At 47.1% G+C, this 57671-nt stretch carries 45 protein-coding genes, 3 rRNA genes, 7 pseudogenes and 2 other annotated features; of the genes and pseudogenes, 38 read left to right on the forward strand and 17 right to left on the reverse strand.

The genetic code is table 11. The features are described from left to right. The 12 genes from dnaA (at position 1) to M5E81_RS00060 (ending at position 12975) form a co-directional block, all read left to right on the forward strand. A complete protein-coding gene (gene dnaA, locus M5E81_RS00005; protein WP_009145465.1) occupies positions 1-1380 on the forward strand; it encodes a chromosomal replication initiator protein DnaA in 1380 nt (459 codons plus the stop codon). Between the two features lie 261 nt (positions 1381-1641). Further along, the gene (gene dnaN, locus M5E81_RS00010) at positions 1642-2751 is read left to right on the forward strand and encodes a DNA polymerase III subunit beta (RefSeq protein ID WP_249747549.1); all 1110 of its coding nucleotides are present in this window, start codon (positions 1642-1644) and stop codon (positions 2749-2751) included. A gap of 11 nt (positions 2752-2762) precedes the next feature. Continuing rightward, positions 2763-2987, forward strand: a complete 225-nt coding sequence (locus M5E81_RS00015) for an RNA-binding S4 domain-containing protein (RefSeq protein WP_009145463.1) — start codon at positions 2763-2765, stop codon at positions 2985-2987. Beyond that, complete coding sequence (gene recF / locus M5E81_RS00020) at positions 2987-4114, forward strand: DNA replication/repair protein RecF (protein ID WP_249747550.1); 1128 nt, start codon at positions 2987-2989, stop codon at positions 4112-4114. Before M5E81_RS00015 ends, recF begins: the two co-directional genes overlap by 1 nt. Before the next feature lie 2 nt (positions 4115-4116). Next, the gene (locus tag M5E81_RS00025) at positions 4117-4896 is read left to right on the forward strand and encodes a DciA family protein (protein WP_009145461.1); all 780 of its coding nucleotides are present in this window, start codon (positions 4117-4119) and stop codon (positions 4894-4896) included. Beyond that, positions 4880-5140 (forward strand): extracellular matrix regulator RemB, encoded by a 261-nt coding sequence (gene remB, locus M5E81_RS00030; protein WP_009145460.1) that lies wholly within the window; start codon positions 4880-4882, stop codon positions 5138-5140. Before M5E81_RS00025 ends, remB begins: the two co-directional genes overlap by 17 nt. A 2-nt stretch (positions 5141-5142) precedes the next feature. Continuing rightward, the gene (gene gyrB / locus M5E81_RS00035) at positions 5143-7083 is read left to right on the forward strand and encodes a DNA topoisomerase (ATP-hydrolyzing) subunit B (RefSeq protein ID WP_249747551.1); all 1941 of its coding nucleotides are present in this window, start codon (positions 5143-5145) and stop codon (positions 7081-7083) included. A gap of 32 nt (positions 7084-7115) precedes the next feature. Further along, entirely contained in the window at positions 7116-7415 is a 300-nt protein-coding gene (locus M5E81_RS00040) for a hypothetical protein (RefSeq protein ID WP_009145458.1), read from the forward strand. Continuing rightward, positions 7415-8152 (forward strand): thiamine diphosphokinase, encoded by a 738-nt coding sequence (locus M5E81_RS00045; RefSeq protein ID WP_249747552.1) that lies wholly within the window; start codon positions 7415-7417, stop codon positions 8150-8152. Before M5E81_RS00040 ends, M5E81_RS00045 begins: the two co-directional genes overlap by 1 nt. Before the next feature lie 165 nt (positions 8153-8317). After that, the gene (locus tag M5E81_RS00050; RefSeq protein WP_009145456.1) at positions 8318-9082 is read left to right on the forward strand and encodes a sulfite exporter TauE/SafE family protein; all 765 of its coding nucleotides are present in this window, start codon (positions 8318-8320) and stop codon (positions 9080-9082) included. A gap of 69 nt (positions 9083-9151) precedes the next feature. Next, a complete protein-coding gene (gene gyrA / locus M5E81_RS00055) occupies positions 9152-11602 on the forward strand; it encodes a DNA gyrase subunit A (RefSeq protein ID WP_272881132.1) in 2451 nt (816 codons plus the stop codon). Between the two features lie 38 nt (positions 11603-11640). Next, positions 11641-12975 carry an MATE family efflux transporter gene (locus M5E81_RS00060; protein ID WP_272881133.1) on the forward strand — a complete coding sequence of 445 codons (1335 nt, stop codon included), beginning with the start codon at positions 11641-11643 and terminating at the stop codon, positions 12973-12975. Positions 12976-13079: 104 nt separating this feature from the next. Here the strand turns inward: M5E81_RS00060 and M5E81_RS00065 are convergent, their stop codons facing one another. From M5E81_RS00065 to M5E81_RS00080, 3 genes and pseudogenes are all read right to left on the reverse strand, one after another. Beyond that, complete coding sequence (locus M5E81_RS00065) at positions 13080-14321, reverse strand: hydantoinase/carbamoylase family amidase (protein WP_249747554.1); 1242 nt, start codon at positions 14319-14321, stop codon at positions 13080-13082. Positions 14322-14643: 322 nt separating this feature from the next. Then, positions 14644-15824 (reverse strand): annotated as a pseudogene (locus M5E81_RS00070) (MalY/PatB family protein). A 29-nt stretch (positions 15825-15853) separates the two neighbouring features. Next, positions 15854-16285 (reverse strand): annotated as a pseudogene (locus M5E81_RS00080) (PLP-dependent transferase); the annotation flags it as partial. A 651-nt stretch (positions 16286-16936) separates the two neighbouring features. Between M5E81_RS00080 and M5E81_RS00085 the strand changes: the two are divergent. Beyond that, a pseudogene (locus tag M5E81_RS00085) lies at positions 16937-18400 on the forward strand (GTP-binding protein); the annotation flags it as partial. 258 nt (positions 18401-18658) lie between these two features. Then, a pseudogene (locus tag M5E81_RS00090) lies at positions 18659-19069 on the forward strand (cysteine-rich VLP domain-containing protein); the annotation flags it as partial. Positions 19070-19142: 73 nt separating this feature from the next. On the opposite strand, the pseudogene M5E81_RS00095 reads toward M5E81_RS00090, so the two are convergent. The 9 genes and pseudogenes from M5E81_RS00095 to M5E81_RS00145 form a co-directional block, all read right to left on the reverse strand. Continuing rightward, positions 19143-19438: pseudogene (locus M5E81_RS00095) on the reverse strand (DUF3847 domain-containing protein). A gap of 131 nt (positions 19439-19569) precedes the next feature. Beyond that, positions 19570-20403 (reverse strand): methyltransferase domain-containing protein, encoded by an 834-nt coding sequence (locus tag M5E81_RS00100; protein ID WP_002584969.1) that lies wholly within the window; start codon positions 20401-20403, stop codon positions 19570-19572. Between the two features lie 185 nt (positions 20404-20588). Beyond that, entirely contained in the window at positions 20589-20885 is a 297-nt protein-coding gene (locus M5E81_RS00105; RefSeq protein ID WP_070087571.1) for a P-loop NTPase family protein, read from the reverse strand. A gap of 133 nt (positions 20886-21018) precedes the next feature. Continuing rightward, on the reverse strand, positions 21019-21213 hold the full coding sequence (locus tag M5E81_RS00110; protein ID WP_249747557.1) for a transposon-encoded TnpW family protein: 195 nt from the start codon (positions 21211-21213) through the stop codon (positions 21019-21021). Between the two features lie 78 nt (positions 21214-21291). After that, the gene (locus tag M5E81_RS00115; protein ID WP_249747558.1) at positions 21292-22581 is read right to left on the reverse strand and encodes a DUF4368 domain-containing protein; all 1290 of its coding nucleotides are present in this window, start codon (positions 22579-22581) and stop codon (positions 21292-21294) included. 116 nt (positions 22582-22697) lie between these two features. After that, positions 22698-23496: pseudogene (locus M5E81_RS11360) on the reverse strand (recombinase family protein); the annotation flags it as partial. Then, entirely contained in the window at positions 23493-23966 is a 474-nt protein-coding gene (locus M5E81_RS00135) for a PcfB family protein (RefSeq protein WP_006775667.1), read from the reverse strand. The gene M5E81_RS00135 and the pseudogene M5E81_RS11360, both read right to left, overlap by 4 nt. A gap of 36 nt (positions 23967-24002) precedes the next feature. After that, on the reverse strand, positions 24003-24947 hold the full coding sequence (locus tag M5E81_RS00140) for a DUF6017 domain-containing protein (protein WP_021748558.1): 945 nt from the start codon (positions 24945-24947) through the stop codon (positions 24003-24005). A gap of 128 nt (positions 24948-25075) precedes the next feature. Continuing rightward, on the reverse strand, positions 25076-25294 hold the full coding sequence (locus tag M5E81_RS00145) for a hypothetical protein (RefSeq protein ID WP_002604486.1): 219 nt from the start codon (positions 25292-25294) through the stop codon (positions 25076-25078). A 164-nt stretch (positions 25295-25458) separates the two neighbouring features. On the opposite strand from M5E81_RS00145, the pseudogene M5E81_RS00150 reads away from it, so the two are divergent. Continuing rightward, positions 25459-26907: pseudogene (locus M5E81_RS00150) on the forward strand (recombinase family protein); the annotation flags it as partial. A gap of 619 nt (positions 26908-27526) precedes the next feature. Continuing rightward, positions 27527-27778: a binding site (T-box leader), on the forward strand. Positions 27779-27852: 74 nt separating this feature from the next. Continuing rightward, positions 27853-28656: a MetQ/NlpA family ABC transporter substrate-binding protein gene (locus M5E81_RS00155; RefSeq protein ID WP_249747561.1), complete on the forward strand. Its 804-nt coding sequence runs from the start codon at positions 27853-27855 to the stop codon at positions 28654-28656. 107 nt (positions 28657-28763) lie between these two features. Here the strand turns inward: M5E81_RS00155 and M5E81_RS00160 are convergent, their stop codons facing one another. Next, positions 28764-29321 (reverse strand): hypothetical protein, encoded by a 558-nt coding sequence (locus M5E81_RS00160; RefSeq protein ID WP_009145289.1) that lies wholly within the window; start codon positions 29319-29321, stop codon positions 28764-28766. Positions 29322-29471: 150 nt separating this feature from the next. On the opposite strand from M5E81_RS00160, the gene M5E81_RS00165 reads away from it, so the two are divergent. The 4 genes from M5E81_RS00165 (at position 29472) to M5E81_RS00180 (ending at position 33526) form a co-directional block, all read left to right on the forward strand. Beyond that, positions 29472-30209 (forward strand): phosphatase PAP2 family protein, encoded by a 738-nt coding sequence (locus M5E81_RS00165; RefSeq protein ID WP_249747562.1) that lies wholly within the window; start codon positions 29472-29474, stop codon positions 30207-30209. 207 nt (positions 30210-30416) lie between these two features. Continuing rightward, positions 30417-31880 carry an NAD(P)/FAD-dependent oxidoreductase gene (locus M5E81_RS00170; protein WP_040565033.1) on the forward strand — a complete coding sequence of 488 codons (1464 nt, stop codon included), beginning with the start codon at positions 30417-30419 and terminating at the stop codon, positions 31878-31880. Between the two features lie 2 nt (positions 31881-31882). After that, complete coding sequence (locus M5E81_RS00175; protein WP_009145285.1) at positions 31883-33151, forward strand: NAD(P)/FAD-dependent oxidoreductase; 1269 nt, start codon at positions 31883-31885, stop codon at positions 33149-33151. 12 nt (positions 33152-33163) lie between these two features. Beyond that, the gene (locus M5E81_RS00180; protein ID WP_009145284.1) at positions 33164-33526 is read left to right on the forward strand and encodes a DUF1667 domain-containing protein; all 363 of its coding nucleotides are present in this window, start codon (positions 33164-33166) and stop codon (positions 33524-33526) included. A 130-nt stretch (positions 33527-33656) separates the two neighbouring features. Here the strand turns inward: M5E81_RS00180 and M5E81_RS00185 are convergent, their stop codons facing one another. After that, positions 33657-33965: a hypothetical protein gene (locus M5E81_RS00185; RefSeq protein WP_249747563.1), complete on the reverse strand. Its 309-nt coding sequence runs from the start codon at positions 33963-33965 to the stop codon at positions 33657-33659. Positions 33966-34227: 262 nt separating this feature from the next. On the opposite strand from M5E81_RS00185, the gene M5E81_RS00190 reads away from it, so the two are divergent. The 16 genes from M5E81_RS00190 (at position 34228) to ilvC (ending at position 53915) form a co-directional block, all read left to right on the forward strand. Beyond that, positions 34228-35112, forward strand: a complete 885-nt coding sequence (locus M5E81_RS00190) for a YitT family protein (RefSeq protein WP_249747564.1) — start codon at positions 34228-34230, stop codon at positions 35110-35112. A 392-nt stretch (positions 35113-35504) separates the two neighbouring features. Beyond that, positions 35505-37162: ribosomal RNA gene (locus M5E81_RS00195) — 16S ribosomal RNA — on the forward strand. Positions 37163-37394: 232 nt separating this feature from the next. Beyond that, positions 37395-40300, forward strand: a 23S ribosomal RNA gene (locus tag M5E81_RS00200). A gap of 189 nt (positions 40301-40489) precedes the next feature. Then, positions 40490-40606, forward strand: a 5S ribosomal RNA gene (gene rrf / locus M5E81_RS00205). The 16S, 23S and 5S rRNA genes sit together here, the layout of an rRNA operon. A gap of 217 nt (positions 40607-40823) precedes the next feature. Beyond that, positions 40824-42179 carry an ADP-ribosylglycohydrolase family protein gene (locus M5E81_RS00210; RefSeq protein ID WP_249747565.1) on the forward strand — a complete coding sequence of 452 codons (1356 nt, stop codon included), beginning with the start codon at positions 40824-40826 and terminating at the stop codon, positions 42177-42179. A 71-nt stretch (positions 42180-42250) separates the two neighbouring features. Continuing rightward, entirely contained in the window at positions 42251-43222 is a 972-nt protein-coding gene (locus M5E81_RS00215; protein WP_249747566.1) for a hypothetical protein, read from the forward strand. Beyond that, positions 43219-43806 carry a pyroglutamyl-peptidase I gene (locus tag M5E81_RS00220; RefSeq protein WP_249747567.1) on the forward strand — a complete coding sequence of 196 codons (588 nt, stop codon included), beginning with the start codon at positions 43219-43221 and terminating at the stop codon, positions 43804-43806. The genes M5E81_RS00215 and M5E81_RS00220 overlap by 4 nt, the downstream gene beginning before the upstream one ends. A 137-nt stretch (positions 43807-43943) precedes the next feature. Continuing rightward, entirely contained in the window at positions 43944-44585 is a 642-nt protein-coding gene (locus M5E81_RS00225) for a DNA-3-methyladenine glycosylase family protein (protein ID WP_249747568.1), read from the forward strand. A 55-nt stretch (positions 44586-44640) separates the two neighbouring features. Next, positions 44641-45174, forward strand: a complete 534-nt coding sequence (locus tag M5E81_RS00230) for a methylated-DNA--[protein]-cysteine S-methyltransferase (protein WP_040565060.1) — start codon at positions 44641-44643, stop codon at positions 45172-45174. A gap of 12 nt (positions 45175-45186) precedes the next feature. Further along, complete coding sequence (locus tag M5E81_RS00235) at positions 45187-46365, forward strand: MFS transporter (protein WP_249747569.1); 1179 nt, start codon at positions 45187-45189, stop codon at positions 46363-46365. An 88-nt stretch (positions 46366-46453) separates the two neighbouring features. After that, a complete protein-coding gene (gene rarD / locus M5E81_RS00240; protein WP_009145377.1) occupies positions 46454-47332 on the forward strand; it encodes an EamA family transporter RarD in 879 nt (292 codons plus the stop codon). Positions 47333-47456: 124 nt separating this feature from the next. Then, a complete protein-coding gene (locus M5E81_RS00245; RefSeq protein WP_249747570.1) occupies positions 47457-48485 on the forward strand; it encodes a YeiH family protein in 1029 nt (342 codons plus the stop codon). 493 nt (positions 48486-48978) lie between these two features. Further along, the gene (locus tag M5E81_RS00250) at positions 48979-50337 is read left to right on the forward strand and encodes a tagaturonate epimerase family protein (RefSeq protein WP_249747571.1); all 1359 of its coding nucleotides are present in this window, start codon (positions 48979-48981) and stop codon (positions 50335-50337) included. Between the two features lie 283 nt (positions 50338-50620). Beyond that, positions 50621-50842 (forward strand) — a binding site (T-box leader). Positions 50843-50941: 99 nt separating this feature from the next. Next, positions 50942-51163 (forward strand): hypothetical protein, encoded by a 222-nt coding sequence (locus tag M5E81_RS00255; RefSeq protein ID WP_021719399.1) that lies wholly within the window; start codon positions 50942-50944, stop codon positions 51161-51163. Between the two features lie 13 nt (positions 51164-51176). Next, on the forward strand, positions 51177-52847 hold the full coding sequence (gene ilvB / locus M5E81_RS00260; RefSeq protein WP_249747572.1) for a biosynthetic-type acetolactate synthase large subunit: 1671 nt from the start codon (positions 51177-51179) through the stop codon (positions 52845-52847). 45 nt (positions 52848-52892) lie between these two features. Beyond that, positions 52893-53915, forward strand: a complete 1023-nt coding sequence (gene ilvC / locus M5E81_RS00265) for a ketol-acid reductoisomerase (protein ID WP_272881140.1) — start codon at positions 52893-52895, stop codon at positions 53913-53915. Positions 53916-54312: 397 nt separating this feature from the next. On the opposite strand, the gene M5E81_RS00270 is transcribed toward ilvC, so the two are convergent. Genes M5E81_RS00270 through M5E81_RS00280 form a run of 3 tightly spaced genes read right to left on the reverse strand, consistent with a single transcriptional unit; the run spans position 54313 to position 55549 of the window. Next, positions 54313-54861 carry an MFS transporter gene (locus M5E81_RS00270; protein WP_272881141.1) on the reverse strand — a complete coding sequence of 183 codons (549 nt, stop codon included), beginning with the start codon at positions 54859-54861 and terminating at the stop codon, positions 54313-54315. Positions 54862-54873: 12 nt separating this feature from the next. Next, the gene (locus M5E81_RS00275; protein WP_249747573.1) at positions 54874-55107 is read right to left on the reverse strand and encodes a hypothetical protein; all 234 of its coding nucleotides are present in this window, start codon (positions 55105-55107) and stop codon (positions 54874-54876) included. A gap of 16 nt (positions 55108-55123) precedes the next feature. Next, complete coding sequence (locus M5E81_RS00280) at positions 55124-55549, reverse strand: MarR family winged helix-turn-helix transcriptional regulator (RefSeq protein WP_249747574.1); 426 nt, start codon at positions 55547-55549, stop codon at positions 55124-55126. 686 nt (positions 55550-56235) lie between these two features. On the opposite strand from M5E81_RS00280, the gene M5E81_RS00285 reads away from it, so the two are divergent. Then, complete coding sequence (locus tag M5E81_RS00285) at positions 56236-56649, forward strand: HTH domain-containing protein (RefSeq protein WP_009144403.1); 414 nt, start codon at positions 56236-56238, stop codon at positions 56647-56649. Continuing rightward, on the forward strand, positions 56625-57593 hold the full coding sequence (locus tag M5E81_RS00290; protein WP_050787068.1) for an IS3 family transposase: 969 nt from the start codon (positions 56625-56627) through the stop codon (positions 57591-57593). The genes M5E81_RS00285 and M5E81_RS00290 overlap by 25 nt, the downstream gene beginning before the upstream one ends. The last annotated feature ends 78 nt before the right edge of the window (positions 57594-57671 follow it).

Genomic DNA, 57671 nt, shown 5'->3' on the forward strand with positions numbered 1-57671 from the left:
ATGAATTCCTATGATTTAGCGGAAATCTGGGTCAGATGTAAGGACAAATTAAAGGAATCCTTTAATGAAAAAGTCTTTAATGTCTGGATTAAGCCGATTATGCCGTTAGAGGTGACAGATACCTACTATAAAGTAGCTGTCAAAAACGACTTCTTTAAAACAATGCTGGAGGAAAACTACGCTCAGGTTATCGAGGGTGTCCTGGCCGGCATTATGAGCAAAAATATCAAGCTCATCATCGAAACCATGGACAACGGCAGCAGCGGATCGGAAGCAGCTGAAGAAATGCCGGCTGTACCTGCCAAGCGCGAACAGCAGCAGCTGTTTAATGAAAATACCTCTGTGCAGCAGCCCGATGAAAGCAACCTGAACCCCAAATACGTTTTTGAAACCTTCGTTATCGGCAACTCCAACCGCTTCGCCCATGCGGCAGCGCAGGCAGTAGCCAATGACCCGGCACACGCCTACAACCCGCTTTTCCTGTACGGCGGCGTTGGTCTGGGCAAAACACACTTAATGCACGCTATCGGCAACCGCATTAAGCAGAACAACCCCAGCATGAAGGTACTCTACACCTCCAGTGAAAAATTCACCAACGAAATCATCAATTCCATCCAGAACAAAACAACTGAGGCCTTCCGCCAGAAATACCGCAATATTGACTGCCTGATTATCGACGATATCCAGTTTCTGAAGGGCAAGGAGCAGACGCAGGTAGAATTCTTCCATACATTTAATGCACTGAAGGATGCCGATAAACAGATCATCATCTCCAGTGACCGTCCTCCGCGCGAAATCGAAACCTTAGAGGACCGCCTGCGTTCCCGTTTTGATCAGGGCCTCACAGCAGATATCCAGACTCCGGATTTGGAAACACGTATGGCTATCCTGCGTACCAAGGCCGCATCGGACAATATCGTCCTGCCGACTGAGGTCATCACCCTGCTGGCCACCAACATCGCCACCAACATCCGTGAAATCGAGGGTGCCTACAATAAAATAGTAGCATACACCTCCCTCATGCACATGCCCATCACTGTAGAAACCGCGCAAAAGGTTCTTTCCGACATGGGCAACGATATCAAAACCAGAACCATCACCTATGAAGGCATCATCAAGGTTGTTGCCGACCACTACAATGTTAAGCAGGACGAGCTGTTCAACAAAAAGCGTACGCAAAACATTGCCTTCCCGCGCCAGGTTGCTATGTATCTTTGCCGTGAGCTGGCTGATTTATCCTATCCGCGTATCGGTGAGCTCTTCGGCGGACGCGACCATACCACCGTTATCCATGCTTACGAAAAAATAAGCAACTTCAAAAACAGTAACCTCGCCTTCCAAAACGAGCTGCAGGAAATCATCGAAATCCTGCGGCAATAACAGTAAAAAAATTATCCACAAAAACTGTTGATAACTCCCCTTTAAACTGTGTATAACTTTTGAGCATAAGTTGATAAAATTTTAGCCTGTAGATTATGTGTATATTATTTCCCGGTTATCAACAGCCTTATATACATGGGAAATAATGCATAACAGCTACGCTCAAAGCACTTTTCCCCACAACTAACAGACCCTACTACTACGTCGACTACTTTTTATATATTATAACAGTATTAAAAAAACAAGGAGGACTGTGAACAAATGATAATTTCCTGTAATACCAACAGCTTAAATAAAGCAATCCAGACAGTTCAAAGAGCAATTATTTCCAAACCAAGCACACCTATATTTTCCGGTATCCATGTTATCGCAGCAGATAACAAGCTGGAAATACAGACTATGGATTTAAATATGGCTATTTCCTGCACCATTGATGCGGAAATCAGCGAATCGGGGGAAATAGTTGTTTCTGCCAAGCACTTTGCCGACCTTATCCGTAAATTGCCTGCTGAAAGCCTGACTATCAGCAAAAATGAAGAAAAGCACTCTATTAAAGTAAGCTCCGGAAAATCCGAATATCAGCTCTTCTTAATGAATGAAGATGATTATCCTAAATTTCCCACCTTTGATGCAGACAGAACCATTGCCCTTGATGACGGCATGATTAAAGAACTGATTAAAAAGACTATCTTCTCCTGCTCTACCGATGAAGCAAGACCTCTGTTTACCGGTATTCTGGTAGAAGCTAAAGACGGCAAAATTACCTTCGTCGGCACCAATACCCATCGTCTGGCTATCAAATCTCTGCCCTATGAGGGAAATGAAGAGCTCAGCATGATTATTCCGTCCAAGGTTTTGGGCGAAATTTCCCGTAACCTGACAGGTGAGGTACCGCAGCAGGTACTTATTTCCCTGCTCAATAACCAGATTATGGTTGTTATCGATAATATAGTTATTGTTTCCCGTCTGATTGAAGGTCAGTTCCCTGATTATCGCCGTGTTATTCCGCCGAAATTCGCTCTGACCAGTAAGGTAAACATCAAAGAGCTTGCCGGCGCTGTCGAGCGTGTTGCTCTTTTCTCTACCGACGGTGATTACAGCATCATCAAAATGAGCGTAGCTGCCGACGAAATTACTATTACCAGCAGCAGCCCGGATGTAGGTACCGGCCTGGAGGTTGTTTCCTGCCAGACTATCGGTGATCCGCTAAATGTTGCCTTTAATGCCAAATATATTCTGGATATCCTGAAGAACCTGGAAGCAGAGGAAGCTGTTTTATCCATGAATACCTCTCTCAGCCCGGTATGTGTTACCTGTGCCGATGAACCGGATTATACCTACATCGTAACACCGGTACGTGTTGTTTTCTAAGGAGCGGAATTATGCAAAAAGAAACTGTAGAAATCACAACAGAATTTATTACTATGGATAAGCTGCTGAAGTTTTCCGGTGTTGCTGATACCGGAGGCCAGGCATTTCTGATGGTTGAAGATGGCGTTGTCCGCCTGAACGGCCAGCTGGTAACGGAAAAACGTAAAAAGGTACATCCCGGCGATGTAGTAAATATTGATGACCAGATAGAGCTGACCGTTGCCAAAGAAGCTTAATGAAAATCAACAGTCTTTATGCGGTTAATTTCCGCAACTATGAAAGCTGCAGCCTGCAGCTTTCATCTATGATTAATGTTTTTTACGGGCAGAACGCCCAAGGAAAAACTAATCTGCTGGAGGCTATTTTTTACAGTGCCTTCGGTATGTCGCACCGTACCTCCGCCGAAGAGGAAATGCTGAAAATGGGTGCCGACGCTATGGCCGTAGGCGTGGAATATGCCAGCTTCAGCGGCAGCCATGAGGTAAAAATAAAAAAATACCGTCAGCATGAACGCTGGCAGAAGGAAATACTGCTCGACGGTGCGCGCGTGCGTCCCAAGGAGCATTACGGTGCCCTGAATACGGTGATGTTTTCGCCGGAGGACCTGCAGCTGGTCAAGGGTGAGCCTGCATTGCGACGCCGCTTCTTTGATATGCAGATTGCCCAGACAGATCCTGTCTACTACGATTTGCTGCTGAAGTATAACCGTGTTCTGCAGCAGCGCAACCGTCTTTTGAAGGAGCTGCGCGATAACGGCGGCACTCCTGATATACTGCAGCCCTGGAACGAGGAGTTCATCCGTCTGGCGGCAGCTATTGTCCGCAGACGTTTGGCGGCTTTGGGCAAGCTGCAGGCTATTGCCGGAGAGATTTATTCATCCATTACCAAGGGCAGCGAAATGCTGCAGGTGCGCTATGAGCAGAAGGCTAACAACAGCACTCTGCTCTATCCGCAGTCTGCCGAGGAGGCAGCAGAGGATTTTTACCGTGAACAGCTGTCGGAGCGTCAGCGCCTTGATATTCTGCGCGGTAATACGGGCATCGGTCCCCACCGCGACGATTTGCAGCTTCTGCTCAACGGTCTTTCATTGCGGGCCTTCGGCTCACAGGGGCAGCAGCGCAGCGGTGCTCTGGCACTGAAGCTGTCGCAGCTGCAGTATGTCAAAAACGAGCTGGGCGAATTCCCTGTTCTGCTCTTGGATGACGTAATGAGCGAGCTTGATAACAGCCGCCGCGCTCAGCTGCTGCTGTTTATTGACGGCAGAGTGCAGACCTTTATTACAGTAAATGACCGCGAGCTGATACCGGAGCTCGCCGGTAATGCTTACTTTAAAATTTCCGGTGGCAGTATAAGCGAGGCCTGATTATGTATGCTGAGAATTTAGAGGCTGCGGAGGAGGTTATCCGCCGTCTGTTTGATCCGCGCCGTACCTATAAAAAGGCTTATATATCGCCGGAAATCAAGCTGGCCTATCTGCAGCATTATCTGGAAAGCAGATGGACGGAGATTGTGGGCGAAAATCTGGCGCGCAGCTGTGCTATCGAAAAAATCAGCGGCAGCGAGCTTTATGTGCGCACGGCCAACAGTATGCTGGCCAACGAGCTTTATATGATGCAGCAGCTGTTTCTGCAAAAAATCAACTCCTTTTTGCTGGGACGCGTGCTGATTAAAAAGGTTTATTTTCATACCGGCAGCTTTTTCAGAAAGCAGCAGCAAAAGGAAAAGCAGGCCGAGCCGCCTGAACCGCCTGCGGAATATACCAAATGCCCAATATGCGGTGCCCAAATGCGCAAGGGACTGGATATGTGCAGCATCTGCGAGCGCGAGCAGCGCGAGGAGCTGCGCAGCAAGCTGGCGGAGCTGCTGCGGATTCAGCCCTGGCTGAAGTATGAAGATTGTCTGGCCTACTATAAATGTGATAAAATATTATTTACGGCTGTAAAGGAAAACTTACAAAGCTACTATTTTGAACGGGTGCGCTGCGGCTTTGCCGATAAGAAGGAAAGCCTGTTGGCGGTAATGTTTCTGCTGGAAAAGCAGCCTGAGGACATTACCCTTGCACTGTATGAAAATGCTTTGACTTATTTAAGGAGGGATCAGGGTGTATCTGCATTTGGGAGTAGATTACATGGTAAAAAACAGTGAAATAATCGCTATTTTTAATTTGAATCACCCTCAGTCAGTGGTTTATGACGATTTCGTCAAGAAGTACGGCTCCCGCTATAAGGTAGTCGATGCTTCCGGCGGCGAAGGCTATTACAGCTGCGTTCTGACCGATGATACAATGTATTTGTCCTCGATTTCTTCGGTGACTTTGAAAAAACGCGCTGAATCAGGTTTTCTGGACGGCGCTGTCTATACTAATTTAGAAATTTTAAAACGGAGGTAAATATGACCCAGGATATTGATATTGAAGAAGCTACAGCGGTCAAGGGTAACTATAACGCGGAACAGATTCACGTTTTAGAGGGCCTGGAGGCTGTACGCAAAAGACCTGCTATGTATATCGGCAGTACGTCCTCCCGCGGTCTGCACCATCTGGTGTATGAGGTTGTGGACAACAGTATTGACGAGGCTTTGGCCGGCTACTGCAGTGATATCAAGGTAATTATCCATAAGGATAACAGCATTACGGTTATCGATAACGGCCGTGGCATTCCCGTGGATATGATGAAAAAGGAACAGAAGCCTGCTGTTGAGGTTATCATGACAGTACTGCATGCAGGCGGTAAGTTCGGTGACGGCGGCTATAAGGTTTCCGGCGGTCTGCATGGTGTCGGTGTTACCTGCGTTAACGCTTTGAGTGAGCACATGGAGGTTGAGGTGCGCCGCGGCGGCAAATGCTACGGCATTGAGTTTGCTAAGGGTAAAACCTCGAAAAAGCTTTACGAAAAGGGCGATTGCGAAACTACCGGTACCACAGTACATTTCAAACCTGACGCTACCATTTTTACGGAAACGGAATACAGCTATGATACTCTGCGTCTGCGTATTCGCGAGTTGGCCTTTTTGAATAAGGGCATTACTATTTCCCTGACCGATGAACGTGCCGAGGATAAGAGTGAAACCTTCCATTTTGCCGGCGGTATTATCGAATACGTTGAATTTATGGATAAGGATAAGGATAAAATAAATCCGAAGCCGATTTATCTGGAGGGTGAAAAGAATGCTGTTATCGTTGAGGTTGCAATGCAATATTGTGATACCTACAGCGAGAATATTTTCACCTATGTCAACAACATCAACACCGAAGAAGGCGGTACTCATCTCAGCGGCTTCCGTAAGGCGCTGACACGCACAATTAACGCTTATGCGCGTAAAACCAATATGCTCAAGGAAAATGAGGATGCGCTGAGCGGTGATGATGTGCGTGAGGGCTTAACCGCAGTTCTGAGCCTGAAGGTGCAGAACCCGCAGTTCGAAAGCCAGACTAAAATTAAGCTGGGCAACAGCGAGGTTATGCCTATCGTTGATAATCTGGTCGGCGATACTCTGGCCGAGTTTATGGAGGAAAATCCGCAGGTTGCCAAAAAGCTGGTGGAAAAGGCTATTGTTGCTGCACGCGCCCGTTTGGCAGCACGCAAGGCGCGCGAGCTTACACGCCGTAAGAACGCTATGGATTTGGGCGGACTTCCCGGCAAGCTGGCTGACTGCAAGAGCCGTAACGTTGAGGATACCGAGATTTATCTGGTCGAAGGTGACTCTGCAGGCGGCAGTGCCAAGCAGGGACGTAACAGTGATTTCCAGGCTATTTTGCCGCTGCGCGGTAAAATCCTTAATGTAGAAAAGGCACGTCTTGATAAGGTGCTGAGCAGTGAAGAAATCCGTAATATGATTACCGCCTTCGGCTGTGGTATCGGCGATGACTTTAATCTGGAGAAGGCACGTTATGGCAAGATTATTATTATGACAGATGCCGACGTCGACGGTGCGCATATCCGTACGCTGCTGTTGACCTTCTTCTACCGTTATATGCAGCCCCTGATTAAGGAAGGCCATGTGTTTATTGCACAGCCGCCGCTGTATTTAATCCGTAAAAACCAGAAGCAGCATTACTACGCTTATAGCGATGAAGAATTGCAGGAAATCCTCGACGAGGTTGGCCGCGATACTAACCCGTATGTACAGCGTTACAAAGGCTTAGGCGAGATGAACCCCGGCCAGCTGTGGGAAACAACTATGGATCCTGCTGCACGTACTATTCTGCAGGTTCATCTGGAAGACGCTGCGGAAGCAGATCGCATTTTCTCCATTCTGATGGGCGATAAGGTTGAGCCGCGCCGTCAGTTTATCGAGGACAATGCTAAGAAGGTTCGTAACCTGGACCTGTAAGCAGGCTTGTAGCATAAAAAGAGGTGCTTTAAATGGTTAAAATTAAAAAAGGACTTTCCGATGCAGATATGCTGAAGGGCTTCAGCGAAGAGCTGACCTTTGAAAATGGTATGTATGCGGATGAAAAGGATAAGCAAAGCAAATTAAAGGGTGCTAAGGCACCTGCTAAAAAAGAGCTGCTGCTGCCGGAGGATGCGCAGGAGCGTCTGAACCGTTTTCTTCTGGAAATCAGCATGGAATGGCTGAAGAACAAGAATGGTGACTGCACCTGGAAGGTTCTTAAGGAAAACGGCCAAATTGTGATTAAGCCTGTCGCTGTAGCGAAAAAATAATGGCTGCTAAGCTTTTTGTATTGCCTGAGCTGGAGCTGCGCGTAATGTTTCACGTGAAACATCACGCTGCTGCACTTTCCCCTGCTGACACTTTGCTGGTGGTTGCAGGCGGACGCGGACCGAAAACTGAGTGGCTGCACAGCGTCAGCAGCGATAAGAAAATTTACTGCGCCGACCGCGGCGCCGAGTATTGCTTTGCAGCCGGCTGTGTGCCGGCGGAGCTGTTCGGTGACTGCGACAGCTCATCGCAGGCTGTTTACAGGCAGGCGCGTGCTGCAGGCACAGAGGTGCACAGCTTTAATCCTGCTAAGGATGATACCGACCTGCAGCTGCTGCTGCATAATCTTCCTGAGGGAGACATTCTTGCCAGCGGTATTTGGGGCGGACGCTTCGACCATTTATACAGCAACGTTTATACTCTTCTGGGAGTAAAAAAGCAGCGTGGCTGCAGTGTTATACTGGCGGATGACAAGGAATTTATGCTGCTGCTGACAGAGGGCGAAAGCGTAGAGCTGAAGCTGCAGGCTGCGGAGGAAGCTGTTTCACTGCTGCCCTTAAGCGAAAGCACGGTAGTAGATTTTACCGGCGTGCGCTGGCCCTTGCAGCAGGCAACACTGCGCCAGCTCTACCCTTACGCTATCAGCAATGAGGTTCTGGAAGGTACCGAAAAAATCCGCTGCACCTGTCACAGCGGTGCTTTAGGAATCTATATCCGTTGGGCGGAAGGAAGTAAATAGTTAAAAGTTAATAGTGTATAGTGTACAGTGAAAAGTAAGCAGTGATTAGTAAATAGTGTGCAGTGAAGCCGTGCAGCCTGATATTTGGCATAATGAGTTCCGCTTGCTAACTACTAACAACTAATTACTAGCCACTGAAATGAGGGGAATTTTTTGGAAACTTTTGTGGCGAATTTAGATACTACGACAGTTATTTTCCTGATTGTATCAGGCTTTATAGCTTCGTTTATTGATTCTACTGTCGGCGGCGGCGGTTTAATTTCCACCCCTGCCCTGTTGAGCCTAGGCTTGCCTGTTCCATATGCTTTGGGAACAAACAAGCTGGCAGCCTCTATCGGCTGCTTTACCAGCGTGCTCTCCTTTTGGCGCGCCGGTAAAATAAAAAAGGCAGCCTTTACGCTGATGCCGCTTTCCTTTATCGGTTCAGCCTTAGGTGCCTACGTAGTTTATCTGCTGCCGGAGCAGCTGATGAAAAATATTATCGTCGTGCTTTTGGTTGCTGTTGCTGTTTATACCTATCGCCGTAAGGATTGGGGCGATGCCGGTACGGTAGAAAAGCTTGGTATGCAGGCTTTAATCGGTGCCATCGTTATGGCGTTTGCCATGGGCTTTTATGATGGCTTCTTCGGTCCCGGTACAGGCTCCTTCCTAATTTTTGGCTTTTTATATTTGGGATATGATTTTGTAACGGCTGCCGGTAATGCCAAGGCGTTGAATTTTGCCAGCGGCGTGGGAGCGTTGGTATCCTTCGCTGTCAGCGGCACGATTATCTGGAGCTACGGCCTAATTATGGCTGCGGCAATGATTGCCGGTGCTGTTGTCGGTACCCGACTGGCAATTAAAAAGGGTGCTTCCTATGTGCGTCCCTTGTATTTATTGGTTACCACCCTGCTGATTGGCAAGCAGGTTTATGAGATATTATTAAAATAACCTGAGGTGAGGCCTTTTGCCTCAGTTATCTGGTTGTAATATTGTTTTTTGTAAAGGAAAGGTGATAAAGTGGATTTAGAAAATACCACTGGTAAAGTTCTTCCCGTATATATCGAAGAGGAAATGCAAAAATCCTATATCGATTATGCGATGAGCGTTATCATCCAACGTGCTTTACCTGATGTCCGCGATGGCTTGAAGCCTGTACATCGCCGTATTTTATACGCAATGCAGGAAGCAGGCATGACTCCGACGAAGCCCTATAAAAAATCCGCTCGTATCGTCGGTGACGTTTTAGGTAAATATCACCCGCATGGTGATAGTTCCGTATATGATGCAATCGTGCGCCTGGCGCAGGATTTCTCTACCCGCTATCTGATGGTAGACGGCCATGGTAACTTCGGCAGTATTGACGGCGACAGTCCGGCAGCAATGCGTTATACCGAGGTACGTATGGCTAAAATTGCTGAGGCAATGCTGGAGGATATCGAAAAGGATACAGTTGATTTTGTACCTAACTATGATGAATCCTTAAAAGAGCCTAGCGTACTTCCTTCAAAGGTCCCTGCTCTGCTGATTAACGGCAGTGCCGGTATTGCGGTAGGTATGGCTACCAATATTCCTCCGCACAATCTGTGCGAGGTTGTTAACGGCCTTGTTATGCTGATTGATAACCCGGATGTGGAAATTCCGCAGCTGATGACGGCTATCAAAGGTCCTGACTTCCCGACAGGTGCCTGCATTTTGGGTAAAGAAGGTATTACCAGCGCTTATAACACCGGCCGTGGCGTAGTAAAAATCCGCGCTAAGGCTGAAATCGTGCCTGCCAACAAGGGTAAGCACCATATCGTTATTACCGAAATCCCCTATCAGGTTAATAAAGCTAACCTGATTAAGGATATTGCTAACCTGGCTAAGGACGGCGTAATCGAAGGCATTACCAAGGTTGATGACTTCTCCAGCCTTAAAGACGGCATGAAGATTGTTGTTGAGCTGAAGAGTGATGCTGTTCCTGACGTTGTTCTGAACCGTTTGTACAAGCATACCGCCCTGCAAAGCTCTTTTGGCATCATCATGCTGGCGCTGGTTAACGGCCAGCCGCGTGTCCTGAACCTTAAGCAGGTGCTGGAATACTATCTGGAGCACCAGAAGGACGTTATTACCAGACGTACCCGCTACGAGCTGGGCAAGGCCAAGGACAGAGCTCACATCTTAGAGGGCTTAAAGATTGCCCTGGATAATATTGATGCTGTAATCAGCACCATCCGCGGTAGCGCGACAGCAGAAATTGCCCGCACCGCTTTGATGGAAAACTTTAAGCTGAGCCAGCGTCAGGCACAGGCTATTTTGGATATGCGTCTGCAGCGCCTGACCGGCCTGGAGCGCAAGAAGATTGACGAAGAATATGCCGACCTGCTGGAAACCATTGATTGGCTGGAAAGCGTATTGGCAGATGAGCACAAGGTTATGAACATTATTAAGGAAGACCTTCAGGAAATGAAGAAGCGCTTTGGTGACGAGCGTCGTACCGAAATTTCCATCGACAGCTCCGAAATGGATATTGAGGATCTGATTGCCGAAGAGGATATCGTTGTAACCATCAGCCATCAGGGCTATATCAAACGCCAGACTCTGGACAACTTCCGCAGCCAAAAACGCGGCGGCGTAGGCAAAACCGGCGGCAGCGGCAAGAAGATTGATGATTCCGCAGAGCATCTCTTCCTCTCCACTACTCACCATAACATTCTCTTCTTCACCAACCGTGGCCGTGTATATCGCCAGAAGGGCTATGAAATCCCCGAAGCAAGCCGCACTGCCAAGGGCACAGCTATTATCAATCTGCTGGCATTGATGCCCGGTGAAAAGATTACAGCTGTTATTCCGGTGAAGGAATTCAGAGAAGAGCAGTACATGTTTATGGCTACCAATAAGGGTACCGTCAAGAAAATCAACCTTAAGGATCTGGAAAGCGTTCGCAAAAACGGCATGATTGCTATTAATCTGGACGATGATGAGGACCTGATCGGTGTAGAGCTTACTGACGGCAACAGCGAAATCATTTTGGCAACCCGTAACGGTATTGCCATCCGCTTTGATGAGCAGGATGTACGCACTATGGGACGCACCGCACATGGCGTAAAGGGTATTTCCCTCAACTACGGCGATGAGGTTGTAGCTATGGACAGCGTTTCCGATGAGGATTCCGAGGTGCTGACGGCAACTGAATTCGGCATGGGCAAGCGTACCGAGGTTAAGGAATACCGTAAGCAGACTCGTGGCGGCAAGGGTATAATCAACATGAAGATTACCGAAAAAACCGGTCTGGTAATCGGCATGAAGGTTATTAATCCGGATCAGGAAATCATGATGATTACTGCAGCCGGTCTGATTATCCGTACCGATGTGGACCAGATTTCCCAATATGGCCGTAATACCCAGGGCGTAAAGCTGATGACCTTGAACGATGATGACAAGGTTGTTTCTTTGGCAGCAATTCATCATGAAGAGGATGCTGAATAAATTTGTTTATTTGTTTTAACGTATGTGTTTTCTAGAAAATGAAGAGCTTTAATGATTCATTAACAGGTAAATATTTGCGTATTGCCCTCCCCGCTGCGTTGGAGGGCATTTTTATGACCTTTCTGGCTGCGGCTGATTTAATTATGGTAGGCGTATTGGGTGCTAAGGCCATAGCAGCGGTAAGTATTTTTCTGCCACTGCGCCTGGTACTGCTGACAGTATCGCGCTCACTGGCATCAGCAGTTACGATTCTGACAGCGAATAAATTCGGTTCCGGACAATATTCCACTATTAAGGTTTTGCTGCGCCAAAGCTTTACTGTCAGCAGTATCCTGCTTGTAGTGCTGCATCTGCTATTTTACGGCTTTTTTGAGAAGCTGGTGGTGCTGATGGGCGCGCAGAGGGATTATCTGGAGCTGGCGCTGGCTTACGGCAATATTGCCGTAGCTGCAGTACTGCTAAACTCACTGTCACTCTTGTTACAGGGAACCTTGTTAGGTGTAGGCCGGACAAGCGCTATTATGAAAAGCAATATTGTCGGCAATGTAGTGAATATCGTCTGCAATTATTTTCTCATTACCGGCTTCGGCAGTTTTGCCGGCTGGGGTGTGCGTGGCGCGGCAATCAGCACGATTATCGGCTCTCTGTGTACTCTTGGTATAACCGTCTGTATTATTAAGCAAGAGGGCTTTTTCAGTGACGGTCTGCTGCAGCTGCCGGATAAAATCTTCTGGCGGGAATTTATGCCGGTATTCGGCGGTGTTTTCAGTGAGCTGGGAGCGGAACGCATCGGTATGCTGGCCTATGGCTGGATGACTGCGCGTCTTGGTACTCTGCCCTATGCAGTACACAGCATTTGCTATAATATCTGCGATTTTTCTTATGATTTTATCTTCGGCTTCGGTAAGGCTAATATGGTGCTTGCCGGGCAGATGCGCGGTGCCGCTGATTATGCAACCTGGAAGCGCTGCCGCAGTATAGGCTTTAAATGGGGCCTGGGACTTTCCGTTGCCTCTTTTATTATCCTGTATGCCGCACGCGTGCCGATTTTCAGCGTTTATTCGCAGGATGCGCAGGCACTTGCTCTCAGTGAGACGTTAATGTTCTGGGTGGCAGCAGTTTGCATACCGCAGGGGCATACGATTATTACTGCAGGTATATTGCGTGGCAGCGGTCAGACTACTGCCGTTGCCGTCTATTCCTTTGTGCTGATTACCGTTTTGCGTCCTCTGATGACGGCTTTCTTTATCTATTATTGCAAGCTTGGTATTGTGGGCGCCTGGGTACCGATGTTTTTGGACCAGTCGCTGCGCAGTCTGTGCTTTACCTGGAAGGTTATGCGGATACGCGGATTGAAGGATTTAATAAAATAAATATGCCGTATAAAAAGCAAAGCAGCTTCTGCATCGCAGAAGCTGCTTTTGTCGTATAAATATATAAAATTATTTTGTTGCAAGGTTGCAGCGGACTTTAGTGCTTACTCTGCAAAGCTAGTTCTCAGCTCTTTTTCCGCCAGACGGATGAAGGCACGGATTGCCTCCTCCAGCTGCGGCTGCGGTGTGTTTTCTTCCTTGCAGTGAGAAATACCGGGATCGGATTGGGCGAACATCATTACCGAAGGTACAACGGCATTCAGAGGCACGGCATCATGCAGCGGTGCGGAATACATGCTGTGTCTTGCACCTGTTTCCTCCTCTACGGCAGCGTTGCAGTCCGCTACCAGCTGCGCATCAAACAGAATCGGTGCTGCCTGCCAGATAGGCTCAAACTCTACAGTGAGCCTGCCATCCTGCGCATGCTTTTGCGCCGCAGCCTTGGCTTCTGCAACTATCGTTTGCATTGTTTCCGGCTTAATGCTGCGCTGGTCCAGCGAAATGCGGCAATAGCCCGGAGAAATAGTAGTCAGGTCAGGCTTGACCTCAATATTGCCTACAGTGCAATAGGAATCATATTTGAGGGCAATTTCACGTAAATCAAGGGTGGTCTGCGCTGCCGCAATAAAGGCATCCTGACGCAAAGCAACCGGAGAACCGCAGTGTCCCTGCTGCCCGCGGAAGGTGATGTACTGGCGGTTGCAGCCGCAAACGCCGTAAACACAGGCTACGCTTTTTTTGGCTAAAGCCAGCAGCGGTGCCTGCTCGATGTGCAGCTCCAAATAGGCTTTAACAGGCAGCTTGGCAAAGGCTGTGTGTGCCTCCCCTATTCTGTTGGCATCAAGGCCGTATTCCTGCCAGACATCGCTGAAGCTGCGGCCGTTTTCCTGATGGATTAAGGGCAGCACATCCTTGCTCGTGACAATGCCGCTGACAGCACTGCTGCCAAGACAGCTTTTACCGAAAGCTACACCCTCTTCATCTGCCCAACCGACAACGTAAAGAGTTTTGGCAGGCTTTTTATCTGCCAGACCATAGGCACCGATACCCATGCCTGCTACAACGCCTAAAGCGCCGTCCAGCCAGCCTCCGTCAGGTACGGAATCGAGGTGGCTGCCGATAACAATGCACTCCTTGCTTTCGCCGGCAAATTTGGCCCAGCTGTTGCCTGCGGCATCGGTCCAGACATCGGCACCTGCTGCCTGCATCTTTTGAGTAAACCATTCCGTTGCTTTCTTGAATGTCGGTGTCCAGGCAACGCGTTGTGCTCCGTCTGCATCAGAGGTTAAGGCTGCCAGCTCCTTGAGATCGGCAACAATGTTTTTGGCTATTTGTTCACGTTTCATATAATGCTCCCTTCCTGCTCCCTTCCTGCTTCATTATGCTTTTGCATAGTGGCAAAAGCATAAAAAGATCAAGTTTATTATATTTTATTATAGCTTTAAAACCAATTTGTTCCGCTGTTTTATCTGCTCCGGTAAGAGCGTTACAGAAAACAAGTATAGGATAGCTTATCTGCATTATATACAAATCGGCGTCAATTTACAAGACGGAATAATGAGACTGCAAAGGTATATCGAAAATAAAAATAAGCTGCTGCCTTTACTTTTGCTACAAAGAAGGCAGCAGTTTTTCAGTTACATCGAAGAAATAATTAAATTAATAAATTTAATTTAATTCATGAACAGCTTGCTTCAGCTGCTCAAGTCCCTGTAATAATAGCGCACGGGGGCAGGCAACGTTGATACGTTCAAAGGCTTCTCCCTCTTTGCCGAAGATACCGCCGCCGTCGAGCCAGAGGTGTGCTTTATGCCAGAGCCACTGCTCGCGTTCAGCAGCTGTAAGGCCTAAGGCGCTGCAGTCGAGCCAAATCAGATATGTCCCCTCAGGCTGGAGCAGCTTAATCTGCGGCAGGTTCTGCTTCAGATAAGCATCAATAAATTTAATGTTATCTTCGATATAAGCCTTCGCCTGCTGCAGCCAATCCTCGCCATAAGTGTAGGCCGCCTGACAGGCAACAAGGCCTAAGGTGTTTACCTGGCTGTAGCCTGCTGCCGCTACCTGCTTGCGGAAGCGGCGACGTAAATTTTTGTTGGGAATGAAGATATTGGATACCTGCAGACCGGCAATGTTGAAGGTTTTGCTGGGAGCAGTACAGATTACGCAATTTTGCTCGTACTGCTCACCCAAACTTGCAAAAACCGTCTGAGAGTTATTTCCCCAGACGAAATCACCGTGAATTTCATCACTTACGGTAATTACACCATGCTTAAGGCAGATATCGCCTACCTTTTGCAGTTCAGCGCGTGTCCAGACACGGCCTACGGGGTTATGCGGTGAGCATAAAAGTATCAGCTTAACATTGTTAGCGACGATTTTTTCTTCCAAATCGGCAAAGTCCATTTCATAATGACCATTTTTCAGAATGAGCGGTGAATTAATCAGCTTGCGCTCATTATCTTCGATAAGCTCGCTGAAAGGATAGTAAACCGGCTACTGTACAAGTACGCCCTCACCTTTTTTAGTGAAGGCCTTTACTGCCATGGCAAGGGCAAAACTATGCCGGGAGTCTTGGTGAGCCATTCTGCTTTGGGGCTCCAGTTAAAATGCTTAGTATACCAGTCGCGGACAGCGTGAAAATATGCTTCTGTGCTTTCGCTATAGCCGAAGATAGCATGTTGGCAGCGTTCAATAAGTGCTTCCTGTATTTCCCGGGCAATAGGAAAATCCATATCTGCTACCCAAAAAGGCAAAACGTCGGCCGGACGACCACGTTGAATGGCAAAATCGTATTTTAGGCAGTCTGTGTTACGTCTGTCGATTATTTTGTTAAAATCGTATTTAGTCATAATTTATCACCAAACTTTATTCTTATAAATTATTCTACTGCAGTAAAGGCCTGTGCCAGATCTTCAATAAGATCCTGCGTTGCTTCAATGCCTGTAGAGAAGCGCAGCAGACAATCCGTAATCCCCTTTTCGGCACATTCTTCGGCAGTAAGGTCGGTATGCGTCTGGCGAATCGGATAGGTTATCAGGCTTTCCGTACCGCCGAGGCTTTCGGCAAATTTGATGAGCTTGACGCCCTCAAGAATTTGGAGTGCTGTTTCGGCGTTGTCTACAGCAAAGGAAATCATGCCGCCGAAGCCGGTGGTCTGCGCTTTATTGATTTCATAACCGGGATGATTTTCCAGACCGGGATATAAAACATATTGTATACGCGGTTGCTTCTGCAGCCATTTCGCAATGGTAAAAGCATTTTTCTGGTGCTGCTCCATACGCAGCGGCAGAGTTTTGATACCGCGGATAATGCTCATGTACGGTAAGGAAGCAAGCAACCGAAAACAAGAGATAGACCGCCAGCACTACACTATTCCGAACCAAAGACCAAAAGATAAGCATTGTGGGAAAATCTAAACTTTTGGATTTTCCTACAATGCCAACTACGGCGGAATCCCTCCCACTCCTTATATCTTTCTGTATACATTGAATTTGTATTTAGTAAAATGCAGACAACACCACGGATCGGCTTTTGGTTGGACAATTCCAACCAAACACCACAGCAGACAGCAGAAAACATTCTGAACGCTAGGAAGCCGGTATGATTGTTACATATAAGGGGAAGAAAAATTTCTTTTAGGTACTTGCTTTCCTAAAACTGATGTGATACAATGATTTAATCCAGAAAAGGAGTAAAAAATATGCGGCAAGGTATTCTTAAATAAAACTATAATCAAATAGTGGGAACAAAGGATTATGATAGCTCCTTTTGTAGGGGCTTAGTTTTTTGTACCCAATTTAAGAATACTTTTGCCTTATCAATTTTGACATATCCCCAAAAACAGCAATCACAAACAGGTGTATGCTGTATATGTGTATGCAACTTATAATCCCCAGTGGTAAAAGTATTTTACTGCTGGGGATTTTTATGCCCTTTGGGGCTGTAAAGGGAGGACAATCACATGAAAATAATCAATATTGGAATTCTTGCCCATGTAGACGCTGGAAAGACGACCTTGACGGAGAGCCTGCTATATGCCAGCGGAGCCATTTCAGAACCGGGGAGCGTCGAAAAAGGGACAACGAGGACGGACACCATGTTTTTGGAGCGGCAGCGTGGGATTACCATTCAAGCGGCAGTCACTTCCTTCCAGTGGCACAGATGTAAAGTTAACATTGTGGATACGCCCGGCCACATGGATTTTTTGGCGGAGGTGTACCGCTCTTTGGCTGTTTTAGATGGGGCCATCTTGGTGATCTCCGCTAAAGATGGCGTGCAGGCCCAGACCCGTATTCTGTTCCATGCCCTGCGGAAAATGAACATTCCCACCGTTATCTTTATCAACAAGATCGACCAGGCTGGCGTTGATTTGCAGAGCGTGGTTCAGTCTGTTCGGGATAAGCTCTCCGCCGATATTATCATCAAGCAGACGGTGTCGCTGTCCCCGGAAATAGTCCTGGAGGAAAATACCGACATAGAAGCATGGGATGCGGTCATCGAAAATAACGATAAATTATTGGAAAAGTATATCGCAGGAGAACCAATCAGCCGGGAAAAACTTGTGCGGGAGGAACAGCGGCGGGTTCAAGACGCCTCCCTGTTCCCGGTCTATTATGGCAGCGCCAAAAAGGGCCTTGGCATTCAACCGTTGATGGATGCGGTGACAGGGCTGTTCCAACCGATTGGGGAACAGGGGAGCGCCGCCCTATGCGGCAGCGTTTTCAAGGTGGAGTATACAGATTGCGGCCAGCGGCGTGTCTATCTACGGCTATACAGCGGAACGCTGCGCCTGCGGGATACGGTGGCCCTGGCCGGGAGAGAAAAGCTGAAAATCACAGAGATGCGTATTCCATCCAAAGGGGAAATTGTTCGGACAGACACCGCTTATCCGGGTGAAATTGTTATCCTTCCCAGCGACAGCGTGAGGTTAAACGATGTATTAGGGGACCCAACCCGGCTCCCTCGTAAAAGGTGGCGTGAGGACCCCCTCCCCATGCTGCGGACGTCGATTGCGCCGAAAACGGCAGCGCAAAGAGAACGGCTGCTGGACGCTCTTACGCAACTTGCGGATACTGACCCGCTTTTGCGCTGCGAGGTGGATTCCATCACCCATGAGATCATTCTTTCTTTTTTGGGCCGGGTGCAGTTGGAGGTTGTTTCCGCTTTGCTGTCGGAAAAATACAAGCTTGAAACAGTGGTAAAGGAACCCACCGTCATTTATATGGAGCGGCCGCTCAAAGCAGCCAGCCACACCATCCATATCGAGGTGCCGCCCAACCCGTTTTGGGCATCCATCGGACTGTCTGTTACACCACTCCCGCTTGGCTCCGGTGTACAATACGAGAGCCGGGTTTCGCTGGGATACTTGAACCAGAGTTTTCAAAACGCTGTCAGGGATGGTATCCGTTTTACCTTGAACAGACATTGATTCGCTTGGAATATAAACAATTTGCATAATAGCTCCTCCTTTATTTTGTGCAAGAAGACCAGAAACCTGAATTTGTCTTTTATCTTTTTTTGATTATATCACAAATCCGAGAGCGTGGAAATAGGGAGTTTTTCAGGCTGATTTCCTACCTCTTGGATATACGGCACAGGCGGTCAAAAAGGTGTAGACTTGGGATAGTTCATCGATGGACAAGCACCTTGGAAACAGAACACGCCAAAGAAAACGGAGGGACGCATGAGCAAAAGACCCTATCAACACCTGCCGCCGCTGGAACACAGGCCGGACGGCTCCCCCTACCGCATAACCCCGCCCCAGAAGAGACGAGCCAGCAGCCTGATACGCCGGGAGTGTTGTTGCTGTGAGGACGGCAACTGCATTGTCCTTGATGATGGGGACACCTGCACCTGCCCGCAGACGGTTTCTTTCTCGCTCTGCTGTAAGTGGTTCCGCTGGGCGGTCTTGCCGCTGGACGGGACGCTGGAAGCGGAAATTTTCCGGGATAAGGACTTGAAACGCTGCGCGGTCTGCGGGGCGGCCTTTGTCCCCAAATCCAACCGGGGGAAATACTGCCCCGGCTGCGCCGGGTGCATGAAGAAACGCAAAGCCGCCAATGTCGGTCAGAGAGGGAAGCAAGCGGCTTTCTCTCTGTGCCGACAAGCCCTCGGCAGAGCGCACGCACCCGTAAGGGTGTATAAGTGCGCCCTTTGTACCAAAGGGATTATTCGCTTTTCCCGCCCTCGGTGCGTTTTTTCAGATAGCCCCGCGCTTCCTCGCTCGTCAGGGCAAGCCGGAGAAAGGCGGCGGCTTCTTCGTCGGTCATGGTCTTTGCTTCTGGCACAATGCTCTCAAAGACCGCACCCCGGACGATCAGCCGATGGCTGCGCGTCCTGCGTTCCTCTTGGGATAACTTTTGCCGCAACACCTTTTCCCGATTTTCAAGCTGCCGGATTTTCTTCTTCCCGTCCTCAATCTCGGCTTGCAATTCCTCGCGTTTTTTTCTCTCGGTTTCGTCATGGGTGGTCACTCCTTTCTACCTGTCGGCATAGAAAAAGGACAGTCGATTTCCTCGGCTGTCCTTTTGATTAGGGTGTTTGGTTTACTCCGTTCTGCTCAATAAATGGGAATATTAAATATCAATACGCCCTTTAATACATTCCTATTAAAACATCAGCTTCGATTGTCAAATGTGTGAGAGTACGCCAATCAACGCAATCTTTTTCAACGCAAAAGAGAAGCGGCGTCATTTCAATAAACGACATTCTTTGTTCTGATGACAACTGTACGGTGGCTGAAACCGTTTCTCTTGAAATGGTTTTAAGATATTTCTCAAAATATTCAACGACAGACTCATTTGAATAATCTGGATTTTTCAAGTGTGCTTGCACTTTAGTCCTGATTTCCCTCAAATGATTTTTCGTAGGAATTACTTTCACAACATATCCGTTAGGAGATAGCAATCGCTGAAATTCTTTGTAGTGTGCAGGCGAAAATATGTCTAAAATACAATCCATACTTCCGTCTTTCAAAGGGATTTTTGATAAGTCAGTAACAAACCACTTCACTGCTTTGCGCTTGTCTTTTTTTGATGCAATCTGTATTGCCTCCCTTGACAAGTCAAAGGCAAAGATGTTTCGTTCTGTTCTTTGCTGTATCTGCCTTGCATAGAAACCCTCGCCGCAACCAACATCTAAAATGTTTCTTATAGATGGCGTATCAGAAATAAACTGTATGATTTTCTCCAACACAACATCATACATGCCATACTCCAAAATTTGGTGCCGGTTGTCAAAAGACCGCTTGCTGTAGTTGGTTTTGGGCGATGATTTTAACAACAAATTTACATACCCATATCTTGAAATATCAAAGCAATGTCCATGTCTACAAATTAGGCTATTGCCTTGTATATCCATTGATTTTGTGCAAATTGGGCATTGAAAATAAACCTTGCTGTCTGCAAAGCGTGATAAATTATTATTCATTTGTTTTTCCTCCGTAATTACATCTCTGCTTCAATAAGCGAGTTATGCAATACGGATAACCGCAACATAACTCGCGGTTTTATCTTAATCTCATAAATGTAACCATTGTGTTGTCCTCCAATCAATTCCGCAGTATTACTCTGCTTTTAGAAAAAGTATAGCACAAAACTATGAACATTTCAACTCTATTTCAGCCTGTCGGCGACGTTGCTCTCTCTGGCATACCGCCGCGCCGCTTCCCGCCGTTCCTCGCTGTATGGGGCGGTCAGACGGAAAGAGAAGCGGCCTTTCTCAATGTCAAACTCCATGCAGCCCGTTTCCGGGTCTGCGTCGGTCTGGCGGCACACATCGGGGTGCTGCTCGGCATAGGCGGCAAGCCGCTTCTTCAAGTCGGTGTTGTGGGTACGGATATGGATCAACGGGTCTTTCTCATCAAACCAGATGTCTGTGACCTTTTTTTGCTTGGGAAGCCCTGTTCGCATAAACTCTCCTTTCTGCGCCCTCGTTTGGAGAGAGGGGCATTTTTGAGGGAATTTTCCCGGCTCTTGACTTGGGGAAAATGGGGATTTTCAAATAGAAACCGCCCCGGCGAACCATTCTTCGTCCGGGCGGTTCCTATCGCGTGATTTTCGTTTTTTCCGGCTCTTGACCGTCCTGCAAGCTGTCGGCAAGTATCACTTTGAGCAGCTTGTCGCGGAATGTTTCTGTGCCGCTGTGGTTGAAAAACAACTCCGCAACGATGGTCTGTCCGTCCCTCTGTGTCGTGATAACACTGTTGGGGGATTGAGGTGTCCCGTTCTGTTCTGCCATAGGCGGCTCCTTTCTCCGGGCGCAAAAGAGGGACTTCCCGTAGCCGGAAAATCCCTCTTGGTTGTCGGTTATTCTGTTTTACTGTGCGGGCTGTGCGGCGGCGGTCTGCGCCTTTCTCCTTGCCCGGTATTCCCGCGCCTTGATACGCTCATACTCCCGTTGCTTTTCAAGGTTTCGCGCCCGGTACTCCCTTGAATATTGCCGGTGGTAGGCGCGGCTCTTTTCCTTTTTGGCTTCTTCGATTTCCTCCCGCATTTGCCGGATTTCCTGCTCGGTCGGCTCTGCGAGCTGTGTCACTTCGTTCTCAAATTTGCCGATATAGTTGAAATATATCCCGATGTGCTGAATGGCTTGTTTTGCCCTTTTCTTGTCGCGCTCATGCACTTCAATCCGGCTGATAAACTCGTTGAGAATGGCGGGGGTCAGGTCGGTAAAGGCAGCGTAGCGTTCCGTCAGCTTCAAAAACTTCTGTGCCCGTCCGCCCGCGTTCTCAAAAGCGGATAGCTGCTCTTGCAGCTCGGCAAGCTCCGCTTTCAGCGCATAGTATTCTTCTGAATACTTCTGCGACATTTGCTCATAGCGGTCTTGCGGGATCGTGCCGAGGGCGTTGTCCTCATAGAGCTTATTCAGCACCTTGTCAATCTGTTCAAGGCGCGTCGTGATTTGCGGGATACGTTTCTGCTGTTTCTTGGTCTGGTCGGTCTGCTGCATGGCAAGGCTCTTTTTCACTAAGGCTTCAAACTCCGCCCGGTTGCTGATAGAGTAGTCCTCGATTTTCTTTAGCGCTTCCGCGACGGTCTGCATGAGCAAGTCTGCGTCGATGATGTGCGGGGAATGGCACTTGGGGTTTTTGGCTTTCCCCTTGTGGTACTCGCTGCAATAGGCAACGTGCCGCTTGCCGCCATTCCGATAATCTATGCGAATGTGCATTTTTGCGCCGCAATCCTTACAGAAAAGCAAGCCCGACAAAGGGTGGATTTCCCCGTCCCCGTTGGGGCGTTTGACGGGCGCGTTTTCTAAAATCCGCTGTACGGTTTCAAAGTCGGTGCGGTCAATAATCGGCTCATGCACATTTTCGGTTATCTGCCATTGGCTCCGGTCTACATAGTGGTTCCGCTTGTCGCGGAAGTGCTTTGTGGTCTTGAAGTTGACAACATCACCGCAATACTCCTGCCGCGTGAGGATATGGGTCAAGGTGGCTTTGTTCCACTTATAGCGGTTATCCTCATTGAGCGTCCTGTTTTTACACGTTCCCCGTCCCCGGTCTTTCATGTAGAAAGTGGGGGTAGGGATTTGCTCGTTTTTCAGATATACGGCGATTTGGTTGCGGTTCTTCCCGCCGATAAACAGACGGAAAATAAGGCGCACAACCTCGGCGGCTTCCTCGTCGATTATCCAAAATCCTTGTTGTCCGGGTCTTTGACATAGCCGTAGGGGGCTTCGGTGGCAATCGGCTTTCCACTCATGCCCTTCGTCTTAATGCCGGTCTTTACTTTCTTGCTGATGTCCTTTGCGTACCACTCCGACATGATGTTGATAAAGGGCGCAAACTCCAATGTATCGGGCTTTTCGCTGTCTATCCCGTTGTTGACTGCGATAAAGCGCACATTGTTCCGTCTGAATATCTCCATCGCATTGCCGACTTGGAGATAGTCACGCCCCCAGCGTGTCAGGTCTTTCATAATGCAGACACCGATTTTCCCGTTCTCTACATCGTCCATCATGCGGGATTAGGCAGAACGGTCAAAAAATCTGCCGCTCTCGTCATCGTCAATGTAGTGCCGGATATTGGTTAAGTGCTGCCCTCTGGCATAGTTCTCCAAAAAGATTTTCTGGTTCTGTATGCTGTTGCTCTCGCCGCCGTCCCTGTCCTCGTCCCCTACGGAAAGGCGGGAGTAAAGGGCTGTGATTTTGTTGTAATCATTCATGTGCATATCCTCCTGTGCGTCCATGTAGAGTTCTTTACACTTAAGATTATGCACTCCAACGTGCGCTGCCGTATTCTGCGCCCTTGCGGTATTTGCGGGCATTTTTCCCTTTGAAATAGACAATCAGACGGATAACCACCGCGCCCACAATGCCAATAAGCAAATCCAACGGGTGAACGCTCGGCAAGGCATTTGAAAACGCTTCGGAAAATCCCTGTGTGATATTGAGTATCTTTTCGGAAATATCCGCGCCGGGGGCAAGCCGCACCGCCTGTCCCACCTTATCAAAGAGATAGACAAAGAACACATACGGGATATTCGGGATTATCAGCTTTTTGTAGTTTATCTGCTTCATATCTCGCGCCCCCTGTCTATTTTCTTTACCTTGTCGCGGGCGGCGTTAAGCTGCTTCGCCTTGTCCTTTGCTGCGGCAAGGGCTTTGCGGATAGAGGGCTTTTTATCCCTGTTCAGCTTCTTTGCGGAAAACTCTTGAAACGCTGCGGTCATAACGTCCGCGTCCCTGCCTTTGAAAAACACAAGGTAACGGGTCTGTTCGCCCTTAACCTTTTTCAGCGAAAAATCTATGTTGTATTTCTTCGCGGTACTCTCAAAGGCTTTGATATTGCTGTCGGTGATCTCGATGTTGGAAACCCCCGCATTTTGCTTCATAAGCTGCCGCATGGTCTGTTTCCCATGCGGTGCTTTGCTTTTCTGCTCCAAAAACTTCTTGATTGCTTTCTGTAACGCCTGTTCGGTAAGCCTTGCCGCGCCTTTTCCCACGTTGACGGATAGGGCAATCGTTTTTTGGGTTACTTCCTCCTGCAAGGTATCAACTCCTTTCCCGGTAAACTGCGGCTATGCTCATTTGCTGCCGTAAAAGTCGTGATTGACAAGGGCGGTATAGTAGCTGTCAATGGTACTCGGCGCGTTGAACAGCACCGCTTTTAGATACTGCTTGATGTTGCGGATTTTGGTTGTGTTCTCCCTCATGCAGTCCAAAACAAACTCAACGTGGCTGCTGTTCAGCTTCATAAACTTTGATTTGACAAGTTCGGCGGGGTAGTCGTCCCCGGCGATACGGATTGTCTTTCGGGCTGTGCAGACGGTTTCCAGCATGATTTCTACAATCTCGTCCAAACGGTCTTTATCCATTTTGGGGTCTTGAATGAGAATGTCATAGTCGATGTTTTCTTTGATGATTTCCCGATAAATCTCTATTGCACTGTTTGTTTTCGCTTCCGTTCTTTTCCTTTCCGGCGGCGCAGCCGCTTCGTCCTGCTCATAAGGCAAGGGATTTAGGGAATGGAAAGGAATGGAATGGGTACTTGATAGATCAGTAATTGATTGTTCTTTACTTGATATATCTTTATTTAATTGCGTTGGATTTTCCAACGTAGGTTTTTCCTGCGTAGGTTTTTCCAACGTTGGATTATCCAATGTTGGATTTTCCAATGTAGGTAAATCCAATATAGGCGGCTGTCCGCCGCTGGTAGCTGCTTCCGGCTCTCGCGGCTGCGGCTGCTCGTATATGACGTAATCTGCGCCCCGCAAGCGTCCCTTTTCGTCGCGCTCCCGGCTGCGCACGATATATCCGGCTTTTTCGAGTTCCTTTACCGCTTCGCGGATTGCGTCGATCTTCTCCCGGTTGATATGGGATAAGCCCGCAAGGGTATAATCCCAATCTTCGGGCAGCGAAAGCATTTGCGACAACAAGCCCTTTGCCTTTAAGGACAATTCTTTGTTTCGCAAGTGGTGGTTGCTCATAACGGTATATCCCGTATTTCGCTCCACTCTGAAAACTGCCATATTTCCTCACTTCCTCTCTTGGTATGCGTGGACAATTAGAAAGCCGTTTTCGGCTGTTTTGGTATTGCAATATGCCCTTTGCCGTTTTCGCGTCTGCAAAGCCGCATGGCACAAGGGCTTTTGCCCGTCTATTTGTCCATGCTGGCGTGCGTTTTCCGCGTCCTTTTGCCGGGGCAATAGGGACACTCTTTGAAAACGCAAAACTCATATTTCCACCCGGGGCGGTAGAAACGGCAAGTGCCGCAATCTTCATCATCTCCGGCACAACCGGATTGATAGCGGTCAAATCCCGGCTTCTGCTGCATGAGCAGTTCAAACGCCCGCTGCTTACCCTTTGTGAAATACATTCCGGCTGCACCTCCTTTCCTGCGGGCATAAAAAAACGGCGTTACTTTCTCCCCCAAAGGGGTTAAGGTAACGCCGTTTGTGTGCGTATTCAGTTTTTAACACATTCCCTGTCTATCCGCTGTCCGCAAAACCATTGATTTTATTAGCTTTTTGCCGCTATCGCTATCACACCTCATTATTCCAGCGGCCCGGATTTCAAGCCATGCTTGCGGACATTGAAGCCGGGAAAGTGGGTACGGTCATCGTCAAGGACATGAGCCGGTTAGGGCGAAACTACTTGCAGGTAGGGTTTTACACGGAAATGCTGTTCCCTCAAAAGGGTGTGCGTTTTATCGCTGTCAACGATAATGTGGACAGTGCCAGCGAGGGCATGGACAACGATTTTACCCCGCTGCGAAATCTGTTCAATGAATGGCTGGTGAGAGATACGAGCAAGAAAATCAAGGCAGTGAAAAAGTCAAAAGGCATGAGCGGCAAGCCTGTTACCAGCAAGCCGGTTTACGGCTATGTGATGGACGAGGACGAGAATTTTATTATAGACGAGGAAGCCGCCCCGGTGGTGCAGCAGATTTACCAGCTTTGCCTTGCCGGGAACGGCCCGACCAAGATTGCCCGTATGCTGACGGAGCAGCAAATCCCCACGCCGGGGACGCTGGAATATCAGCGGACAGGCAGCACCCGCCGTTATCACCCAGGCTATGAGTGCAAATGGGCGACCAACACCGTCGTTCATATCCTCGAAAACCGAGAGTACACCGGATGTCTGGTGAACTTCAAAACGGAAAAGCCTTCTTATAAGGTCAAGCACAGCATAGAGAACCCCGTCGAGAAGCAGGCCATTTTCGAGAACCACCATGAGCCGATCATCGACAAGGAAACATGGGAACGGGTGCAGGAGTTACGCAAACAGCGCAAACGCCCGAACCGCTACGATGAAGTGGGGCTGTTCTCCGGGATTTTGTTCTGCGCCGACTGCGGCCATGTGCTGTATCAGCAGCGGTATCAGAACAAAGACCGCAAACAGGACTGCTACATCTGCGGCAGCTACAAGAAGCGCACCCGCAACTGTACGGCGCACTTTATCCGCACCGATCTGTTGACCGCTGGTGTCCTGGCAAATCTCCGGCAAGTGACCGAATACGCAGCCAAGCATGAGAGCCGGTTTGTGAAACTACTTGTCCAGCAGAACGAGATCGGCGGCAAGCGAAAGACCGCCGCAGCCATCAAGCAGCTTGAACAGGCGCAGGAACGCATTTCTGAAATCAGCCGCATTATCAAGCGGCTGTATGAGGACAATGTAAACGGCAAAATCAGCGATGAGCGTTTCATGGAACTGTCGGCTGACTACGAAGCCGAGCAAGCGGAGCTGAAAAAGAGAGCCGCCGCCCTGCAAGCCGAACTGGACAAGTCACAGGCAGCTACCGTCAACGCCGAGAAATTTATGGGCATTGTCCGCAAGCACCTTGCCTTTGAAGAACTGACCCCCACTCTCTTGCGGGAAATGATCGAGAAAATTGTGGTGCATGAGTGCAGCTATGATGAGAACGGCACCCGCAGGCAGGACATTGAGATTTATTACAGCTTTGTCGGCAAGATTGACTTGCCCGAATAACCGCCCGACCTATCCGACACAATGGCCAAGTGTCGGATAGGAACGGCAAAATTTTTTGCACTTCTATTGCTTCTTTATCACACATAAGCAAACGAGCCAGGCATCAAGTGCTCCCAGACAGGCACCGGTTGCGTCGGACGCACCGATTTCGTGAATACATTTTGTTGCAAATTCCATAGTGTCATCTTCTCCTTTCAAGGTCAGGCTGCAAGATAGCGGATATTTCATCAGGACTGCAGCAAGTAATTTTATGCACGTTACTGCATTTTTTATTAGGTATCTTCTCACCTGTTTAGCATGATATTGTCAAATTTTTACTGCGTGAAACAAAATCAACAAGCATTGCTTGTGTGATGGTGCTTGATAATTTACACGATTAAACCTAGCTTATCAATAGGCGCTTTTTACACTTTTCATTATATTTCGGGGCGCTATAATGAAGAAATGTAAAATAAAAATAATATTTCTGTTGCATGGTCCAGAATAGCAGTTGTATAAGTAAGTAAATTGTGTAACATCATTTACAAATCTATTGAAATACTAGGCTTTGAGAAAAAATTTTCCTGTTTTTTGTTGACAGATGCTTTGACAAGTTGTATATTTTTACTCACAAGTTAATATACGAGCGATGAAAAGAAGAGTACGCAAGGAGTACTGCCACAGAGAGCTTCCGTTTGGTGCAAGGAAGTGCAGGAGACTTTGCCGAAGATGGTCTTGGAGCTGATTGGCTGAAGCGTAAGTTTAGGTCGTCCGGGTGCACCCGTTACAGTGCTGAAGTATTAATGGCTTAGTCCGGCGTACTTGAGGAGGCTGCTATCGTGAGGTAGCAGTGAAATTGGGTGGTACCACGAAGTTTGCTTTCGTCCCTTACTGCATAATGAAAATGCGGTATGGATAAGACGAAGGCTTTTTTTATTTTACTTTTTGCAAAGGAGACGATGAATTATGTTAAAAAAATTATTGGTTATTGCGTTATCTGTAGTGGCTTTGGCGGCGGCAGGCTGCGGCGGCGGTGACAAACAGGCTCAAATAACGATTAAGGTTGGTGCTACCGCCGGTCCGCATGCCGAGGTTGTGGAGGCTGCAGCCAAGGAAGCGGCTAAAAGTGGCCTGAAGGTACAGGTTGTGGAGTTCTCGGATTATGTTACACCGGACAAAGCTTTGGCAGATGGCGAGCTGGATTTGGTAAGCTATCAGCATAAGCCCTTCCTGGATAACTTTAACAAGACTAATAAGACTGACCTTGTGCCCATCGGCAACGCTATTTTAATGCGCATGGGCATTTACAGCGATAAGTTGCATGATGTGAAGGATATTCCTGACGGTGCAACGATTGCTATTCCTAACGACCCGACAAACGGCGGACGCGGTCTGCTGCTGTTGCAGCGTGCCGGCTTGTTGAAATTGAAGGATGGCGTTGGCATGAAGGCTACACCGAAGGATGTTGTCGATAATCCCAAGCATCTGAAATTTAAGGAGCTGGAGGCAGCACAGCTGCCGCGCAGTCTGGCTGATGTTGATGCTGCGGCTATTACCATGAACTATGTAATGAGCGGTGGCTTGGATGTTAAAAAGCAGAATATCTTCCTTGAGCCAAAGGACGAGCCGTTGGCTGTAATGATTATTGCTGCCCGCAACAAGGATAAGGATAAAGAGGCTTATAAGGCTTTTGTGAAGGCTTATCAGTCCGAGGCTGTGAAGAAGTTTATTGCCGATAAATATAAAGGAACCATTGAGCCTGCATTTTAATATTTATGTAGCGATATATTGATATAGATAAAAGGCTATAGTTTTACATACATCAAAAAAGCACGGGCAGATACCCGTGCTTTTCTTCATTATATAAGGTATATTTTTTACCACCCTACTCCAATCCAGGGGCCGTGGTGATGGCCGCCGCCGATGCCGATACCTATGCCGATCGGGAAGTTCCAGCCACCCCTGCGGCTTTGCTTTTCGCGTTCAATCTTCATAAACCACAAGCGATAGATTTTACCGCCGTTTTCCAGCTTTTTCGGCGTATCCTTATCGGTGATAATCTTATAGCCGTTGAAGTTGGCGTTGGAGCTTTCGTAATCGCTGAGCATTTTGTTCATCTGCGCAAAGGTAGCCTTGTTATTGGTATATAAGCGCAGCATTTCGGTATTGGGCATGGTTAAAATCAGCTGCTTGCGCAAAGAGCGGTCTGTTGCCAATCCCTGGTAAACCTCTACCCTGTCCTCCTTTATTTTTACATATAGCAGGTCTTCGTTATTGCCGGCTTGCAGGCGGTCATTCATTACTGCCGCACTGATGGTTTCCATCGGTTTGATTGCGTTCAGATCATCGGCAGCCTTAGTTTTATCTGCGGCGAGCGCCAGCGCGCTGCAGCAGCACATCAGTAAGCAGGTTAACAGTAAAAGCAGTTTGCGCATAATTCTCCCTCCTTTGGAAGCTGATGGGAAAAATCTACATAAAAGACTTATATAATCCTCAATAATATGGTATCATATTTACGTAAATTTGTTAACTGAACTTTAGGTGATATCTGAGGAACAGTGGATATTTAAATACGAGGAGATTATATGAAGAAAAATAACCTGATTTGGATAATTATCTGTAATATCCTGGGAGCACTGCTTTTGGGAAGCTGGCTGGCAAGCACCCCTACCGCCGGCTATCACGGACCTTGGCTGGCGCTGGACCAAAGTGTCTTTTATTTCTTTAACCAGAAGCTGGCGCAGGGAACGGCCTTTACTTATTTTATCGCTTTTGTTAATCTGCGTGCCTTTGATGTGGTGGCCTTTGTGGCGATGCTGGCGATTTTTTACAGCTATTACCGCAAAAGCAATGTTGAAGGCAAGCGCTGGCTGTTCTGTATCGGTGTTGCGATGCTGGTAAGTGCGGTAATCATTAAGCAGTTTGATAAGCTGCTGCCGATTGACCGTGCAAGCGCTTCCGTTTATTTTGACCAGCTGTATCATAATGTAAACTGGGTTAGCCAGCTGAGCGGCTGGCCTGCCAAGGATTGTTCCGGCAGCAGCTTCCCTGGTGACCATGGCATGATGCTGTTGATATTTGCTGTGTATATGTGGAAATATATCGGCAAGGACGCTTTTGTTAAAGCACTGGCTGTATTTATTATTTTCTCTCTGCCCCGTATTATGGGCGGTGCGCATTGGTTTACCGATGTTTTCGTAGGCTCCGTTTCTTTTGTCCTGCTTGTTTTAAGCTGGATTCTGCTGACACCGCTTTCAGATATCTTTATCGGCTGGCTGGAGAAAAAGCTGCCGCTTAGATGGTTTGTGAAAAAGAGAGAGTAAAATTTCAGTCTGTTGCCATTTTTAGTTTTTCTTACAGTAAGACTGAAATGGCAGCAGCTTTTTTGTATATAATGAAGGAAATGTCTTCGGGGCATATCATGTCCCACTATGGACTTTTTTATTTTCGCTTCCCTCTTCTATTTTTTGCAGATTTGTGATAAAATTTAGATGTATTTTTATGAGAAAATTCAGCAAGGAAGTGACGGAATGGAATTTGTAAAATCTGCTGATGTAGTCGTTATTGGTGGCGGCATTGTAGGTACTGCTGTATTGCGCGAGCTTTCCAAGTATGACCTGAAATGCGTTCTGCTGGAAAAAGAGCCGGACATCGCTATCGGCACTACTAAAGCTAACAGTGCAATTCTTCATGCTGGCTTTGACGCTCCTACCGGCAGCCTCAAAGCTATTACCAACGTTCGTGGCAACGCTCTGTACCACGAGCTGCAAAACGAACTGGACCTGGATATTAAATGGACCGGTTCCTTGGTTGCTGCAACCACCGACGAGGAAATGCAGACTCTGCAGGAGCTGCTGCAACGCGGTAAAAAGAACGGCGTTGAAGGCCTGCAAATCCTGTCTAAAGAAGAAGTTCTTGAGCAGGAGCCTAACCTGACCACTGTCAAGGGTGCTCTGTGGGCTCCGAGTGCCGGCGTATGTTGGCCGTTCGGTGCTGCTATTGCTTTTGCTCAATGCGCTGTACAAAACGGTGCAGAAGTTATCCGCGACTGCAAGGTACTGGGCTTCGTTAAGGAAGACGGCAAAATTACTGGTGTAGAAACCAATAAAGGCACTATTGCTGCTAAATATGTGGTTAATGCTGCCGGTGTTTATGCTGACGAAATCGCTAAGCTGGCCGGTGATGATACCTTTACCATCACTCCGCGTAAGGGCGAATATATTCTGTTTGATAAGACTGCCTGCAGCAGTCTGGTTTACGGCGTGGTATTCCCCACTCCGACCAAAAAATCCAAGGGTATTCTGGTTTGCACCACTACCCACGGCAACACCTTCATAGGTCCTAACGCTAATGAGCAGGATTCCAAAGAAGATAAGGCTGTTACCACTGCCGGCATGAATGAAATCATTGCTTCTGCCAAGAAGCTGATACCGAACCTGCCGATGGGCGCAGCTATTACCGAATTTGCCGGCCTGCGTGCCGTTTCCAGCACCGGTGACTTCGTACTCGGTCCTTCCGAAAAGGTTGAAGGCCTGTACAATGCTGCCGGTATGCAATCTCCAGGTCTGACCGCAGCTCCTGCTGTAGGTGAGCTGATTGCCAACGAAATTGCCCGTGTAAGCGGCGCTGCCAAGAAGGCTGACTTCAAGGCTGCTCTGCCGAAGCATAAAGCATTCAACTATATGACTGCTGATGAAAAGGCTGCCAAGATTGCCGAAGACAATCTGTACGGCCGCGTAATCTGCCGTTGCGAAACTGTTACCGAGGGCGAAATTGTAGAAGCAATCAACTCTCCTGTAGGCGCACGCACTGTTGACGGTGTAAAACGCCGTACCCGTGCAGGCATGGGCCGTTGCCAGGGTGGCTTCTGCGGTCCGCGTGTTACCCAGATTCTGGCACGCGAGCTGAACATTTCTGTTCCCGAAGTATTAAAAGAACGTACTGATTCCAATATGTTCTACGAAAAATATTCTGCAGATGGCGGGGAGGAATAATAATGAACCAATTATATGATGTAATTATTGTTGGCGGTGGCCCTGCCGGTCTGTCTGCTGCTTACAGCGCATGGCAGAATGGTGCTAAAAAAATCGTTGTTATCGAGCGTGACCGCGAACTCGGCGGTATCCTGCAACAGTGCATTCACAATGGCTTCGGTCTGCATCACTTCAAGGAAGAGCTGACCGGCCCCGGCTATGCACATCGCTGCATCGAGCTCGTTGCTGATAAACCTGAAATCGAAACCCTGGTTGATACCATGGTATTAGATGTACAAAACAATAAAACCGTTATTGCCGTTAATCCGGAAAAAGGCTTGCTGAAGCTGGAAGGCAAAACTGTTATCCTGACTATGGGCTGCCGTGAGCGTACCCGTGGCGCTATCCGTATTCCGGGCGAGCGTCCCGCAGGCGTTTTCACTGCCGGCGCTGCTCAGCGTATGGTTAATATGGAAGGCTATCTGCCGGGTCACAAAATCGTTATCCTCGGCAGCGGTGACATCGGCCTGATTATGGCTCGCCGTATGAGCCTGGAAGGCTGCAAGGTTCAGGCTTGCCTGGAAATCTGCCCCTTCTCCAACGGTCTTACCCGTAATATCGTTCAATGCCTGAACGACTATGATATTCCTCTGTACCTCTCCCACACCATCGTTGCTATCCATGGTGAAGAGCGCGTAACCGGTATCACCGTTGCTAAGGTTGACGAGCGCATGACTCCGATTCCGGGTACTGAATTTGATATCGAGTGCGATACCGTACTGCTGTCTGTAGGTCTGATTCCTGAGAACGAGCTGTCCCGCGGCCTTGATCTGGAAATGAACCCGCTGACCAACGGTCCGGTTGTTGACCAGCATCGTGAAACCAGCTTAGACGGTTTCTTTGCTGCCGGCAACGTAGTACACGTACATGACCTGGTTGACTTTGTATCCGAAGAAGCTGAAATCGCAGGCAAATATGCTGCACTGAAGGCTCAGGAGAAAATGGCTACCGAGAACCGTACCGTAACCGTAAAGGCTATTGACGGCGTACGTACCTGCGTACCGCAGAAGCTGACCATGCCTGCAGAAATTCCTGCTGACGAAAAGGTTAAGCTGTTCATGCGTGTTGCTGCACCGCACCGCAAAGTTAAGCTGGAGGTTAAGAGCGGCGACAACGTTCTGCTGAGCCGTCCTCTGCCCGTAGCAAAGCCCAGTGAAATGATTGCCGTAGAAATTCCGGCTGCAAAATTTGCCCAGATCGGTGACGAAGTTACCGTAGGTCTGGTGCTGTAAGGAGGGTATAAAATGGCTGTTGAAACTCGTGTTATGAACTGCATTATGTGCCCTATGGGCTGCGAGATGACTGTTACCATTGAAAATGGTGCAGTTACCAATGTTACCGGCAACACCTGCCCGCGTGGCGCTAAATATGCTAACGATGAAGTTACTGCTCCGAAGCGTATGCTGACCTCTACCGTTGCTGTAGAAGGCGGTATGCTGCCTTTGCTGCCTGTAGTATCCGCTAACGTACTGCCGAAGGAACGCATCCTGGACTGCGCACGCTTTCTGCGTAGCGTAAAGGTTACCGCTCCGATTAAAACCGGTGACGTTGTAGTTAAGGATATTCTCGGCCTTGGTGTAGATATTATCGCCAGCCGTGATATGTAATCAGCTGAGGATTCTTCTGTTACATATAATATAGTAAAAATTGAAAGAGCTGCAGTTGCACTACTCTGCGTAGTGTAAAACTGCAGCTCTTTTTGTGTATGAGTGATGAGGATGAAAAGAAGGATGTTAATCAGGTGTTTTTGGCAATTACCGCACCCAGTACAGCACCGATGATGAAGCTGGTGGTAGCTTTTTTGTTGCTGTCCTTTTTCGTTACGTAATTGTCGTTCTTATAACGCTTGTCATAGCGGTCATGTCTGTCATAACGATCATTCTTGTCGTAGCGGTCGTGTCTGTCATAGCGGTCTGAATGACGCGGTGGCGGAGCATCGTGCCTTTCGTGAGCGGATGCTACGCTTGCCAGCGGCAGAGAGAGCACCATGGCAGCCATAGCAATTGCTGTGGTTTTCTTCATATACTTGGTTAATGTTGTCATCATATTTGGCACCTTCTTTCTTAAAGTGGTTGTTTACCTTTGTTGCTTTTATTATAAAGGCAGTATATGGCGAAATTATGACGATTTTATCTGATTTACAAAAACTAAGCAGAAAAAATTGTAAAGACTTTAGCATTTTACTTATTTGGATATAAAAAAAGTGCTTTTTTTACTTGGTTAATACGCAAAGAGAAGATTTTACGTTATTATAATAGTAGTTATTAATCAACCCCCTTCCCCGTCAGTCGGCAAAGGAGGCTGTAGCATGAAGGCTGTTACCTATCTGAAACAATTTCTTTCCTTGAAATCCCTGTGCCTGATTATAGGCGGCTCGCTGGTATATTCCATCGGCTTTAATATGTTCATTTTGCCATGTAATCTTTATAATGGAGGCTTTTTAGGGATAGCACAGCTGCTGGGATATTTTATGAGAAACGTCCTGGGACTGAGCTTTGTTACCGATAACTATATCGGCATTATCTATTTTCTCCTGAATATACCCCTGATGTTGCTGGCTATACGTAAGTTCGGCAAGGATTTTTTAGTGAAATCTGCTGTCTGCATTACAAGCTACAGCGTATTGCTGAGCCTTGTGCCTGTTGCGGAACATAATTATCTGCCCGATACGATTGCGGCTTGTCTGGCAGGCGGTATCCTGTGCGGCCTGGGATGCGGCATGACGCTGATGAGCAAGGGCAGCGGCGGCGGTGAGGGCATTCTGGGACTGCTGCTGATGCACCGGTATCACAATATGAGTGTAGGTAAGGTCTTCAATATTATTAATATCTTTGTCTTTGGCAGCTGTATTCTATTATATGATGTAGCTGCGGCAGTCTACTCCATCTTCTTTGCTGTGATTACTTCCGTTGTTCTGGATAAGGCTTATCTGCCAAGTATTACGGTAACGATGATTGTAATTACTAAAATAGATTTGGTAGAAGAGGTTATTTTTGCTGCTGTACATCGTGGTGTAACTAAAATTAAGGGCATAGGTGCCTATAGCGGTGAGGATACCAATGTGCTTTTGACAGTTGTTTCTAAGGTTGAGTCGATGAAATTACGTCATTTACTGGAAGAATGTGATCCGAATATCTTTATTATTGAATACGAAAATGTATCGGTGATAGGAAATTTTGAAAAAAGATTATAGAAATTTTTACCGAAAAATGAAGTTTTGCAAGGTGTTTTTAGCGATTTTTCGTAGATTTTTATAGAAATTTTGAAGTTTTTTCAGGTGCTTCAAAGCGTGTATACATGATACTTTATTTGTCCACGAATCCAAGTGTTTCACTAAAAAATCTTAAAAAAGTTGTAAAAAAGGTGTTGACATTACCTTGCCCACGTGGTATTATATACAAGTCGCCGGGATACAGCGACAAACACAAACAACAAAGTTGCGAACAGACGCAACAGAGTGAACCTTGAAAACTGAACATTAAACCTAGAAAAAAGCGAATGTGCGGGTCGAGCGCGAAAGCGCAAGACCAAGTCAAATAACTTCTTTTTTAAATAATAAGAGCTAGATTAGTTCTTCAATAAACTTTATTGGAGAGTTTGATCCTGGCTCAGGACGAACGCTGGCGGCATGCCTAACACATGCAAGTCGAACGGAGAAAGTTCAACACCAAGTATTTCATCCGCTGAAGTGTAGCGGTAAAAATTGCGAAGCAATTTTTACTACGCATTAAAAGCATGAACTAACACGGCGGTTGAAGTATTAGGTGTTGAACTTTCTTAGTGGCGAACGGGTGAGTAACGCGTGGGCAACCTGCCCTCTAGATGGGGACAACATCCCGAAAGGGGTGCTAATACCGAATGTGACAGCAATCTCGCATGAGGATGCTGTGAAAGATGGCCTCTATTTATAAGCTATCGCTAGAGGATGGGCCTGCGTCTGATTAGCTAGTTGGTGGGGTAATGGCCTACCAAGGCGATGATCAGTAGCCGGTCTGAGAGGATGAACGGCCACATTGGGACTGAGACACGGCCCAGACTCCTACGGGAGGCAGCAGTGGGGAATCTTCCGCAATGGGCGAAAGCCTGACGGAGCAATGCCGCGTGAGTGATGAAGGAATTCGTTCCGTAAAGCTCTTTTGTTTATGACGAATGTGCAGGTTGTGAATAATGACTTGTAATGACGGTAGTAAACGAATAAGCCACGGCTAACTACGTGCCAGCAGCCGCGGTAATACGTAGGTGGCGAGCGTTGTCCGGAATTATTGGGCGTAAAGAGCATGTAGGCGGTTTTTTAAGTCTGGAGTGAAAATGCGGGGCTCAACCCCGTATGGCTCTGGATACTGGAAGACTTGAGTGCAGGAGAGGAAAGGGGAATTCCCAGTGTAGCGGTGAAATGCGTAGATATTGGGAGGAACACCAGTGGCGAAGGCGCCTTTCTGGACTGTGTCTGACGCTGAGATGCGAAAGCCAGGGTAGCGAACGGGATTAGATACCCCGGTAGTCCTGGCCGTAAACGATGGGTACTAGGTGTAGGAGGTATCGACCCCTTCTGTGCCGGAGTTAACGCAATAAGTACCCCGCCTGGGGAGTACGTCCGCAAGGATGAAACTCAAAGGAATTGACGGGGGCCCGCACAAGCGGTGGAGTATGTGGTTTAATTCGACGCAACGCGAAGAACCTTACCAAGGCTTGACATTGAATGACCGCTCCAGAGATGGAGCTTTCCCTTCGGGGACATGAAAACAGGTGGTGCATGGCTGTCGTCAGCTCGTGTCGTGAGATGTTGGGTTAAGTCCCGCAACGAGCGCAACCCCTATCCTATGTTACCAGCGGGTAATGCCGGGGACTCATAGGAGACTGCCAAGGACAACTTGGAGGAAGGCGGGGATGACGTCAAGTCATCATGCCCCTTATGTCTTGGGCTACACACGTACTACAATGGTCGGCAACAGAGGGAAGCAAAGCCGTGAGGCAGAGCAAACCCCAGAAACCCGATCCCAGTTCGGATTGCAGGCTGCAACTCGCCTGCATGAAGTCGGAATCGCTAGTAATCGCAGGTCAGCATACTGCGGTGAATACGTTCCCGGGCCTTGTACACACCGCCCGTCACACCACGAAAGTTGGTAACACCCGAAGCCGGTGGGGTAACCGTAAGGAGCCAGCCGTCTAAGGTGGGGCCGATGATTGGGGTGAAGTCGTAACAAGGTAGCCGTATCGGAAGGTGCGGCTGGATCACCTCCTTTCTATGGAGTACATGAGCAAGGAAACTTGTTCGTACGACAAGTCGACGCACATTCGCTTAGGTTAATGTTTAGTTTTGAAGGTTCAAATCCTTCTATTGTACCTTGAAAACTTCAAACAGAAGAATAAAAGTCCTTGTTGTTGATGAGATGACAAGGCACCTCTAATCAATGCGAAAGCAAAGAGAATGAGTTAACGAGATCTAGGAACGCAAAGTTCTTAGTAAGCTGAAAAAGTCAAGCTACTAAGGGCATACGGCGGATGCCTAGGCGCCATCAGCCGATGAAGGACGCGGTAAGCTGCGAAAAGCTACGGGGAACTGCAAGCAAGTATTGATCTGTAGATGTCCGAATGGGGAAACCCACCTGCCGTCATGGGCAGGTATCCGAAAGGAAGGGAACCCGGGGAACTGAAACATCTAAGTACCCGGAGGAAGAGAAATCAAACGAGATGCCCACAGTAGCGGCGAGCGAAGAGGGCAGAGGGCAAACCGGTGAGCTACGGCTCGCCGGGGTTGAGGACTGCATTTAGTCTTAATGGTCTATCCGAACTACCTGGAAAGGTAGGCAATACAGTGTAAAAGCCACGTAGGTTAAAGACCGGAGAGATGAGCAGTATCCAGAGTACCACGAGGCACGAGGAATCTTGTGGGAAGCCGGGGGGACCACCCTCCAACCCTAAACACTGAATGGCGACCGATAGCGCATAGTACCGTGAGGGAAAGGTGAAAAGAACCCCGGGAGGGGAGTGAAAGAGAACCTGAAACCGTATGTCTACAAGCAGTCGGAGCGAAAGCGACGGCGTGCCTATTGAAGAATGAACCAACGAGTTACGTGCACTAGCGAGGTTAAGTGGAAGACACGGAGCCGAAGCGAAAGCGAGTCTTAAGAGGGCGGATAGTTAGTGTACGTAGACCCGAAACCGCAGTGATCTACCCATGTCCAGGTTGAAGCGCAGGTAAAATTGCGTGGAGGACCGAACCTGTGAGCGTTGAAAAGCTTTAGGATGAGATGTGGGTAGAGGTGAAATTCCAATCGAACGCGGAGATAGCTGGTTCTCCCCGAAATAGCTTTAGGGCTAGCCTCAAGTAGTAAGTATAGGCGGTAGAGCACTGATCGGGCTAGGGGCCATAAAGGTTACCGAACCCTGTCAAACTCCGAATGGTTATACTGTAGAGCTTGGGAGTCAGACTACGAGTGATAAGATCCGTGGTCAAAAGGGAAACAGCCCAGACCACCAGCTAAGGTCCCCAATGTCGTACTAAGTGGAAAAGGATGTGGGGTTTCTAAAACAACCAGGATGTTGGCTTAGAAGCAGCCACCATTTAAAGAGTGCGTAATAGCTCACTGGTCGAGAGACCCTGCGCCGAAGATTACCGGGGCTAAAGTACGAAACCGAAGCTGTGGCTACGACATATGTCGTGGGGTAGGGGAGCGTTCTGTGAGGGCTGAAGTCGTTCTGTAAGGAACGGTGGACTTCACAGAAGTGAGAATGTTGGTATGAGTAGCGAAAAGAATGGTGAGAATCCATTCCACCGAAAGCATAAGGATTCCTGGGCAACGATCGTCGTCCCAGGGTAAGTCGGGACCTAATCCGAGGCATGGAGCGTAGGAGATGGACAACTGGCAGATATTCCAGTACCGGTAATGATTGTTTGAGCGATGGAGTGACACAGGAGGGCAGGCAGGCAGGAGATTGGTTGTTCCTGTACAAGCGTGTAGGATGGGACGCAGGCAAATCCGCGTCCTGTGAGTCTGAGGCGTGATGTGGAGGTTCCGGAAACGGAACTGAAGCTGCTGACCCCACACTGTCGAGAAAAGCTTCTAGTTAGAGAATTACCGCCCGTACCGTAAACCGACACAGGTATGCGGGGAGAGAATCCTAAGGTGCGCGGGAGAACCCTCGTTAAGGAACTCGGCAAAATGTACCCGTAACTTCGGGATAAGGGTAGCCGCTGTTGTGAAGTCTGAACAGACGGAGCATGAGGCGGTCGCAGAGAAGAGGCCCAAGCGACTGTTTACCACAAACACAGGTGCCTGCTAAAGAGAAATCTGACGTATAGGTGCTGACACCTGCCCAGTGCCGGAAGGTTAAGGAAGGATGTCCGGAGCAATCCAAAGCATTCGACCGAAGCCCCGGTGAACGGCGGCCGTAACTATAACGGTCCTAAGGTAGCGAAATTCCTTGTCGGGTAAGTTCCGACCCGCACGAAAGGTGTAACGATTTGGGCACTGTCTCAACGAGGGACCCGGTGAAATTGAAGTACCTGTGAAGATGCAGGTTACCCGCGACTGGACAGAAAGACCCCATGGAGCTTTACTGTAACCTGACATTGGGTTCTGATACATCACGTACAGGATAGGTGGGAGGCATGGAAGCGAGGACGCTAGTCTTCGTGGAGCCGCCGTTGGGATACCACCCTTGATGTATCGGAATTCTAACCGTAGGAGTAACGAAACTCGGGACAGTGTCAGGCGGGCAGTTTGACTGGGGCGGTCGCCTCCCAAAGAGTAACGGAGGCGCCCAAAGGTTCCCTCAGCGCGGCCGGAAATCGCGCGAAGAGTGTAAAGGCAGAAGGGAGCTTGACTGAGAGCCAAACACGGCAATCAGGTACGAAAGTAGGGCTTAGTGATCCGGTGGCATCCAAGTGGAAGGGCCATCGCTCAACGGATAAAAGCTACCCTGGGGATAACAGGCTAATCTCTCCCAAGAGTCCATATCGACGGGGAGGTTTGGCACCTCGATGTCGGCTCATCACATCCTGGGGCTGAAGTCGGTCCCAAGGGTTGGGCTGTTCGCCCATTAAAGTGGTACGTGAGCTGGGTTCAGAACGTCGTGAGACAGTTCGGTCCCTATCCATCGCGGGCGCAAGAGATTTGAAGGGGGCTGCTCCTAGTACGAGAGGACCGGAGTGGACGAACCAATGGTGTACCAATTATCTCGCCAGAGGTATAGTTGGGTAGCTACGTTCGGAAAGGATAAACGCTGAAAGCATCTAAGCGTGAAACCAGCCTTAAGATGAGATCTCTCATAGAGCAATCTAGTAAGACACCTTGGAGAAGACGAGGTTGATAGGTCGGGAGTGTAAGTACAGTAATGTATTCAGCGGACCGATACTAATATGTCGAGGGCTTGACTTGAAGCAAAGACCCGATTTGTCGCAAGCAAAGCGAAGCGAGAAATCGAAAAGGTTGTGCAAACATCGAAAACAGCGACTGAATAAGGAGCGGTTTTCGATGAAGAAGTCAGCTTAAACAAAACGTTAAAAAGAACTTAACGGTTCATTCTTCTGTTGAAGTTTTGAGGGTACAAACCTCAAAATTAAATAATCCGGTGGTGATGGCTAAGGGGATCCACCTGTTCCCATCCCGAACACAGTAGTTAAGCCCTTATACGTCGAAAGTACTTGGCTGGAAGCGGCCTGGGAGGATAGATAGCTGCCGGTTAGAAAAAAAGAACCTGTACCAATGGTACAGGTTCTTTTGCTATGGGAAAGCATAATTTACATTTTCTTTTTGGCTAGTGTATAACATCTAAAGAAAATTTCCCAAAACCGGGCGAAATTTTAATCGTGCAACGTAACTATAGGTGAATATAATTTATGGAAGCGTATTTCAATAGTGAAGTATGCGTTTCTGGTGTGTTAGTTACGAGGTGACAAGTATGACTTACGAAGAAATGAAATCTAGCGGCAGTAATATGGAAATTATTCCTTGCAAAAGAATGCAGTGCAAGGGAGCAGCTCCATGTGTGCTTAACATCAATTCATATATGAATGTATATGAGTTTGAAGACAAAATCATGAAGTATATGTGTAATATGCGCCCTGTCATGGACGAATTCATCTGCGTAAATCTTGATGTAATTGCAGATAGACCCGTCGACTTCATCCAAAGTCTGGTTGAAGGATATATTCGCTATGATGGCGTACATATCAAGAAAAACTATCGTGTTGAGTATGGCAAAATGGATAAAGAGGGCAATAATCATATCTATGTTCTTGAAGCACCAGATGGAGCGTGCGACTATGATATGGCAGTTTCTGTCTTCGCTATAGTGTGTATTGAAGGAAAAGCTCCGTCAGATTGGAACTGGAAAGAGATAACTGAGGAAGTGTTTGCGAAAAAAGAGGAAAGTACAGAAGTCATGCATGTTGAAGGGATTGACTGGAAGGAAGTAGCTTTTGCTAAAAGAAGGATGAGTCGTGTGTTAGGTGCTGTTGTTGGCGATATCGTTGGTTCTGTATATGAATTTAATGAAATAAAAACGAAAGATTTTCCTTTATTCTCCGAGCATTGCTGCCCAACTGATGATAGCATGATGACTTTGGCTGTTGCGAGTGCTTTGGTAGAATGTGAGAAAGATTACAGCAAACTTGCTGCTGAAACCATAAAACAAATGCAGCTTTGGGGAATGAAATATCCTAAAGCAGGTTACGGTAGTATGTTTTCTGATTGGCTCTGCTCGAATAATCCCCAACCGTATAATAGTTTTGGTAATGGCTCGGCGATGCGCGTTAGTCCTGTAGTATATTTTGCTAAATCTTTGGAAGAAGTAAAAGAGCTCTCTAGGATAGTTACCAGCGTAACGCATAATCATCCGGAAGGTATAAAAGGTGCTGAAGCTACTGCAGTTGCAGCCTATATGGCTTTGCACGAAAGCAAAAAAGAAGAAATTTTTGCTGTGATAAATGCTGAGTACTATCCGATGAATTTTACGTTAGACGAGATACGAGCTGACTACGAATTCAATGAAACGTGTCAGGAAACTGTACCGCAGGCATTAAAAGCTTTTTTCGAAGCGACTGATTTTGAAGATGCGATCAGAAATGCCATATCTATAGGAGGTGATAGTGATACAATTGCTGCTATTACAGGCGCGGTTGCAGGTGCTTATTATGGTGTACCGTTACATATTGAGCATAAAGCCTTAAAATATCTTGATAAATTGCAGGTAAGTGCTTATTATCGCTTTGTGAAATATCTATGCGGAGATGCAGAATGGTTTGAAGAATCTTAAGATGGGCATACTGACAATGACAAGCCTTTGGTTGTTCTTTCGTATGTATTAGGGATGGGAGATGATTGATTTTGACTATTTGGAGATTACACGTTAATACTAGTGGTGGTAATTGCGCTGATATTTGCCTTAAAAATAAGGTGATGGCTATGGGATGGTCTATTACTGACCGACACATCGAAAATTTTACCGAAGCTAGGAAAAAGAAAATTTGTGAACAACGTGTAAATATACATTCTTATAAAGATTATGAGAAGCTGATTAAGAAGTGGAAGGTTTATGATGGTAAATCGTATGTTCCTGCTACTGTGCGTAAGTTATACTGGGAAGTCAAGCCTGATGATTTAGTGTGGATTCGCTATAAAGGCATTTATTATCTTGGTAGAGTTGGAGACACAAGTCAATGGATCTATAAGATCAATCAGGATAATTTACAAAAAGATGCAGCTATTCAACGAACAGATATCGAATGGTTGGCAGTTGGTGATGAATCTACAGTACCTGGGTTTGTAGCAACGGCATTTATTAAAGGAAGAACTTTACAACGCATAAATTCTGAAGCAGTGCAAATATTTTCTCAACACTACTATAATACTAAAATAGGCAAAGAGCATTATCAAGGATTGACTATTGAAGCTAATCCAGAGGAATTTTATGATTTGCTTTCTCCAACTGATTGCGAAGATTTGGTGTGTGCGTACTTGTCCTATGAATATAAATATATAGTGATTCCGTCAACCAATAAGAAATCTACAGAACTTTATGAATGTATTTTACTTGATCCTGAAGATAGAAGTCATGTATATATTCAAGTTAAAAAAGGTAATGTAGATATTGATGCAAACGACTTTAGGCATTTGCAAGGCAAGGTTTTCTTATTTACGAGCGAAGGAACAGTAAAAAATCTTGATTCCAATAATGAAAATATAAAATGTATATCGCCAGAAGAATTGTTCAAGTTTGCTATGTCTGATGCAGCAACAAATATTGTTTCTGATAGCATTAGCTATTGGACGGAATATATGCGGAAGGCATTGAAATGAAATCTCTTCTCCTCACAGCCTTCGACCCCTTCGCTCATTACATAATGAATCCATCGTGGGAAGTCGTACAGGCTTTACCTGAAACTATAAATAACTATCATATTCATAAGCTGCGCGTGCCTAACATCTTTGGCCTTGCGCCGCGCCTGCTGCTCGAGGAAGCACAGCGCGTGCAGCCTGACGTCATCCTTATGACGGGCATGAACAGCGGCACGACGAAAATAGATATCAATCTTGCGGCATTAAACATCAAGGATGCGCTTATCGAGGATAATATGGGACGCAGGCCATGGAATGAGCCAATTCTTGCTGACGCCCCCGCCGCCTACTTTGCTACGATTCCTGTACATGAAATAGTCCGCTCTTTACGTGCGCAGAAGTTGCCCGTACAGCTGGAGTTCGCTTCCGGCGGCTATGTCTGCAACGAAATTTTTTACCGTGCTGCCCATGCCTACGCCGGTACGACAACGAAGGTTGGCTTTGTACATGTGCCGCTCCTGCCGGAAATGGTGTTTGACGAGAGGCTTGCTAGACCTTTAGAGGAAACCAGCGCAATTTTAAAAGCTATTATCGAGCGTCTTTAATATGAGCCATACAGCACGAAGCTGTCTGGCTTTTTCTTTTTTCACAAAGCTTCTGCTGAATTTGTATGCTTATCCGCTATTCTTTTTGCTTAGTAAGCGTTATAATATCATTATACTTTCAGAAGGCAGGTGCAGCGATGTACTTTCAATATGGCGAAACAGAAATAAATTATCTTAAGCGCAAGGATAAAAAGCTGGCGTGGGCTATAGAGCAAATCGGTCATATCGAGCGCAAGCTGGACGCTGATTTATTTGCCGCTGTTGTACGTCATATTGTCGGTCAGCAGATATCATCTAAGGCACAGGCAACTGTTTGGGCGCGTTTGAAGGCAAGGCTGAAAGTTGTTACACCTTTTACGGTGCATGCTGCGTCGGCTGAGGAGCTACAGGGTTTGGGTATGAGTCTGCGTAAGGCAGAATACATCAAGGATTTTGCGGACAAAATTGTTAGCGGCGAGTTTGATTTGCAGGCCGTGGAGCATATGAATGATGCAGAGGCAATTACAGCTCTGAGCAGCCTGAAGGGTATCGGTAAATGGACGGCAGAAATGATTTTGCTGTTCTGCCTGCAGCGACCGGATATTTTAAGCTATGACGACTTGGCAATTCAGCGCGGTTTACGGATGCTGTACCATCACCGCAAAATTACGCGTGAGCTGTTTGCCAAATACCAAAAGCGCTATAGTCCCTACGGCAGTACGGCAGCCATCTACCTTTGGGAGATTGCCGGCGGTGCGATAGAGGGTATGAAGGATTATGCGCCTGCGAAAAAACGTTAAATTATAAGGGTTCTATTCCCCTTAGTGCTACCACGCAAAATAAATGAGGTTGAAGATGTTGTACTATAAAAAAATTTCCTCGCCTTTAGGCGAAATAACTTTACGCAGCGATGGTGAAAGGTTAACCGGTCTATGGTTTGCAGACGATAAGCATTATGGCGATAAAGATATTCAAGATGCGCAAAATGCGGAGCTGCCTGTTTTTGCACGTGCCGAAAAGTGGCTGGCTGAATATTTCGCAGGCTGCGAGCCGAAGGTAAATGTACCTTTGCAATTTACCGGCAGTGATTTTCAGAAAAGTGTCTGGAAGATATTGCAAAAAATCCCTTATGGCACCCTCATTACTTACGGCGATATTGCGTGCGAAATTGCAGCGCAGCGTGGTCTTGCACGTATGTCGGCGCAGGCTGTAGGCGGTGCAGTGGGCCGTAATCCGCTCTGCATTATTATTCCCTGCCATCGCGTAATAGGCGCTGATGGCAGCCTTACCGGCTATGGCGGCGGTATGTGGCGCAAGGTGCGTTTGTTAGAGATAGAAAAGACAGATATGAGTAAATTAACTGTACCGACAAAGGGCACAGCGTTATAAAGGAGTTTTTATATGAATAAAATGTATTATCCTGTTGTCGCGTTGGCATTGGGACATCTTGTTACCGATATGCAGGCGGGGGCTCTGCCTATCGTTTTACCGCAGCTGAAGGAGCTGTTTTCCTTGAGCTATTCACAATTGGCAGCGATTGTACTGCTGCAAAATATTATGTCATCCGTTATTCAGCCGGCCTTCGGCTATCTTACCGACAGGCGCTCGCTGCCACGCTTTCTGCCGCTTTGTGCGGCGCTGGCAGGTGCAGGCTTTGCCTTTGTGGGCTGGGTTCCCAGCTATACGCTGCTTTTATGCACGGTTATTTTTATCAGCCTGGCGAGCGCTACCTATCACCCGCAGGCTTCTAAAACAGTCAATTTTTTGAGTGATGATACAAACCGCACGAAGAACATGGGCTTGTTTTCTATCGGCGGTAACGCCGGTATGGCAGTTGGTTCTATATTTATGACCTTTCTTTTAGGCTTGGCCGGTGGTATTCATAACACCATGTATTTTGCTGTTCCCGGACTGCTAGTATTCTTGCTGATGGCAAAGGCGATGCCGGATTATATCCGCGTAAACAAGGAGCATGAGGTACAGCAGGCCAAGAAGGCTGCTGACGGTACAAGCGAAAAAATGTCATATTTTGCGCTCTTTTTGATTCTGTTCTATATCTTCATGCGTTCTTCTATTCACAGCGGTATTTCAACATATCTGCCGTTGTATTTTATGACGTTCCGCGGCTTTGAGGCAGTTTTCTCCAGCAGCCTGGTGTCCGGCTTCCTTTTAGGCGGTGTGGCAGGTACCTATGTCGGTTCAATTTTGAGCGACAGACTGGGAGCACGCAAAATTCTTTTAGGCTCTATTACGCTGAGCATTCCGGCAATTTACTGTATTACGATTGCTACGACTAAGCTTTTTGCTATGGCATCGGTTGTTATCGCAGGCTTTTGCATCATCGGTTCCTTTGCAACTACGATTATCATTGCGCAGTGCATGATGCCTAATAATGTTGGTATGGCATCCGGTCTGACAATCGGTTTCAGCGTTGGCTTAGGCGGTTTTGGCGTAACAATTCTCGGTGTGCTGGCCGATAAGTTTGGTCTGCCGATGGTTATGCAGCTTTTGGTGTGGTTGCCGATTGTAGCGGCAATTACGGCTATTTGGATTCCGATACCGAAAAAATTACAAAAATAAAATAACATATGCTGAAAAATGGTCCTCGAAACTTTCTGCTTGTCTTTAGTAAATCATATAATAAATTTTTACAGAGGGGTATTTTCTTATGGATAATTACAGACTTGGCATTTTTTATGGTCTTGGAGCCTATCTTTTATGGGGCGTGCTGCCGATATACTGGAAGCTGCTGCAGCATGTTGAGGCGATGGAAATTTTGGCGAACCGTTTTTTATGGTCAGCCGTTTTCGTCTTTCTCTTGTTATTGGCAACAGGCAAGCTAAACATCTTTATGCAGGAAACCAAGGCGATTTTCAGTACGAAAAAGACAGCCTGCTGCATGGTGCTGGCAGCAATTATGATCAGCTTCAACTGGGGGATTTTTATCTGGGCGGTAGAAGCAGGACGCATTGTAGAAACAAGCATGGGCTATTATATCAGCCCGCTGATGAATGTGCTCTTTGGCGTAGTATTTCTGCGTGAGCGCCTTGCTAAGCTGCAGATTGCAGCAGTTAGCTGCGCTGCTGTCGGCATTGGTGTGATTATTGTCCATAACGGCGGCCTGCCTTGGGTAGCACTGACGCTGCCATTAACCTTTGCCTTCTATGGTTTACTGAAAAAAATTATTATTGCCCAACCGATGACGAGTATTCTGTTGGAAACATTATTGATTTCGCCTTTGGCTGCAGGCTACTTATATTACCTTAGTATTAACGAAGGTACTGTTTATCAAAGCTGTGATATGAATACGCTGCTGCTTTTAGCAGGTGCGGGCGCTGTTACGGCGACACCGATGCTCCTTTTTACGGCCTGCGCGCGTAAGCTGCCGTTGAATATTGTAGGCTTTTTACAATATATTTCGCCTTCTATATCACTGATGATAGGCGTGCTGATTTACGGTGAACCGTTTACCGGTACTACTGCTACAGCCTTTGGCTGCATTTGGGCGGGACTGGCGCTATTCATCTGGTCACAGATAAGAAGATAAAAAACTCCTGCAGGCAGGCTGAAGGCCTGGAGGCAGGAGTGTTTGCGTTTAGCAATAATGCCCATTTTTGAAAATATATGCTGATTATGCTATAATTATATTTGTTTTTTATGGAGGTGTTATAGTGAGCTTTTTCTCAGATAAGTGGCGCGGTATTATTTTATGTGCTGTTTTGGCTGTGCCGTGCTGGTTTTTAGGCAAGCTGGTGCCTGTTGTCGGTGCACCTGTCTTTGCAATTCTTTTAGGCATGCTGGTAGCGCTTGTGTGGCCCGTAGAGGCTGCGTTTAAAAGCGGTGTAGGCTTTGTATCCAAAAAGGTGCTGCAATACGCAGTAATCCTGCTTGGCTTCGGTCTGAATATTTCCGTAGTGCTGGCAACTGGTAAGCAGTCTCTGCCGATTATCGTCTGCACGATTGCAACTTCGCTTATTGTGGCCTATGTGTTGCATAAGGTGATGAAAATTCCTGGCAAGATTTCCACACTTATCGGTGTAGGTTCGTCTATCTGTGGCGGCAGTGCAGTGGCTGCGACAGCGCCTGTCATCAAGGCAGATGATGAAGAGGTGGCGCAGGCTATCAGCGTTATATTTTTCTTCAATGTGCTGGCAGCGCTGCTTTTTCCTTGGTTGGGTACAGTGTTGGGATTTTCTACAACAAGCGGTGAAGCCTTCGGTATTTTTGCTGGTACTGCTGTTAACGATACTTCTTCGGTTACGGCAACGGCGGCGACTTGGGATGCAATGTTCGGCTTAGGCACGGCAACTTTGGATAAGGCGGTGACGGTAAAGCTGACGCGTACACTGGCAATTATTCCGATTACGTTGGTATTAGGTTATCTCGTAGGCAAGCGCGAACAGGGGGCAAATCATGAAGTTAATATCAGGAGCATTGTGCCGAGCTTTATACTGTACTTCGTACTGGCTTCGCTTATCACTACGTTGGCGACAAGCATGGGCGTAGTAGCAGAGGTTTTTGCACCGCTTAAATGGCTCAGCAAGTTCTTTATCGTTATGGCGATGGCTGCGGTAGGTCTGAATACGAATATCGTCAAGCTTGTGACAACAAGCAGCAAGCCTTTGGGACTCGGTCTTGGCTGTTGGGCAGTTATTACGTTTGTGAGCCTGCTTTTGCAGCATCTGCTTAATCTCTGGTAAGCAGAATAAAATTTAATTTTGCATCGGAAACAGCGACAAATAATAGTTTGTTCGCTGTTTTTGACGTTTTAAAAGGCTGTTTTGCTTGTGAGCGGGACGAAGCTGGACCCATAGATATAGTGTTGTGGAAATCTCCCCCTAGTTGTTATTAAAGTTATCCACAGATTGTGCATAACATGTTGATAATTGTGTAAAATCCTTGTAAACAAGCCACTTTTTTCTCAGAGGCTGGTGGATAACACTCTGTATAATTAAAAGTTATGCACAAAAACTGTGGATAAGTCTGTTGATACTGTTGATAACCTTACACTAAATATCGGAAAAGGAGGATATATTTTCCAGGAAAACAAGATAATTTCCTATTGCTGCGGTGGTATTTTGTATACAAACACAAGTTTTTTTGCTATCTGCAAAGTTTTTGCTTGCGTAATAGACGATTTTTGTTCATAATATTATTATGACTAATTGTAAGTAAATGGAGGAAGATTAGGTTATGGCATTAAAGCAAATGGATGCATTGGCAGCTTTGCGTGAGGCTGCAGGTGAAGTTATAGAAACTTCTTTGTGTGATGTACAGGGTAACTGGCTGGCACTTGTAAATGCTGAGGAAGGCAAGCGCCTGGCTTTTGCTGCAAAGGGTGAAGCTGCGCTGAGCGCACTGTGGAAGGATGTTGAAAAGGAAGCAGACGTTAAGGACGTACATGTTTCTGTTATGGCACTGAATGCAAATAATGCTGCGCTGGTGCGCCGCTATGTTAAATGGACCGCACCGACTGCCTGCGGCACTAAAGGTGCCAGCATCGGTTTCAGCGATTGGCTGGGCGAGGCAGATGCAGTTGTGGCGGAGCTGTTTGGTAAACGTCAGCTGAAACCGGTATTGGTTGATTTTACTACCGAGGACAGCGAGGCACTGCAGCGCTATTTTGTACAGGCTGTGGATACCGCAACCTGGGGCGTGCTCGAAGAGGGCTACAAGGAAGGCTACGGCGCTAATGCTGCTGGCCTGAAAACCGAAGAGGAAATCGTGAAGGCTTTGCTTTACGGTTACAGCATGATTGGCTTTGACTGCAGCGATAAGATTGACCTGGGCATTGAAAAGCTGTCCGACGAGGCTGTTGACAAACGCTTTGAGCAGTTCAACGAAACCTTCCGCGCAGCATTGCATGCGTCCTATCTGAACGCTGAGTTCAAGGTTGGCACCAGCAAGATTACTTTTACCGAAAATCAGCTGCACCGCATCGTTCTGGAATACGGCGAAGCAATTATGCATATCCAGTTCATCTACAACTCTTATCTGAAAAATACTCCGTGGGATATTGACTTTGAGCTGGATCTGTCCAAGCCCGGTAAGGTGCTGACTCCGCAGGAGCATTATCTGATCGGCAACGAGCTGCAGCGTAACGGCATCAAGCTGAGCTCTATCTGCCTCGACCCGCTGAAGGACTCTGAGGCTGTAAACGATAACCTGCAGCTGCACTGCGAGATTGCCGACACCTTCGGCTATCGCCTGAGCTTTAAAAATGCGGATATCGCTATGAACGATACTGCTGCTGCTATGAAATATCTGAAGGGCAAGGTTCATTTCAAAATGAACAATATCCTCTGGATGAGCGCAATAGAGCTGGTAAAAGCTCTGGATGCCGACCTGTTCGGCAAGCTGTGTGCTGCTTGTGGCTGTGAGGCTACAGCAGATGCTGCTGACCGTGCACTGGTGCTTGGCTACAGAAAGGCGCTGAATCCGAAGGAGGAAAGCAATGTTGCTGCTGACATGAAGGCTTTCCTGGAAGCGCATCATGCTGAATATGCTGCAGCAATCAAAGAGAATGTTGCTGCTAAATTAAAGAACATCTAAGATAAAAATTTAAGGGCTTCCCAAAAAAATTTTGGGAAGTCTTTTGTTTTAAACGATACAAAGCACTGTCTTTAACGTGTTTTTGTATAATGGATATTAGTGTACTTTGTCTACTGAAAAGTAGCGCGAAATTTGTAATCGTTTGATTAGTTTGTGTACAATAGACAAAAGGCTGAAAATGTTCATATACAGTGACTAAAAGAAGAAAAATGTAAAATTTTACAAAAAGGTGTTGACAAACGATGTAGATGGGTGTATAGTATCATTAATTTCAAATTGACAACCAAAGGTTATGATTGGGACTAAAGATAAGCGTAGAGTTTTAGAGAGCCGGTGTCTGGTGCAAACCGGTACGAAGCCTTATTGATTAAATCACCCATGAACTCGTCAGCGAAAGCTTTGCAAGTAGACTGATGCGCAACGGATGCGTTATTTCCGAGCCGGTTGATGGACTGGTGCTGAAAGTAATAAATTAGGGTGGTACCGCGTATTATACGCCCCTGCATATATGCAGGGGCGTTTTTTTAATACTACTCCTAAAAAGTCCATTAAAAGATAATTGATTTAGTAGTAAATTCAGGTGTTCTTGATAGGAGGAATTAAAATGTTTGAAAAGGTATTGGTAACTGGTCAGAATGATGAAACTTTATTGCCGCGTGTATTGCGTGTGCTTTCCAAGCAAGGTGCTCAGGTACGTTCCCTGCGCATGGATGCAGAAGAAAATCGTCTGAAGCTGGAAATCCAGCTGGCAGATGTAGCTGCTGCTCAGGTTGCCAAGCTGCTGGCTAAGCAGGTTGCAGTTGAGTCTGTAGCTACTATGGCGTAAGGGGGACGGACTGATGAAGCTGAAAGGCTCAGAAGCCATTGTAAAGGTCCTTTTGGAGCAGGGCGTAGATACAGTATTCGGTTATCCCGGAGGTGCTGTGATTCCGCTGTATGATGCATTGTACGATGCACCGCTGAAAAATGTGCTGACCGCACATGAGCAGGGCGCTATTCACGCAGCTGACGGCTATGCCCGTGCGAGCGGCAGAACCGGCGTATGTATCGTAACCTCCGGTCCCGGTGCCACAAACATTGTTACCGGCCTGGCAACTGCTTATCTTGATTCCATTCCGCTGGTAGCGATTACCGGTCAGGTTGGCGTAAGCATGCTGGGACGCGATTCCTTTCAGGAGATTGATATTGTCGGCGTTACAATGCCGATTACCAAATACAACATGCTGGTACGCAGCAAGGAAGAGTTGCTGCCGGCACTGCGCAAGGCATTTGCCTTGGCACAGGAGGGCAGACCGGGACCTGTGCTGGTGGATATTCCCAGCAGCGTACAGGTTGAGGAGCTGGAATGGAGCGAGCCGCAGGCAGCTTCTGCAGCGGAAGAGCTGCCACAGGCAACAGCGGAGCAGCTGCAGCAGGCAGCTGAGGTGCTGAACAAGGCGCAACGCCCGGTGCTGCTGGTTGGCGGCGGCGCTGTTAACAGCGCCGCGCAGGAAGAACTGCTGGAGCTGGCCCAAAAGGCTGATTTGCCGGTAGTAAATACGCTGATGGGCATCGGCGTTTATCCCGAGTCTGACGAACGCTCCCTGGGCATGACCGGCATGCATGGTCATATCGCTTCCAACATGGCTGTAGCGCAGGCTGATGTGCTAGTAGTCGCAGGCAGCCGCTTCAGCGACCGCGTAACCGGTGACCGCAACCGTTACGTAGGACAAAAGACGATTATCCAGCTTGATATCGACCCGACGGAAATAGATAAAAATATAGCAACAAGCCTTTCTGTAATGGGTGATGTAAAGCAGACACTGCAAAGCCTGCTGCCGTTGGTGCAGAAGGCAGCACACGCCGATTGGTGGCAGCAGATTAAGGCTTGGGATGCAACAGAGGACCGCAGCCTGCTGGCTGGCGACCGCCTGACAGCTCCCTGGATGATGAAGGAACTGAGCCGTAGCTTTGAAGGCGAAAATCCGATTTATGTAACTGACGTTGGTCAGAACCAGATGTGGGCAGCACAGCATTTAGTTGTCGATAAACCGCGTCACCATCTGACGAGCGGTGGTTGCGGTACGATGGGTTTCGGTCTCCCAGGCGCGTTGGGTGCAGCTTTTGCCGAGCCTGATAAGCAGGTAGTGCATATCTGTGGTGACGGCGGCTTCAAGATGACCGGCATGGAGCTGTATACGGCAGCTCGTGAAGGCAAAAAGCTAATCAGTATCGTTATTAATAACAGCTGCTTAGGCATGGTCCGTCAATGGCAGCAGCTCTTCTACAACGAGCATTACTCCAATACGCTGCTGACTGAGTTTGACTTCATCGGTTTTGCTCATTCCTGTGGTGCAGGCGGACGCAGAGCAGCGACCTGCAAGGAATTTAAGGAAGCGCTGAAGGCAGCACGCGAGGCTGACAAGCCCTTCCTGATTGAAGTAATCGTAGAGCAGGGTGATCTGGTAGAACCTATGGTGGCAGCCGGTGCTGCGGTAGATGACTTCGTCAAGATTAACAGATGCAGATAAACAGCTATAAATAAGGGAAATTTTTTATTAAATTTGTATATTAAAATAAGGGAAAAGAAAGAGGTAATAACAATGGTTAAAATGTATTATGACAACGATGCGAATCTGGAATTATTGAATGGCAAAACAGTTGCTATTATCGGTTATGGTTCTCAAGGCCATGCACATGCATTGAACCTGCAGGAGAGCGGCGTAAACGTAGTTGTAGGCCTGTATGAAGGCTCTAAGTCCAAAGCTAAGGCAGAAGCTGCCGGCCTGAAGGTTATGACTACCGCAGAAGCTGCTAAGGCTGCCGATATCATCATGATGCTGATTCCTGATGAAAAGCAAGCTGCTACATATAAAAAAGATATCGCTCCGAACCTGGAGGCTGGTAATGCACTGGCTTTTGCACACGGCTTCAACATTCACTTCGGTCAGATTGTTCCTCCTGCTGATGTAGACGTATTCATGGTTGCTCCTAAAGGCCCCGGCCATCTGGTTCGTCGTACCTATACCGAAGGCAGCGGTGTTCCCGTTCTGGTAACTGCTTACCAAAACCCGACCGGTAAGGCTCATGACCTGGCTCTGGCTTATGCTAAGGGCATTGGCGGTACCCGTGCAGGCGCTCTGGAAACCACCTTCCGCGAAGAAACCGAAACCGACCTCTTTGGTGAGCAGGCAGTTCTCTGCGGCGGCGTTTGCGCTCTGATGAACGCAGGCTTTGAAACCTTGGTAGAAGCAGGCTATGAGCCTGAAAGCGCATACTTCGAATGCATGCATGAGATGAAGCTGATCGTTGACTTGATGTATGAAGGCGGCATGGCTAAAATGCGTCATTCCATCTCCGATACCGCTGAATATGGCGACTATGTAACCGGTCCGCGCATCATCACTGCTGAAACCAAAGCTGCTATGAAACAGGTTCTGGCTGAAATCCAGGATGGTACCTTTGCTAAGAAATGGTTACTGGAAAACCAATGCGGCCGTCCGCAATTCAACGCTATGCGTCGTCGTGCTGGAGCAACCCAGGCTGAACAAGTTGGCGCACAACTGCGTGGCATGATGAGCTTCCTAAAGAAAAAATAATCAACAGCTTACAAGCACTTTTAGTGCAGAAAATAAAAATAAGGGAAAGAGCGTAATCCGCTAAAGTCAGCGTACAGATAAAAAAGCTGTCGGGGTTACGATAAACAAAAATAAGGGAAAGAGCGTAATCCGCTAAGGACAGCATACAGAAAAATCAGCTGTCCGGATTGCGAAAAATAAGGGAAAGAGTGTGAGCCGTAAACGCAGCATAGAAAAATAAAAGCTGTGTGGCTTGCAGTAATTAAAAATAAGGGAAATATTAAAAGGTCGCTTACCTGTGCGTCAGATGCAGAAAGCGGCCTTTTTGACATGCCGGCATAATGTTTTTGATATAAAAACCTCCCGGCGCATATGCACGAGGGAGGCTTTTGTGATACCGGCGATAGAACGCAATATATTAAGCATGAGCAGGATTTTTCTTTTTAATAAGAGCGAACACCTTTAAGGAGCAGCAAAGGATGAGCACGGCGCTGACAGTAAGCACAAAAAATCCATGTCTGCTGCCCAGCATAGTAGCATGCGCGATATTGGTCGGTTCTGCAGCCTGCGCGGTCGCGACAATCGTACTGATAACCGCTGTACCGACTGCACCTGCCAGCTGCAGCAGCGTATTCATAGCTGCGTTGCCGTCGGCATTCAGTTCTTCCGGTAACTGGCTCAGACCGTTGGTCATAATTGTACCCATGGAAAAACCTTGGCCAAAGGCAAAGAACAGGTAGAAGACAATGAAGAGCAACGAGCTCAGCTCGCCCGGATAAAGGCTGTAGCAGATGACGGATAAGAGAATTGATGCATTGCCTAATAAAATCGGACGTTGGGCACCGAACTTGTCCAACAGCCTGCCGCTGATGGGAGCCAGCATAGCGCCGATGATACAGCCGGGCAGCAGCAGACAGCCGGCGGTAAAGGCATCAGTATGCGAAACAAGTTGCGCATAGTTGGGAATTAAAAAACCTAGTCAAAGACAGATAAAGCCGACGAGCAAAAGACTGGCAGTGCTGAGCGTATACGGAAGATAGCGGAAAATCTGCACACTTAAAAGAGGTGTGCTGCTGTTTAATGATTGCTTATAGAAGGCAGTCAAAGCAATAAGGCAGATTGCGAAAAGAGCCAGCACCTCGATACTGAACCAACCGAAGTCGGAGGCAATGCTGGTTGCAAAAATCAGGCTGCTGAAGCCGATGATAAGCAAAAGGTATAAGCCGAAATTAAAGCTTGGCGATGGTGGCAGCAGTGGTGTTGATATCTGCTTCGCTGATATCGGTAATTTGTGCAGCCAGCCAGCTGTGATATTGCTCAATGTAATAGGCATGAATTTTACGCCCCTCGTCTGTCATGCGCAGTCTGACGATGCGTTTATCCTGTTTATCGCTGATTTTTTCGATAACATTTATTGCCTGCAGCTCGCTTACCAGGCGAGTGATACCGGGGCGCGTTACCTGCAGCAGATCCGCAATGTCGCTGACCTTTGGAGGTTGTGCGGTACGTTCCAGGTATTCAATGTAGTCCAGCACTTTAAGATTGCCGGGAGTTAAGCCTTCCGGTAGAGGTGGCTGCAGCTCTACTACACGCTTTGCTTCGTGGCAGGCAATGAGCAGAGTTTTGATTGCTTCGATAGACAGTTTATGTGTCATGATGATTCTCCTTCATAAATGATTACCAAAAGTAATTACCGAAGATAATCATATTGCGTTAGTGAGGGGATTGTCAAGGAGGGAGTAGAATGGAAAATAATGTAAGGATTTGCTGAAAACTGCCTGAGCGAAATGTTGCAGTGTGAATATGGAAATAAGCTCTTTTTCTATTATCCTCATAAAATCTGCAATAGTTGCATATTTTATCATCATGAAATCTGCACTGATTGCATATTTCATGAGGATATGCTAGAATGAGAGTAAATTAGAGAGGGGAGTGAGCAATTAAAATGTTACGTCGAAAAATCTATGATAAGCTCTTGGCATGGAAAAACAACAAAGGCAAAAAAGACGCTATTTTATATAATGTACCCATAGTCATGGACAGTTTGGTAGGTAGTATAGAAAGCGATATGGGCATTAAAGCAACATAGTCTACATGAATTATATTTGCATTTATGACTTAAGTGTCCCTTTAACTTATTGTTTAAATCTGGACACTAAGAGAGAACGAAAAGAGAGTTACTTTGGACAGTTTTCAAGAAAAATACTAGAATTGGACAGCTTTCTTTTGGTCAATCCCTAAAAATGGACACTTTTTTCTTTTCCTTGGTCTTAAATCGTTTTTGAGCGACTTTTTCCCAAACTGTATGTTATACTATGGATAAAAGGCGGAGGTGCTCAAAATGGCTGTAAAGCGCTTTACTGAAGAGGAAATGGAGCTGTTACGTAAGAATCCATACACCTACAGAGTAACTTATAACATGTTATTATTGACGGTAGAGTTTAAGGAGAAATTTTGGAAACTTTACCTTCAAGGTTTTTCACCAGTGTCTATTTTTAAGGAGTTAGGATATGACCCTAATATTTTAGGTGCTTACAGAATAAACAACTTCACTTTTAAGCTAAAGAAGGCAATGGAATCTGGAAAACCTCTCACTCAGGGAGTTGGTGGTGAAGTAAAGCCTCCACCTAAGAATAAAAATTATAGCGATTTGCCATTCGAGGCAGCGATAGCATCTATGCAGTACGAACTCTCATATCTTAGACAGGAGGTAGATTTCTTAAAAAAGCTGTGCTCTTTGGACAAATCAGACTAGCACGTGAAATATCTCTTGGGTTGTCGAATAGAAAATTTCAATTGATTCATGATTTAGTATCTAAGCCAGATAATCAATTGAAAGTGTCCCATTTATGTAAACTCGCTCATGTTACTAGATCTGGATACTATAATTGGTTAAGCAATATGGATTCCCGTAATGAACATGAACAGAAGGATAGAGCAGATTTTAGTAAAATTCTTGAGGCATATAAATTTAAGGGCTATGACAAAGGCATTCGCGGCATCCATATGAGGTTGTTACATTTGGAGAAGCCAGTGCTGATGAATCTTAAAAAGATAAGGCGGCTAATGGTAAAGTACAATTTGAGATGCCCAATTAGAAAGCCAAATCCATACAGGCAAATGGTAAGAGCTTTGAGAACCAATAAGGTTGCTCCTAATCTTTTGAACCGGGAATTTAAAGAACATGGACCTAGAAAAGTATTGTTAACAGATATAACTTACATACCATTAAATGATAAATACTGTTATTTATCTACAATTCTAGACTCCTATACAATGCAAGTATTAGGATATTGTCTGAGTGATTCTCTGGCAATAGATTTTGTGTTGGAAACTGTTAATATGGTACTAGCAAAGCATGGTAATGAAATCTCTAGTGAAACTATAATTCATTCCGACCAGGGTTCACACTATACAAGTTATAAATTTATGCAGTTAGTCCATGATGCTAATCTTAGGCAATCCATGTCAAGAAGAGGAAATTGTTGGGATAACGCACCACAAGAGAGCTTTTATGGACACATGAAGGACGAAATACATATATCTAAATGCAAAGACTTTGAGGCCTTAAGAGCTGAAATAGATAGGTGGATGGATTACTACAATAACGATAGGTACCAGTGGAAGTTAGCCAAGCTATCCCCAAACGAGTATTATGAGTATGTAAAAACAGGCCTTTACCCATTGAGGATATTTTAATAAAAACTAAGAAGCAGCGGTTCCGGCAGGAACTGCTGCTTCTCTCTTTCTCTTAAAAATGTCCTTGACAAAGGGTAC

Source organism: Phascolarctobacterium succinatutens, assembly GCF_023497905.1.
GTDB lineage: Bacteria > Bacillota > Negativicutes > Acidaminococcales > Acidaminococcaceae > Phascolarctobacterium_A > Phascolarctobacterium_A succinatutens.

What these genes read in the sequence shown, in the direction of transcription:
- dnaA (WP_009145465.1), top strand. Translation starts at nt 1, where the DNA reads ATGAATTCCTATGATTTAGCGGAAATCTGGGTCAGATGTAAGGACAAA.
- dnaN (WP_249747549.1), top strand. Translation starts at nt 1,642, where the DNA reads ATGATAATTTCCTGTAATACCAACAGCTTAAATAAAGCAATCCAGACA.
- M5E81_RS00015 (WP_009145463.1), top strand. Translation starts at nt 2,763, where the DNA reads ATGCAAAAAGAAACTGTAGAAATCACAACAGAATTTATTACTATGGAT.
- recF (WP_249747550.1), top strand. Translation starts at nt 2,987, where the DNA reads ATGAAAATCAACAGTCTTTATGCGGTTAATTTCCGCAACTATGAAAGC.
- M5E81_RS00025 (WP_009145461.1), top strand. Translation starts at nt 4,117, where the DNA reads ATGTATGCTGAGAATTTAGAGGCTGCGGAGGAGGTTATCCGCCGTCTG.
- remB (WP_009145460.1), top strand. Translation starts at nt 4,880, where the DNA reads ATGGTAAAAAACAGTGAAATAATCGCTATTTTTAATTTGAATCACCCT.
- gyrB (WP_249747551.1), top strand. Translation starts at nt 5,143, where the DNA reads ATGACCCAGGATATTGATATTGAAGAAGCTACAGCGGTCAAGGGTAAC.
- M5E81_RS00040 (WP_009145458.1), top strand. Translation starts at nt 7,116, where the DNA reads ATGGTTAAAATTAAAAAAGGACTTTCCGATGCAGATATGCTGAAGGGC.
- M5E81_RS00045 (WP_249747552.1), top strand. Translation starts at nt 7,415, where the DNA reads ATGGCTGCTAAGCTTTTTGTATTGCCTGAGCTGGAGCTGCGCGTAATG.
- M5E81_RS00060 (WP_272881133.1), top strand. Translation starts at nt 11,641, where the DNA reads ATGAAGAGCTTTAATGATTCATTAACAGGTAAATATTTGCGTATTGCC.
- M5E81_RS00065 (WP_249747554.1), bottom strand. Translation starts at nt 14,321, where the DNA reads ATGAAACGTGAACAAATAGCCAAAAACATTGTTGCCGATCTCAAGGAG.
- M5E81_RS00100 (WP_002584969.1), bottom strand. Translation starts at nt 20,403, where the DNA reads ATGAATAATAATTTATCACGCTTTGCAGACAGCAAGGTTTATTTTCAA.
- M5E81_RS00105 (WP_070087571.1), bottom strand. Translation starts at nt 20,885, where the DNA reads ATGCGAACAGGGCTTCCCAAGCAAAAAAAGGTCACAGACATCTGGTTT.
- M5E81_RS00110 (WP_249747557.1), bottom strand. Translation starts at nt 21,213, where the DNA reads ATGGCAGAACAGAACGGGACACCTCAATCCCCCAACAGTGTTATCACG.
- M5E81_RS00140 (WP_021748558.1), bottom strand. Translation starts at nt 24,947, where the DNA reads ATGGCAGTTTTCAGAGTGGAGCGAAATACGGGATATACCGTTATGAGC.
- M5E81_RS00145 (WP_002604486.1), bottom strand. Translation starts at nt 25,294, where the DNA reads ATGTATTTCACAAAGGGTAAGCAGCGGGCGTTTGAACTGCTCATGCAG.
- M5E81_RS00155 (WP_249747561.1), top strand. Translation starts at nt 27,853, where the DNA reads ATGTTAAAAAAATTATTGGTTATTGCGTTATCTGTAGTGGCTTTGGCG.
- M5E81_RS00160 (WP_009145289.1), bottom strand. Translation starts at nt 29,321, where the DNA reads ATGCGCAAACTGCTTTTACTGTTAACCTGCTTACTGATGTGCTGCTGC.
- M5E81_RS00165 (WP_249747562.1), top strand. Translation starts at nt 29,472, where the DNA reads ATGAAGAAAAATAACCTGATTTGGATAATTATCTGTAATATCCTGGGA.
- M5E81_RS00170 (WP_040565033.1), top strand. Translation starts at nt 30,417, where the DNA reads ATGGAATTTGTAAAATCTGCTGATGTAGTCGTTATTGGTGGCGGCATT.
- M5E81_RS00175 (WP_009145285.1), top strand. Translation starts at nt 31,883, where the DNA reads ATGAACCAATTATATGATGTAATTATTGTTGGCGGTGGCCCTGCCGGT.
- M5E81_RS00180 (WP_009145284.1), top strand. Translation starts at nt 33,164, where the DNA reads ATGGCTGTTGAAACTCGTGTTATGAACTGCATTATGTGCCCTATGGGC.
- M5E81_RS00185 (WP_249747563.1), bottom strand. Translation starts at nt 33,965, where the DNA reads ATGATGACAACATTAACCAAGTATATGAAGAAAACCACAGCAATTGCT.
- M5E81_RS00190 (WP_249747564.1), top strand. Translation starts at nt 34,228, where the DNA reads ATGAAGGCTGTTACCTATCTGAAACAATTTCTTTCCTTGAAATCCCTG.
- M5E81_RS00210 (WP_249747565.1), top strand. Translation starts at nt 40,824, where the DNA reads ATGACTTACGAAGAAATGAAATCTAGCGGCAGTAATATGGAAATTATT.
- M5E81_RS00220 (WP_249747567.1), top strand. Translation starts at nt 43,219, where the DNA reads ATGAAATCTCTTCTCCTCACAGCCTTCGACCCCTTCGCTCATTACATA.
- M5E81_RS00225 (WP_249747568.1), top strand. Translation starts at nt 43,944, where the DNA reads ATGTACTTTCAATATGGCGAAACAGAAATAAATTATCTTAAGCGCAAG.
- M5E81_RS00230 (WP_040565060.1), top strand. Translation starts at nt 44,641, where the DNA reads ATGTTGTACTATAAAAAAATTTCCTCGCCTTTAGGCGAAATAACTTTA.
- M5E81_RS00235 (WP_249747569.1), top strand. Translation starts at nt 45,187, where the DNA reads ATGAATAAAATGTATTATCCTGTTGTCGCGTTGGCATTGGGACATCTT.
- rarD (WP_009145377.1), top strand. Translation starts at nt 46,454, where the DNA reads ATGGATAATTACAGACTTGGCATTTTTTATGGTCTTGGAGCCTATCTT.
- M5E81_RS00250 (WP_249747571.1), top strand. Translation starts at nt 48,979, where the DNA reads ATGGCATTAAAGCAAATGGATGCATTGGCAGCTTTGCGTGAGGCTGCA.
- M5E81_RS00255 (WP_021719399.1), top strand. Translation starts at nt 50,942, where the DNA reads ATGTTTGAAAAGGTATTGGTAACTGGTCAGAATGATGAAACTTTATTG.
- ilvB (WP_249747572.1), top strand. Translation starts at nt 51,177, where the DNA reads ATGAAGCTGAAAGGCTCAGAAGCCATTGTAAAGGTCCTTTTGGAGCAG.
- M5E81_RS00280 (WP_249747574.1), bottom strand. Translation starts at nt 55,549, where the DNA reads ATGACACATAAACTGTCTATCGAAGCAATCAAAACTCTGCTCATTGCC.
- M5E81_RS00285 (WP_009144403.1), top strand. Translation starts at nt 56,236, where the DNA reads ATGGCTGTAAAGCGCTTTACTGAAGAGGAAATGGAGCTGTTACGTAAG.